Origin of the sequence: Promicromonospora sp. NPDC057138, from assembly GCF_042670845.1 — a bacterium.
Taxonomy (GTDB): domain Bacteria; phylum Actinomycetota; class Actinomycetes; order Actinomycetales; family Cellulomonadaceae; genus Promicromonospora.
The window spans coordinates 1-56,819 of record NZ_JBHUUX010000013.1 but is presented as its reverse complement, the minus strand read 5'-3'; the positions used below and the strand labels follow the sequence as shown (position 1 = coordinate 56,819).

Sequence of the window (56,819 nt, the reverse complement as noted above, 5' to 3'; positions counted from 1 at the left end):
GCGACCGCACGTCGCCGAGCCGCGCCGTCATCGAGCTTCCACCAGGGCGTGCACGGTAGTGATAGACCACCTCTGGCGTCACGGCGATGCTCCGCGCGAATCGCATCGCGGCCGTCATCGGGAGCATGTCGTTGCCGCGTGGTGTGGTCGGGAAGTGCAGCTTGTGCTCGGTCCAGAACTCCCTGCGGATGAGCCTGTTCCAGCACGTCCGGTTCCGGATCAGACGGGGACTGAGGTCGAGCGTCGTCCGCTCGAGACGGCGGTCCAGGCCATACATCCTGGGGTCGCTCCACGTCGACGAGGTCCACACCCGCTGGAAGCCGCCCACCGTCACATCGGCACCGGTGCGTTCCGCGAGGTCCAGGAGCGAGCGGTACGCGTGCCGCGGGACGAGGTCGTCGCCGTCGCAGAAGATGACGTACCTGCCGGCGGCCAGCGCGAGCCCCGCGTTCCTGGCCTGCGCGCCTCCGCTGCCAGGGTTGCGCACCGGTACCACCCGGGTGTCCCGGCGCGCCCATTCGAGGATCTTCTCCCACGTGCCGTCCGTCGAGTGATCGTCCACGACGATCAGCTCGAGGTCGTCCATCGTCTGCTCCAGCACTGAACGGATGCACGCGTCAACCCAGGGGTCCACGTCGAACGTGGGCATGACCACCGAGACCATCGGCCCGTTACCCGCTGCCGGAGCTGAGCTCGCGGTCACGCGCTCGGCTGCGGGCCGGCCCGCGGGCTCCTCGGCCGTCAGGCAGAGTGCCTCGAGCAGCGCCCTCGGCAGCCCGGCACGCCGTACATCCGGCTCCTGGCCGGCCAGGAGCTCCAGTGCCGCCGTCAGAGTCGCCGTTGGCACCCTGCGCAGGGTCGCGGCCTCGCTCGCCTCGAGCAGCTCCGCCACGAACGCCGTGGCGATCGTCCTGGTCTCGCTGTCGACCTCGCTGAGGGGCTTGATGCGCGAGGCGACCTCGTAGCGCATCACCTTCTCCACGAAGTACTGGACCGCCTCCGGGACGTCCGCGCCCTTGAGCACGTGGAGCGCCTCTCGGACCTGGACCGCCCACTCCAGGATGGTCCGGGACGACGCCAGCCCGGTGGTGATGGATCCCGGCCGACGGCGGTACAGGTACATGCACCGGGGCACGACGTCGAAGGCCGTCGCCCTCGCATAGGCGCGCATCGACGGCACCACGTCCTCACACTTGGTGGCCTCCGGCCACCGGATGTCCTCGTGGACCAGAAACTCCCGCCGGAACACCTTGGTCCAGGCGGTGTGGTCGTACACCAGCTCCGGGAGGTCGGCCAGGGTCGCGCGTTCCGCGCCCGTGTCGTACACCGCCGGCCGCGTGGTCCAGTACCGGTGCCGGCCCGACGACGTGCCGAACTCGTCCGCGTAGGCGGTCGCGAAGTCCGAGCCGGACCGCTCGAGCGAGGCGACCAGCGACGCGTACGCCCCCGGCGCGACGATGTCGTCGCTGTCCGGGAAGGTGACGTACTTTCCCCGGGCATGGCCGAGGCCGACGTTACGAGCGGCGCCCAGCCCCACGTTGACGGGATTCTCCACCACGCGGACCTCGTCGTACGCGGCCTCGAACTCCCGCGCGATGACTACCGAACGGTCCGGCGACGCGTCGATGACGACGATGATCTCCTGCGCGACTCCCTGACCGAGGACGCTGTTCAGGCAGTCGTCCAGGTACCTCTCCACACCGTAGACCGGCACCACTACCGACAAGAGCGGTGTCTCCTCGTCCCGTGTTCCGGGAGCCCTCATCAAGATCTCCTGCTTTCGTTCGTGATCCTGCTTGCTCTGGCCGCGCCGTCCTCAGGCACGCTGCGCGGCAGTCATCCCGCGCGTATCGATCAGCCGCCCGGCCGCGAGCTCCCCCGCGAGGCCACGGAAGGCCGTGTGGTCCACCAGCAGGACCTGGACATCGCCCCTCTCGAGCGCTTCGGAGGCGTCGACCAGCCGCACGTTGTCGAACTGCGCGAGCTGGTCCGGAACCGCCTCCACGTGCGGCTCCACCACGAGCACTTCCGCGTGCGGGAACGTCACCGCCATGTCCCGCACGATCTCGACCGCGGGCGACTCGCGCAGATCGTCGATGTTCGGCTTGAACGCCAGGCCGTAGGCGGCGATCACCGGCGACTCGGTCCCGGCCACGGCGTCCAGCACCTTGTGCAGCACCCAGCGGGGCTTGGCGTCGTTCACCTCGCGCGCCGTCCGGATGAGGCGCGCCTCCTCGGGCGCGGCGTCGACGATGAACCACGGGTCGACCGCTATGCAGTGTCCGCCCACGCCCGGCCCGGGCTGCAGGATGTTCACGCGCGGGTGGCGGTTCGCCAGGCGGATGAGCTCCCACACGTCGATGCCGATCCGGTCGGCGATCACTGACAGCTCGTTGGCGAACGCGATGTTGACGTCGCGGAACGAGTTCTCCACGAGCTTCGCCATCTCGGCGGTGACGGAGTCCGTCAGCAGGATCTCGCCCTGGCAGAACACCTGGTACAGGTCGCGCGCCCGCTCGGCGGCCTCCGACGTCAGGCCGCCCATGATCCGGTCGTTGGTCACCAGCTCGACCATGACCCGTCCGGGCAGCACGCGTTCGGGGCAGTACGCCACATGGATCACCGGCCTGCCGTCGGCGGCGTCCAGGCTCAGGTCGGGGCGCTCGTCGAGGATCCAGTCGGCCAGCTGCCGGGTCGTGCCGGGCGGCGACGTCGACTCGAGAATGACGAGCTCCCCGCCGGCCAGCATCGGCGCGAGCGCCTTGACGGCGGCCTGGATGTAGCTCAGGTCGGGCTCGTGGTCGCCCCCGATCGGCGTCGGTACGGCGACGATGAACGCCTCGGCCGGTTCGGGCGAGTCCACCGCCCGGAGCTTGCCGGCGGAGACCGCGCCCTTGACGTACCCGGCGAGGTCCGGCTCCACGAAGGGCACCTCGCCGCGGTTCACGGCGTCCACGGTGTCGAGGTTGACGTCGATGCCGACCACGCTGAGACCACTGTCCGCGAGGATCGCGGCGGTAGGAAGCCCGATGTAACCCAGGCCGATCACGCCGACCTTGCTGATTCCCATGCGAACCTCAGAACATGACGTGCGCAGTCGCACGTCCGTAGAATTTCGCCGAGCCGCTCGCGAGCAGCTCGACATCTGACACGTCCCAGGAGTGCTCCACGGCGGAGGCGTCGCGCACCTGGACGAAGTTGAACCGGTCGGCGGAGTACACGGCACCGCCGGCCGTCACGACGTCCTCCAGGAACGTCGTGTCCTCGCCGCGCGGCAGCGGGGCGAAGCGCACCTGCGTGGCCAGCCCCCGGCGCGCGACGATCGTCGGGCCCATGACCCTGTCGGTGTACCGGTGCTCGCGGTCGGCGAACCTCAGCATCGTCAGGTCCTGGCCGGCGAGGTACATGTAGTGCGCCTGCTTGCCCACCACGTCCGCACCCGAGTAGGCCATCGCGTAGAGCTGGTCGGACAGGTACTGCGGGCCGTACAGGTCGTCGTCGTCGATCTTGGCGACCACGTCACCGTCAGCGGTGTCGAGGAGGAGATTGAGGCACTCGCCCAGCAGGACGTCCGCGTCCGCGGACAGCAGGACCAGCTCCTGGACGCCCGCATCCTTGGCGCGCGCCTCGACGTCGGCAGCGGAGAGCTCGAAACCGTGCGTCAGCAGCGCGACCTGCAGGTCCACGTCCTCCTGCACGCCGAGCTGCGCGAGCACGTGGTCGAGCTGATGCGGCCGGTTCGTCGAGACCAGCGCCGTCACCGTCGGTCGCGGGACCGCAGGGGAATCGGCCAGACCCACCGAGTGCAGCACCTTCTGCGCGCGAGCCGAGTACGTGTGCTCCCGCCAGATCCGGCGCTGCCCCTTGTGCACCGCGCGATCGCGCAGCTCCGGGGACCGGACCAGCGCCCGCACGGTCGACGCGGCCGAGTCCCGGTCGGGAACGACAAAGACCTCGTCGCCCGGGAAGTACTCCCCCACCGCGGCGCTCGGCGTCGACACGACCGGCGTCCCGCTCGCGGTGATCTCGAAGATCCGCCGCGCGCACATGCTCGGGGAGTCCACCACCGAGTTCACGTTCAGGAAGACCTTGTACTCCCGGTACGCGGTGAGCATCCGGTCGTAGTCGAGCGACCCGACCACCCGCTGGTCCAGCGGCGCCGGGAACTGGTACTTCTCGTCCTTGCCGCGGAACCGGGAGAAGATCTCGAGGCCGCGCTCCAGCTTCGACGACGCATCGAGCGCGCCCCCGAGCAGCAGGTCCATCTGCTCGCGCCGCTCGGGATACTTGTGCGCGAAGTACGTCCCGGCGAACGCCACGTCGCGCTGCGGGCCCTCGCCGTGGAGCCGCACCGGGTTGTGGATCGCGGGTTGCGCCGCGAACTCGAGCACGCCCACGCGGTCGTGACCGAGCGCCTCGGCGTACGCCGGCACCCTGCCCACGTCCGTCGTGTACACGCGGTCGAACAACTTGGCCGAGTCGAGGAAGTCCTCGAAGTGGACCGGGTCCTCCTTGTTCCAGAAGACCGTCGGCACCCCCGCGGCACGGCACGCCTCGACGAGCTCCACGAAGGCGGGCCGCGGCGCCGTCGGGCCGGTGAGGTGGTACTGCCACACGCCGCGATTGCCGTGCCACGCGGACTCGACGAACAGCAGGTCCAGCCCCGCGTCCAGGTCGCCGCGCCACGAGGTGGGCGCCAACACCACCTGGTCCCACTCGGGTGCGAACGCCATGCGGGAGAAGTCGTCGAGGATCACGCCGACGCGCAGGGCGCGCGGCCCGGCGACGTCGTTGCCCGACGCCGGACGCGCCGGCCATGGGTCGAACGTCATGCCCTTCCGCGTGACGCGAGCCGTCCCGGGCCGGGGTGCGAGCGAGCCGCGTTCCCGCCGCAGGTGCGTCCGGAGCTGGTCGACACCTCCGTGGCGAATGTGCCAGAGGGCCCTGCGCAGTGCGCGCACCCGGCCCTCGACGCGGTCGATCACAGCAGTGAATTCCCCTGGTCAGAAGTACATCGCACCCCGGCCATCCGTGGAACATCCCAGTTCGGAGGCCCGAGGTGCGTGATCGGTCGGTCCATGTTAGTGGCTTGAAGCCGCTGAAATCACGAAATTAGCGAAAAATATCCAATTGGTGGGATCACTTGTCATACTAATTCAACCGGAATAGCCGGGTACTCTCGGCCCGCTGAGACGTGCACCGTCTCGCCCCGGGTACCCTCACACGTTGATGACCTCCACTGACCACGAACAGCCGCACCGCCGCCTTGTCATCGGTCGCCGACAGCTGCTGCTCGTGAGCGGTCTCGCCGTCGCCGGTGCTGGTATCGGCGTCACGTATCTGCGCCAGAGCGAACCCGGCCCCACGAGCAGCACGACACCACGTGCCGAGGCCACGCCGACGACCCCGTACGCGCGGCTGCGCGGGCGCTGGTACGCCCAGCTCACCGGCGGGGATGTCGACCTGTCGGTGCAGGAGGTCGCCCGGGCGGTCGAAGCCGTCGATGCCACGGCCCAGAAAGCCCGGGCCGGCATGTCCCCACGCGGAGACGCCAAGGGTGTCTGGCCGGATCTTCCGCTCGAGGGCACAGGCCGCGGGCGCGCCGTATCGCTACGCCACACGGCAGACCGCCTCGGTTCCATCGCCCTCGCCTATGGGACGATCGGCGGCGCGTCGTACCGTGATCCCGCTCTGCGGACCAGCCTCATCGACGGCCTCGACCTCCTTCACGAGCGCTATGCCGGCTCTGAGACCGCGCAGGACGAGCCCTGGTTCGACCGGGAGATCAGCATCCCGCTCGCGCTGACCTCCATCTGCCTGCTGCTCCATGACGACCTGGAGAAGGACCGCCTCGAGCGGTACCTGGCGCCCGTCGACTTGTTCACGCCGGAGCCCTCGAAGACGGGTGCCAACCTGGTATGGACCTCCCAGGTGGTCGCCGAGCGCGCCATACTGCTCGACGACGGCGCCAAGCTCGACGCGGCCCGCGAGGGTCTGCTGCGCGCGCTCCACACGGTGACGTCCGGCGACGGCGTCTACCCCGACGGCTCGTTCATCCAGCACCAGCATCATCCGTACACCGGCGGATACGGGATCTCGTTCCTCAGGAGCGCGGTCCGGCTCGTCGAGCTGCTGCACGGCTCGCGCTGGCAGGTCGACGGCGCGCAGCTCGATCTGCTCCTGGACTTCGCCGTCGACGGTGTGGCGCCGTGGCTGCACAAGGGGGCTCTGCTCAGTCCGGTGCGCGGCCGCGAGATCTCGCGCCGGCCGGCCACCGACCACAACGCCGGCCATATCGCGATCGGCGCGTTCCTCGCTCTCAGCGAGCTGGGCCCGCCGGAACGCCAGGACGTCCTGGCAGGCATCACCCGCGATGCGATCGAGCAGGACACGCTCACGCCGTTCCTCGGCACGGACAACGTACCCGCCGTCACAGCCGCCCACCGTATTCTGAGCTCTGCGGTACCGGCCGCACCCCCCGCAGAAGGAACCCGGGTCTACGCCGCGATGGACCGTGTGCTGCACCGGCGCCCAGGCTTCACGTTCGCGATCGCCATGTCGTCCTCCCGGATCGCGAACTACGAAGCGATCAACGGCGAGAACCAGCACGGTTGGTGGACCGGGAGCGGTGCGACCTACCTGTACGACGGCGACCTCGCCCAGTTCGACGACGGCTACTGGCCGACGGTGGACCCCACTCGCATCCCGGGCACGACCGTCCCCGCAGGAAGCCCTCCGGACGGTAGCGGCTCGGACGCGCTCAGCACGGTCGCACTGGCCGGCGGTGTCTCGCTCGGCCAGCTTGGGCTCGCCACCATGGCGTTCCGCACGCCCGTCGACTCACCCGACACGGTGACAGGCCGGAAGTCCTGGTTCCTGCTCGGAGACGAGATCGTGGCGCTCGGCGCCGGCATCACCGGTCCCGTCGATCGCGCCGTCGAGACCGTCGTCGAGAACCGCAAGCTCTCCGCCGACGCACCCCAGCCGTTCGTCGTCGACGGCGCCGACCTCGGAACGGAGCCGATGGGCAGGTCGTTCGACCGCCCTGGCTGGGCGCACCTCACAGGTCCCGTCGAGGGAACCGACATCGGCTATGTCTTCCTGACGGAGGCGCGCGCACACGCGGCGCGGGAGTCACGGACCGGGCGGTGGACCGACATCAACCACAGCACGGCATTCGACTTCCCCGACGAGATCCAGCACGACTATCTGACGCTCCGCATCGACCACGGGCGCGGGCCGCGGGGTGATCGGTACGCGTACGTCCTGCTGCCCGGCGCGTCCGCCGAAGAGGTCCGCGACTACGCGGCGAGCCCCCCGGTGACGGTCCTGTCCAACACACCCGGGCTGCAGGCCGTCCGCAGGGGAGACACGATCGCAGCCAGCTTCGGGTCCACGGATGAACAGTCGGTCGCCGGCATCACGGCCCGTACCAGGGTCTCCGTGATTGTCGTCCAGGACGGAAGCAGGCTTTCGGTGGCGATCAGCGATCCGAGCCAGTCGGTGCGGGGCACAGCCAGGATCGGTCTCGACGACCGCATCGGCCGGGTGGTGACGGCTGACCCACGGATCCAGGTGCAGGCCGACGGCGCCGCCTCGACGCTGCTCGTCGACCTGTCGGAGGCACGCGGGCAGACGATTGCCGCGGTCTTCGAGACCGGCTGACCACCCAGGGGCCCGAACGGCCTCGCCGGACGACGGCGCTGCTGCGCTGCTGCACGGCTACTGCACGACCGCCGGCAGCACGTCCATGCCGTCCGGGTTGGCCTCCAGGAAGCTTGGCAGCTCGTCCTTCGCCACGGCCTCCATGAGCGGGTCGAACGTCGCGCGGTCGAGCACGACTATCGACTGCCCGTCGGCGCTGCGGTCGGTGCCGGCGTAGGGCGCGGTCATGAACGTGATGTCGTCCCCGGAGATGTTCCGGACGCTGATCGCCAGGTCCTGCATGGTGTCGAACGTGAAGCCCTCGTCGACGGTCACGGCGTTCGTCACCGCCCCCAGGAAGCTCGACATCTTCAGCAGGTCGGTCCTGTCTTCGCTGACCTTGGCCAGGATGGCCCGCATCCACGCCTGCTGCCGCTGCACGCGGCCGAAGTCGCCGTTCGCCAGCGAGTACCTCTCCCGCGCGAAGAGGAGCGCCTCCTCGCCCGTCATCGCCTGCCGCACCGAGCCGCCGGCGGCGGCGGGCACGGTGATCTCGACCCCGTCCAGGGAGTCGGTCAGGGTGGTGAACGACTCGAAGTCGGTCAACGCGAAGTGGTCGATGCGCACGCCCGTCAGGCTCTCGACGGTATGGATCATCAGGGGCGGGCCGCCGAAGGAGAACGCGGCGTTGATCTTCGCCTCCCCGTAGCCCGGGATGGGCACCCAGGAATCGCGCGGGATCGAGATCACCGCCGCCGTCTGCCGGTCCGCGGCGATGTGCACGAGCATGATCGCGTCGGTGCGCTGCGCGCCGGCCTCCCACACGGTCGGGTCGCCGGCCGAGATCCGGCTGTCGGAGCCGAGCACCAGGATGTTCATGGGCGCGGTCGGGCCCTTCACGGGCGGAGCGCTGGGCCGCGTCGCGGGGTCGACGTCGGCGAACGCGTCGATCCGCTCCATGTTGCCGTCGAGCGACGTCCGGACCCCGAAGTAGGCCGCGATCCCTCCCCCGACCACGAGCAGGAGGGCACCCACCACGATCGCGGCGACGGATCGCCGGCTCCGAGGCGAGCGTCGAACGTGCCGCACGTCCCCGTCCACGGGACTGGGTGCGGCAAGAAGATCATTCGTTCGCTCGTGTACAGCCATAAACGGTGATCCTAATGGCGATTACTGCAATTCCTCCCGGAGATCACCCATTTCTCACCCTTATTTACCCCGGTTCGGCAACAACGGCAAATCGCGGAAAAGATCCTCCGGGTGAATTTCGATCTGCGTCGCCGGTGGGGTCAGCGAACGAGCTCGATATGGTCGGCCTTCTCGTCGACCGAGATGCGATAGCCGAAGTACGCCATCGCCGCGTTGGCGCCGAGGAGCACCAGGGCGGCCGCGACTATCGCGGCGACGAATCCTTTGCCTCGGCGGGTTGGTCGGGCTCGCTGTGGCGGGCGCGGCTCGGGCTGGGGTGGCTCCGAGGCGGTGAGGAGGTCAGCACCCTCATTGAATTCATGCATATCCATTAACTACCGTTCCCGCAACGCCCACCGCATCACTCTCGGCAAAAGATCACCCCTTTTATCACCCCTTTCGACCCGCCCGACCGCCTCGGCCCCCACCGGCCTCCCCGAGACATGGAAGGATCCGTCCCATGCGCGGAATCATTCTCGCCGGCGGCTCCGGCACACGGCTGCACCCGATCACCCAGGGCATCAGCAAGCAGCTCGTCCCGGTCTACGACAAGCCGATGATCTACTACCCGCTGTCCACGCTGATCCTGGCCGGGATCAGCGACGTCCTGGTCATCACCACCCCGCACGACGCGGACCAGTTCCAGCGGCTGCTCGGCGACGGCTCGCAGTACGGCATCTCGATCAGCTACACGACGCAGCCGTCGCCCGACGGGCTCGCGCAGGCCTTCGTGCTCGGCGAGGAGTTCCTCGGCAACGAGCCGGTCGCCCTCGTCCTGGGCGACAACATCTTCTACGGTCCGGGCCTGGGCACCCAGCTCACCCGCTTCGCCGACATCGACGGCGGCGCCGTCTTCGCCTACCGCGTCGCCGATCCCACCGCGTACGGCGTCGTCGAGTTCGACGAGCATGGCCGCGCGCTCTCGCTCGAGGAGAAGCCCGCCCGGCCCAAGTCGAGCTACGCGGTGCCCGGGCTGTACTTCTACGACAACGACGTGGTCGCCATCGCCAAGGGGCTCAAGCCCTCGGCCCGCGGCGAGTACGAGATCACCGACGTCAACGCCGAGTACCTGAGCCAGGGGCGGCTCCAGGTCGAGGTGCTCCCGCGCGGCACGGCCTGGCTCGACACCGGCACGTTCGACTCACTGCTGGAGGCGTCCGACTACGTGCGCACCATCGAGCGCCGCCAGGGCCTGAAGATCGGCGCCCCCGAGGAGGTCGCCTGGCGACGTGGCTTCCTGTCCGACGACGACCTGCGCGTCCGCGCGGAGAAGCTCACGAAGTCGGGCTACGGCAGCTACTTGCTGGGCCTGCTGGACGACTGACGCCGGGACGCGCCTTACGGCGCGCCCAGCACCGTCGGCGCCGCCGCCTTCCAGCGGTCGGCCCAGTCCCCGATCGGCTCGACGCCGACCTCGCGGAGCCGGTCGTGCCCGAGCACCGAGTACGCCGGGCGGGGCGCCGGAAGCTGGTAGGCGGCGCTCGTCGTCGTATCGACGGGAGTGGCCAGGCCGGCAGCCGCCACCACCTCGCGCGCGAAGCCGCACCAGGTCACCTGGCCTGAAGCCGTCCCGTGGAACAGCCCGCCCGGGGCTCGCGCCGCGACGAGCCGCACGATCAGGTCCGCCAGGTCGGCGGTCCAGGTGGGCTGTCCGGTCTGGTCGTCCACGACGCTCAGCCGGTCCCGCTCGCCCGCGACGCGCGCGATGGTCTTGGGGAAGCAGCGCCCGCCGGCGCCGTACAGCCACGCTGTACGGACCACAAGGGCGTCCGGCGCGAGTGCCCGGACCGCCCACTCACCAGCAGCCTTGGTGCGTCCGTACGCGGAGCGCGGAGCCACCGGCGCATCCTCGGCGTAGGGCCGGGTCGCACCGCCGTCGAACACGTAGTCCGTGGACACATGCACCAAGCGCGCGCCCGACGTCGTGGCGGCGCGGGCGAGGTTCGCGGCGCCCGTCGCGTTGGCGGCGAAGGCCTCGGCCTCGTGCGCCTCGGCGTCGTCGACGGCGGTCCAGCCGGCACAGTTGACGACGACGTCCTGGCCCGCCACAGCGTCGAGCACCGCCGAGGCATCGGTGATGTCCAGATCGGACCGGCGCAGCCTGGTCACCTCGTGCCCGTTGGCCGCCGCGACCGCTACCGCGTCCTGCCCGAGCATGCCTGCCGCGCCGAAGACCACCCACCGCTGCCTCGTGCTGTGTCCGCTGGTCACCCTAGGATCCTAACCAGGGTCGCAGGGCCACCGACCAACCACGCGAGGAGTCTCCATGAAGTATCGCGAGCTTGCCGTGCCCGGCGCGTTCGAGATCACCCCCCAGCAGTTCGGCGACCCGCGCGGGCTCTTCCTGGAGGCGTTCAAGGCAGGCCCGTTCGCCGACGCCGTCGGGCACGCCTTCGACCTGCAGCAGGCCAACTGCTCCGTGTCCGCCGCCGGCGTCCTCCGCGGCGTCCACTTCGCCGACGTGCCGCCCAGCCAGGCCAAGTACGTCATGTGCATCAAGGGCGCCGTGCTCGACGTCGTCGTGGACATCCGCGTCGGCTCGCCCACCTTCGGCACCTGGGACGCCGTCCTCCTGGACGACGTCGACCGACGTGCGATCTATCTGTCGGAAGGACTGGGCCACGCCTTCATGTCCCTGGAGGACGGCTCGACGGTCCTGTACCTGTGCTCCTCCGGCTACGCCCCGGGCCGCGAGCACGGCATCCACCCCCTCGACCCGGCCCTGAACATCGCCTGGCCCACGACAGCCCGCGACGGCACCCCGATCACCCCGCAGCTCTCAGAAAAAGACGAGGCGGCCCCCACCCTCGCCGAGGCGAAGGAACAGAACCTCCTCCCCACCCAGGACCAGGTCAACGCCTACCTAGCGACCAGGCGCTGACTGAGGCCAAGTACGCCCCGCCCAAGGCAACCCGACCGGCCGGACCCAACAAGAACTACTGCCCTGAAGCCAAGTACTTGGCCTCCGTCAGCGCCTTCGCACCCCTCCACCAGGACTCGTGCTCCCGATACCAGTCGACGGTCGCCGCGAGCCCCTCACGGAAGTTCGTGTACCGAGGAGCCCACCCCAGCTCCGTCCGCAGCCGGCTCGCGTCGATCGCGTACCTCAGGTCGTGCCCCGGGCGATCGGTCACGTGGTCGAAGTCGTCGGCGTCCCGCCCGAAGATCTCCAGCAGGGTCCGCACGACGTCGAGGTTGCTCGCCTCGCCGTCCGCCCCGATCAGGTAGGTCTCGCCGACCTGGCCCTTCTCGATGATGGTCCAGACGGCCGAGTTGTGGTCCTCGACGTGGATCCAGTCGCGCACGTTGAGGCCCGCGCCGTACAGGCGGGGTCGCACGCCGTCGATCAGGTTGGTGATCTGGCGCGGGATGAACTTCTCGATGTGCTGGTACGGACCGTAGTTGTTGGAGCAGTTCGAGATCGTGGCCCGCACGCCGAAGGACCGCACCCACGCCCGGACCAGCAGGTCGGAGCCCGCCTTCGTCGACGAGTACGGGGACGACGGGTTGTACGGCGTCTCCGGCGTGAACCGGTCCGGGGTGTCCAGCGGGAGGTCCCCGTACACCTCGTCGGTCGAGATGTGGTGGAACCGGACGCCATGCTTGCGCACCGCCTCCAGCAGCGTGAACGTGCCCACCAGGTTGGTCTGCACGAACGGCGACGGGTCGGTCAGCGAGTTGTCGTTGTGCGACTCCGCGGCAAAGTGCACCACCAGGTCCGAATCCCCCACGAGCCGGTCCACGAGCGGCGCGTCGGTGATCGAGCCCTCGACCAGCTCCACGCGGTCGGCGACGGCGTCGAGCGAGGACCGGTCGCCCGCGTAGGTGAGGGCGTCGAGCACGGTCACCCGCACGTCCGGACGCTCCCGCACCGTCTGGTGGACGAAGTTCGCGCCGATGAACCCGGCACCGCCGGTGACCAGGACCTGCATCAGTCGCGCCCGTAGATGTCGCGCGTGTAGACCTTGTCGGCGACGTCGTCGAGCACCTCGGTCCGGCGGTTCGCGATGATGACGTCGGCGCGGGACTTGAGCTCGTCCAGGTCGCGCACCACCTCGGAGTTGAAGAACTGGTCCTCGTCCAGGGTGGGCTCGTACACGATCACCTCGACGCCCTTGGCCTTGATGCGCTTCATGATGCCCTGGATGCTGGAGGACCGGAAGTTGTCCGACCCCGCCTTCATGACCAGCCGGTACACGCCCACGGTCTGCGGGTTGCGGCGCAGGATGTCCGTGGCCACGAAGTCCTTGCGGGTGGTGTTCGCGTCGACCACCGCGTTGATCAGGTTCTGCGGCACGTCCGCGTAGTTGGCCAGCAGCTGGCGGGTGTCCTTGGGCAGGCAGTACCCGCCGTACCCGAAGGACGGGTTGTTGTAGTGCGAGCCGATCCGCGGGTCCAGGCCCACGCCCTCGATGATCTGCGCCGTGTCGAGGCCACGGGTCAGGGCGTAGGTGTCGAGCTCGTTGAAGTACGCGACCCGCAGCGCGAGGTAGGTGTTGGCGAACAGCTTGATCGCCTCCGCCTCGGTGGAGTCGGTCAGCAGGACCGGGACGTCCTTGGTCAGGGCGCCCTCCAGCAGCAGGTCGGCGAACTGCTTGCCCCGCGCGGACCGGTCGCCCACCACGATCCGGGACGGGTGCAGGTTGTCGTACAGGGCCCGGCCCTCGCGCAGGAACTCCGGGGAGAAGACGATCGCGGCGCCCGCGTGCTCCTCGCGCATCCGGTCGGTGAAGCCCACGGGGATCGTCGACTTGACGACTATCGTCGCCTCGGGCGCACGCTCCAGGACGTGCTCGATGACACCCTCGACCGACGACGTGTCGAAGAAGTTGGTGACCTCGTCGTAGTTCGTCGGGGTGGCCACGACCACCACCGCGGCGCCCGCGTAGGCCTCGTCCATGTCGAGCGTGGCGGTCAGGTTCAGCGGCTTGTCCCGCAGGTACTCCTCGAGCTCGTCGTCGACGATCGGCGAGATGCCCTTGTTCACGAGGTCGACCTTGACGGGATCGATGTCCAGCGCCCACACCTCGTGATGCTGCGCGAGCAGCACCGCGTTGGACAGGCCCACATAACCCGTGCCGGCAACAGCGATCTTCACGACGGGACTCCTGACAGGAAAGGTCGATGACGAGACCCATGCTAGAGCGCAACGCTCCGGCGCCCGGCCTCCGGGTGGCGGCCACGGCACTTCATCCGTGACGCACGCCACACCGGCGCCCGCACGCTCGCGAGGTTAGGCTTACCTCATCATGCCGCAGACCACGAACGCACCGACCGGCAAGCCCCGCAAGGCAGTCCGCACCACGGCGACCGTGACCGCTGTCCGGCACCTCACGCCGCACATGATCCGGGTCACGATCGGGGGCCGGGCCCTGGCCGCCGTCGACCCCACCCCGCTGACGGACCGCTACATCAAGCTCGTCATGGCGGAGTCCCCCGAGCCCGAGGGCCGCCCCGTCCTGCGCACCTACACGATCCGCAACGTCGCCGAGTCGAGCTGGGACATCGACATCGTCACCCACGGCGACGAGGGCTACGGCGGCCCCTGGGCGCAGCGCGTGCAGCCCGGCGACGAGGTCTCTTTCGTGGGACCGGGCGGCGACTACGCCCCGTCCCCCGACGCCCCGTGGCATCTCCTGGTCGGCGACGAGTCCGCCCTGCCGGCCATCGCCGCCGCCTGCGAGGCCCTGCCCGACGGCGCTGTGGCGCACGTCTTCGTCGAGATCGCCGACGCGTCCGAGGAGCAGGAGATCGCGAGCGCCGCGGACCTGCACCTCACCTGGGTGCACCGGTCCGCGGGGGCGAGCGTGGCCGACGTCGTGCAGGCCGCCGAGCTGCCCGACGGCGTTCCCCACACGTTCCTGCACGGCGAGGCGGGCTGCGTGCGCGACCTGCGCCGCTGGGCGCGCGGGACGCTGGGCGTGCCGCGTGAGCTGCTGTCCGCGTCGGGCTACTGGCGGCGCGGCCGCGACGACGAGCGCTGGCGCGCGGAAAAGGCCGACTGGAAGGCCGCGGTGGAGCAGGACGACCTGGTGCTCAGCGGGCGCTGAGCGCGTCGAGCACCGCGAGCCAGCGCTTCGCCGTCGCGCCGTCGTAGGGCGGCTCTCCGGCTCGTACCGCGACGAGCAGGGCGTCGGCGTCCGCGCGGACCCGGGCTACGACCGACGGCGGGTACCCGTACTTCACGGTGTGCTCGGCGAACTCGTCCTCGTCGTCGATGAAGAACTGGCCGCGCGGCTCGGCGGCCTCGTCCTCGAAGGCGATGACGTCGAGGTCCAGGTCCACGGCGGTCACCTCGTAGGCGGCGCGGTTGTCGCCGTCGGGCAGCCGCCTCCACTTGGGGACCGTGCTGAGGTCGATGTAGAGCCGCATGCGGTGCGGGTGGTCGCGGTACAGCAGCGGCGTCCACCCGCCGGGGCCGAAGAATCCGACCCCCGGCCCGCGTGCCGTGTACTTCGCGCCGGGCCGGGCGAAGCGCGTCCCGGGCTGGTACCCGACCCATTGCCCGTGCTCGTCGGAGCCCAGGTGGACGGCGTGGAACACCCAGTGCGGAGTGCCGTCCCACTTGCGGAAGCGCACCCGGACCGGCGTTCCCGGCTCGGTCGGCAGCGACTCGGAAATGCCCTGGTCAGCAGGTTGTTGCGCAGACATGTCCGGGAGCCTACCGAGACGTCGTCGGGCCGTAACCCAGGGGCACTACGCTCTGGCCACCGTCGGCTGCTCGCGCACGTCCGGATGCTCGCTGGGACGACGGTATCCGCCTTACCCGTCGACCCCACGAGGAGCCTTCATGTCCCCTGCAAGCCGCCGTCTCGCCGCGTCCGGTGAGACTGCGCACCAGGTCCCGTCCGCTGACGAGATGATCGCCGAGGCGCTGCTGGACGCCGCCGCGATTCCCCTCCACAACCCGCATCCCGATCGGCCCGACCCGATACCCGATGCCCGCCCCCTGCCGCTGCCCGACCAGGAGACCTGGGCGGCCGCCAAGGAGGCGAACCGTCAGCCGCGCGAGGTGTGGTCCGCCCCGGACCGCGCCGCGGACCGCCCTTTCCAGGAACGGCCCGAGCCGCCGTCGGGCGACGCGGTGCTCACCGCGGCGCTGCGCCGCGGCCTCCCCCTCGACGAGGCCGTCACGACGTCCGTCCGCACCACGCGCAGCCTGGACACCGCCCAGTGGCGGTCGCTGTGCCACTCGCTGATGGCACACCCCGAGACGCGCCGCGCCGGGGTTGCCGGAGCCGCGCTCATCGCGCAGCGGGTGGGTCTGCGCGAGCTCGCGTGGGACCTCCTGCGACAGCTGGGGCCCGACGACGCCGCCCGGCTCGCCCCCGCCGAGTACCTCCGGGCGGGCATCGCCATGGCCAGCGGTGACGTCACCCGGACGGCGGCCACGTGGGTGCGGCACGGGTTCGTGACCGACGCCGCGGTGTTGCTCGAGATCGCGAAGCTCCTGTTCGTCGCCGACGAGCCCGAGTCGGCGGCCGAAGCGCTGGACGCGGCCCGGCACGGCGCCGGCCTGACCGAGCAGCTCCAGGCGTCGATCGACCACCTCGCCCCGTGGATCGACAAGGCCCTGCGGCCCGCCGCGCCGGCGCGGGTGCCGACGGGTCACGTGTCGTTCGCCGTCATCGACTACAAGGCGCCGGACGAGAACGTCTCGTCCAGCAACATCGGCGACACGGTGCAGACCATCGCGAGCCTGGGCCACCTGCTGCGGCACGAGGGCGTGCGCCTGCACGGCGACGACACCATCACCGAGCCCGTGGGATTCCTCGCCGGCCGCGTGCGTCCCGAGCACGTGGTGCCCGGGCCGGGCGCCGACGTGCACCTGACCCTGGTGCAGCGCGACATGTCGCGCCTGGACGCCGTGCCCGAGAACACGTGGATGCTCGCGTTCGGCTGGTACATGCACAGCCAGTTCGACCTGCGCTTCGACTTCCCGTTCCACGAGAACCTGCAGCCGCTGTTCGTCTCGTTCCACGTCAACAAGCACGCGATCCTGACGCCCACCGCCGTCGACTACCTCAAGGCCCACGGGCCCATCGGGTGCCGCGACTGGACCACGGTGCACCTGCTGCTCAACGCGGGCGTCCCCGCGTTCTTCAGCGGCTGCCTGACCACCACCATCGACACGGTCTTCCCGGGGGGCTTCGCACCCGCACCTGCCGGCGCCCCTGCCGTGTACGTGGACACGCCGGTCCCCGAGCACGACACCGGCAGCGAGCTGGTCACCCACCTGCACCCCTCGGTCCGTCGCAACGACCTGGGCCGGAACCTGCACACCGCCGTCGACCTGCTCGACGCCTACCGGACCCGGTACTCCCGCGTGGTCACGTCACGCCTGCACGCGTTCCTGCCGTCGTGGGCCATCGGGGCGAACGTCGACTTCCACCCCCGGAACGACGCCGACATCCGGTTCGCCGGCCTGCTCGACGCCGACGAGGCCGGCCGGCGCGCCATGCAGGAGCGGATCCGAGCCGTCGTCGCCCCGGCGATGGCCAAGATCCTCGCCGGGGCGTCCCGCGACGAGGTCTACGCGACCTGGCGCGCGACCGTGGCCGACGAGGTGGAGCGGGCGCTGGCCGTGCACAACGCGCCGGTGCCGGCGCCGTCAGGCACCTGCTCGGTCGCCGACGCCGTGGCCGGGGTGCGCGCCACGCGCGTCGTCGTGGAGGCGGCCGTGCCGCGCGCCGGCCACGCGACCGGCGGGACCGCGGTGCCGCTCAACATCGCCGTGGCCCTGGACGGGAACCTGCGCTCCCAGATGGAGGTGGTGGTCGGCGGGGTGGTGCGGCACACGGACCGGCCCGTACGGGTCGTCGCCCTCACGCGCGACCACACGCCCGCGGACCACGACCGGCTCGCCGGGCTGTTCCCCGAGGTCACATTCGAGTGGTACGCGTGCGACGGGATCGACTACGGGACCGTCCTCGGCATGCTCAAGCACATCACGGTCGCCACCATGGACCGCCTGCTGCTGCCCGAGCTGCTGCCGCACCTCGACCGGGTGCTGTACCACGACCTGGACGCGCTGTCCGTGGTGGACCTGGCCGAGCTGTACGACACCGATCTCGGCGGGGCGCCCCTGGCGGCCCGCCCGTCGATCTCGTACAACTACCGGCACGGCATCGGGAACGTCATCCGGTCGACCCGGCTGCTGGGGCACGACCCCGAAGCCGCCCGGGACCTGGTGCGCGCTATGACGCAGCGGCACCGCTACGGGTACCACGGCTTCAACGCGGGCATCCTGCTGCTGGACCTGGCCGTCATGCGCGCCGACCGGTTCACGCACGAGTACGTGCCCTACGCCGAGCGGTACGGGCTGAACGACCAGGACGTGCTCAACGCGTACGCCGGGTCGCGCTACCGCCCCCTCGAGGCGCGGTGGAACGCCTGGCCCACCCAGGAGATCGTCGCCGAGCCGGGGCTGATCCACTGGGCCGGCCCGGTCAAGCCCTGGCACGACGACCGGTACATCCTGCTCAAGGAGCACTGGACGGCCACAGAAACCTGGCTCGCCACCCGCCGCTGACCACCCGCTGGTCGAGCTTGTCGAGACCGGTCTCGACAAGCTCGACCAGCGGTCACGCTCAGTAGGTGTCGGTGGAGGTGGGGGTCGGGGTGGTGTCCCTGTCGAAGCCGGACAGGACCGTCGCCGTGCCCGACAGGCCCAGGCGGGTCGCGCCGGCCGCGATCATCGCGAGCGCGGTGTCGAAGTCGCGGATGCCGCCCGAGGCCTTCACCCCAAGGTTGCCGCCGCCCGCCGCGCCGACGGTCTGCGCCATGAGCGACACGGCGTGCACCGAGGCGCCGCCGGCCGGGTGGAAGCCCGTGGACGTCTTCACGAAGTCGGCGCCCGCGGCCTCCGCCGCCCGGCACGCGCCGACGATCTGCTCGTCCGTCAGCGCCGCCGACTCGATGATCACCTTGAGGATCCGGTCCGCGGGCACGGCAGCGCGGACGGCCGCGATGTCGGCCTGCACGACGTCGAACCGGCCGGCCCGCGCGGTCCCGACGTCGATCACCATGTCGACCTCGTCCGCGTCGTCGGCCATGGAGCGGGCCGCCTCGAAGGCCTTGACGTCGCTCAGGTGCTTGCCCGAGGGGAACCCGCACACCGTCGCGACGGCGAGCCGGCCGGCCGCCATCTCGACCGCGAGGGAGACGAACGACGGGGACACGCACACGGAGAACACCCCGAGTGCCGCGCCCTCCTCGACGTGGGAGGCGACGTCGGCCGCCGTCGCCTCGGGCTTGAGCAGCGTGTGGTCGACGAACGCGGCGAGCGCCGCCTTGTCCTGCGGCGGCTGAGGCGTCCGGGTCGCGTCAGGCTGAGCGGTCATACGAGTGCACCTTCGACTTTCTGGAATCCGGGCAGGAGTACCTGCTCCACGAGGTCACGCCGCTCGTCGTGGTGCATGAACGCACCCCATGCGGCGGTGACCGTCACGTCGACGAGGTCGTCGAGCGTCCAGCCCGCCTCGTCGACGAGCAGCTTCATCTCGTGCGTCATCGACGTCCGAGACATCAGGCGGTTGTCCGTGTTGAGCGTGACGGCGAAGTCCAGCTCCTTGAGGCGCGTGATGGGGTGCGTCGCTATCGACTCGGCGACGCCCGTCTGCAGGTTCGACACGGGGCACAGCTCGAGCGGGATCTGGTGGTCGCGCACCCAGTGCGCGAGGCGCCCCAGGTCGGCGGCACCGCCGCGGCCGTCGCCCGACAGGCCCTCGGCGGCGGCGCCGCCGACCACGAAGGCGATGTCCTCGATGATCCGGGCGCCATGGCCGAGGCGGTCCGCCTGCCCCAGGTGCACGGCCTGCCCGATGGAGTCGAGGCCGGAGGCCTCGCCCGCGTGGATCGTCACGGGAAAGTCGTGCTCGGCGAGGTAGCGCCAGATCGCGAGGTGGCGCGACGGCAGGAACCCGGCCTCGGGCCCCGCGATGTCGAACCCGACCACGCCACGGTCCCGGTAGGCCACGGCGAGCTCGGCGACCTCCTGCCACCGGTCCGCCTGCCGCATGGCGCCCACGAGCTGGCCCACCCGGATGATGCGCCCCTCGGCTGCGGCGGCGGCGATGCCGTCGTCGATCCCGGCCTGCACCGCCTCGACGGTCTCGGGGAGCGACAGGCCGCCCGCCTGGTGCTGCTCGGGCGCCCAGCGCTGCTCGGCGTACACGACTCCGTCCGCCGCGAGGTCCAGCACCGCCTCCCGGGCGACGCGGGCCAGGTTCTCGGCAGTCTGCATGACGGCGATGGTGTGCTGGAAGGTCTCGATGTACCGGACGAGCGAGCCGGAGTCCGCGGCGTCCCGGAACCAGGCGGCGAGGGACTCGGCGTCGGTAGCGGGCAGCTCGTGGCCGGCGACGTCCGCGAGCTCGAGGACGGTCTGCGGGCGCAGGCCGCCGTCGAGGTGGTCGTGGAGAACGACCTTGGGCAGGGCGCGGATCAGCGCCTCGCCGGGGCGCGCCCCGGGGTCTTGCGTGGTCATGCTGACAACCTACCGTCCGGCACCGACAACCGGCGGTCAGCCGGCGCCCTCGCCGGCCTCGGGGCCGCCCTCCTCGTCCTCCTCAGCGGGGACGTCGAACGCCTGCTCGACGACGTCCGCCTCGTCGGCGGAACCGTCGTTGTCGGGACGCGGCGCGTCCGGGACGTACTCGTCGGGCTCGTGCGTGGTGTCGACCTCGGCGTCCTCAGGCGGGACCAGGCCGGTGTCGCGCCAGGAGTCGGGTCCGGGGAGCGTGCTCATGAGGGCCTCCTCGTCAGCGGGCTTCCATCGTCTCCCGCGTGCCGTCAGCTTGCCAGTGCCCGGCGCGCTCGGGCAGCAGCACCCAGGCGATGTGCGGCCAGCCGCCGAGCGCGGCCGTCAGCGCCTTCCGTACGCGCGCGGCCGTGCGGTCGGCGGTGGACTGCGACGCCTCCGGCTCGCCCGTCGACGCCGGCGGCGGGTCGAGCAGCGCCGCCACCGGGACGGTGTGCAGCCCCGCGCCCGACGGCTCGTACAGGACGGCACTGCCCTCGCTCCCCTCGCCGTCGGCCAGGGTGAGCAGCACGACGTGGCGCGGGACGGCGGAGTCCCAGCCGCCCGTGACGTCGCCGCCCGTATACAGGGGCACCGGGATGCCCGCGCGGGCGCTCGCCACCGCCGCTTCCAGGACGGCGCGCGACCCGGCGACCCGGTGGGTGTAGCGCACGCCGCCGTAGCTGGCGAACCGGGCGGCGCCCCACGGCGGTGTGCCGTACGTGCGCGGCCAGCCCGCCACCACGAGCCCGCGCCGGTTGGCCGCCGAGTGGACGGCGTGCTGCAGCCGCACGAACCGGCCCGCCGGGTCCTGGCTCGCGAGCCGCAGCGCCGCCCGGGGGTCGCCGGCCAGCCCGAGCATCGCCAGCACGGCCGCCCCGCACGTGGTCTCGTCGACCTGCACCGCCGCGGCGATCGTCCCGTCGAGCGACGGCAGGTTCAGCCGCCGCGGGAAACCAACCGTCCCGGTGCCCCGCTCGCGCGCCAGCGGGTCCAGCACGGACCGCCGGGCGCGGGTGGTCGCCGACTCGAGGTGGCGTTCGACGTCGTCGGGCACGGCGGGGCGTTCGAAGCGGCCCGACGGCGGCGGGGCCGGCACTGGCCCCCCGAAGGCACGCAGGGCGCCGAGCAGGGACGAAAGGCGCAATGTCGACGGCACCTCGCCAGGCTAATCCGGGCCGGAGCGACTCGCCGGTCCGCCACGCGGACGGACGCGGGTGACGCAGGCGGGCCACCGCCCGAGCCACCCGCCCCAGGCCACCTCGCCCGGATCAGCCGATCCGGTCCAGCACCACCGACCGGTCCGACGACGCCAACGCGGCGCCCAGAGCACCGAGGACGCCGGCCCCGGCACCCTCCGGCTCCACGGTCCAGCCGCCCTGCAACGCCTCGCGCGCCCGGGCGAACCGCTCCGGGGTGTCGGTGTGCAGGGTCAGGAGCGGCTGCCCGGCGACCACCGGCTCCCCCGGTCTCACGTGGATCTCGATGCCGGCGGCGGCCTGGACCGCGTCCTCCTTGCGCACCCGGCCCGCGCCCAGGCGGTGCACGGCGACCCCCACCGCGTAGGCGTCGAGCGAGGCCAGCACGCCGGACTCCGCCGCCACGACGGTCTCCGTCTCCTTCGCGACCGGCAGCGGCGCGTCGACGTCGCCGCCCTGCGCCCCGATCATGGCCCGCCACTTGTCCATGGCCCGGCCGTCCGCCAGCGCGGCCCGCACGTCCGCCTCCGCGGTCGGGCGGTCCGCGGCGGCCAGCATCTCCACGGCGAGCGCCACGGTCAGGTCGACGACGTCGTCCGGCCCGCCGCCCGCGAGCACCTCCAGGGACTCGCGCACCTCCAGGGCGTTGCCGGCGGTGCGGCCGAGCGGCACCGACATGTCGGTGACCAGGGCGACGGTGCGCACCCCGGCGTCGGTCCCGAGGTCCACCATGGTGCGGGCCAGCTCGCGCGCGCTGTCCAGGGTCTTCATGAACGCGCCCGAGCCGACCTTCACGTCGAGCACCAGGGCGCCCGTGCCCTCGGCGATCTTCTTGGACATGATCGAGCTCGCGATGAGCGGGATCGCCTCGACCGTGCCTGTGACGTCGCGGAGCGCGTAGAGCTTCTTGTCCGCCGGCGCGAGGCCCGACCCGGCGGCGCAGATCACGGCGCCGACGGACTCGAGCTGGGACATCATCTCGTCGTTCGTCAACGAGGCCCGCCAGCCAGGGATGGACTCCAGCTTGTCGAGCGTGCCGCCCGTGTGTCCGAGGCCGCGGCCCGACAGCTGCGGCACGGCGACGTCGAACGCCGCCACGAGGGGCGCAAGGGGCAGCGTGATCTTGTCCCCGACGCCGCCCGTGGAGTGCTTGTCCGCCGTGGGCCGGGAGAGCTTCGCGAACGACATGCGCTCGCCGGACGCGATCATCGCCTGCGTCCACCGGGAGATCTCCGCGCGCGACATGCCGTTGAGCAGGATCGCCATGGTCATCGCGGACATCTGCTCGTCGGCGACCACGCCACGGGTGTAGGCGTCGACGAGCCAGTCGATCTGCTGGTCGGTCAGTGCGTCCTTGTCACGCTTGGCCCGGATGATGTCGACGGCGTCGAACGGCTCGGTCATCGCTGTGCCTCCCGCACGTGGTCCAGGTCGCCCGGCCCGAAGGCCTGCGGCAGTACGTCGGTCATCGGCGCGATGCCGAGCGGGGTGTCGACCAGCAGCTCGGGCCCGCCGTGCTCCCAGAGGATCTGGCGGCACCGGCCGCACGGCATGATCGTCTCGCCGAGCGCGTTCACGCACGTGAACGCGGCGAACCGCCCGCCGCCGGACATCACCAGGGCGCTGACCAGCGAGCACTCGGCGCACAGGGTGACCCCGTACGCGGCATTCTCGATGTTCGCGCCGGTGAGCAGACGGCCGTCGTCGGCGAACGCGGCCGCGCCGACCTTGAACTTCGAGTACGGCGCGTACGCCTTGTCGAGCGCGCTCCGGGCTGCCGCCCGCAGGCCGTCCCAGTCCACGGCGCCCGCCGGGTCGGCCGGATCCACAGCGTTCACGTCCACCTTCCTCAACCCTTGATGTACGGCTCGCCCGAGGCGGCCGGCGGACGCGAGCGCCCCACCAGGCCGGCGACGGCGAGCAGGGTGACCACGTACGGCACCATGAGCATGAACTGGCTCGGCACGGGCGAGCCGACGACGGACAGCACGTTCTGCAGGTTGGACGCGAAGCCGAACAGCAGGCCTGCGAACGCGGCCCGGATCGGGTCCCACTTGCCGAAGATGACGGCGGCCAGGGCGATGTAGCCCGCGCCGCCGGTCATGTTCTCGCCGAACTGGCTCAGGTTGACCGTGGTGTAGAAGGCGCCACCCAGCCCGGCCACCGCGCCCGCGACGAGCACCGCGTTGTACCGGGTGCGCACCACGTTGATGCCGACCGTGTCGGCCGCCTTCGGGTGCTCGCCCACGGAGCGCAGCCGCAGGCCCCAACGGGTCCGGTTCAGCGCGTACCAGACGGCGGGCACGGCGACGAACATCAGATAGATGAGCGCCGGCTGGTCGAACAGGACCGGGCCGAGCACGGGGATGTCCGACAACACCGGGATCGGGATCGACATGAACCGCGTCGTCGAGTTGAGCGTCGCCGCATCGGGCACCAGCACCTGCGAGTACAGGAAGCTGGTCAGGCCGACGACCAGCACGTTCAGCACGACACCCACGATCACCTGGTTCACGTGGTACGTGATCGCGAACACGCCGAGCACGAGCGCCACGAGCGCGCCCGCGAAGATCGCCGCGACCAGGCCCGCCGTCGCGCTGTCGGTGAGCGAGGAGACGATCGCCGCCGTGAACGCCGCGCCGAGGAGCTGAGCCTCGATCGCGATGTTGACCACGCCCGCGCGCTCGCCGATCACGCCGCCCATCGCGCCGTACACGAACGGCACGGACCACAGCACGGCGCCGCTGAGCAGGCCCACGATCGACAGGTCGCGCGGGCTGCCGGCACCCGCCCACGCCAGGAAGCCGAGCAGGCCTGCGAGGGAGAAGATCACGACGAGCCAGAGCGGCGTCCGGTGCCCGCGCGCGGTGAGCACGAAGGCCACGGCCGTCACCGCGATCATCACCGCCCCGCACACCCACGCGAACACCGTCGCCGGCAGCACGATGACCGGAATCTGGAAGAAGTCGCTGCGCTGCGACAGCAGGAACCGGGTGTCTCCCGAGTGCGGCACCGCGACGAGCAGCAGCGCGTACAGCACGGTCACAGTGAGCAGCACGCCGGCCGGCTTCCACGACACGACCGTGACCGTGCGCGTGGTCTCCGACAGCGGCGCGTCGAGCTGGGTGGACATGTGGTCGGCGCTCACGCGGCCGCCTCCTTCTGGTTCCGGTTCGCCTTCGGCTTCTTCGCTGCCCGACGCCGATTCGGGTCAGGCAGCCGGAAGATCGCCCGAACCAGCGGCGGCGCCGCGATGAAGAGCACGATGAGCGACTGGACCACGAGCACGATGTCGCTCGGGACGCCCTCGGCGGCCTGCATGGTCGTTCCACCCGCCTTGAACGCGCCGAACAGGATGCCGGCGGCGAGCACGCCCCACGGGCTGGACCCGCCGAGCAGCGCGACGGTGATGGCGTCGAACCCGATGCCCGCGTCGATGTCGGAGCTGAAGCCCGTGGTGACCCCGCCGAGCACCTGCGACGCACCGGCCAGGCCGACCAGCCCACCGGCCAGGAGCATCACGTTCACGGTGGCGCGCCCGGTGTCGATGCCGGCCACGCGGGCGGCGCGCGGGTTCTCCCCGACGGCACGGAACGCGAAGCCGGTCGAGGACCGGTCGAGCAGCCACCAGACACCGACCACGGCCAGCAGCGCCAGCACGAAGCCCCAGGTCATGTTGAACCGGTCGCCAAGCAGGGTCGGCAGCTGGGCCGACTCCGGCGTCGGCGGCGTCTTCGGGTTGGACGAGCCGGGCGCCTGCAGGAGCCCCGGCGTCGCCAGGAAGTAGGAGATCAGGTAGTACGCGACGTAGTTGAGCATGATCGTCACGATCACCTCGTGCGCCCCGGTGCGGGCCTTGAGCACGCCCGCGATCCCGGCCCACACCGCGCCCGCCGCGATACCGGCCACCAGGGCCAGCAGCAGGTGCAGCGGGAACGGCACGCCGCTGACGCCGAAGCCCACCCAGCCGGCCGCCGCGGCCGCCACGAGCATCTGCCCCTGGCCACCGATGTTGAACAGGCCGGCCCGGAACGCGAGCGCCACGCCAAGCCCGGCCGCGATGAGCGGGGTCGCGTAGCTGAACGTCTCCGTCAGCGGCCGGATCGCGGTCACGAAGTCCGGCGCCTGCACGTTCACCACGGAACCGCGGAACAGCGCGGAGTACGCGCCGCCGACCGCCTGGCCGATCGCGACGAAAGTGTCGGTGGGCCGCGCGAAGAAGTACACCGCGGACGCCTTCACCTCCTCGTCGGTGAAGGCGATCATGATGGAGCCCACCAGGACGGCGAGCAGGACGGCGCCCACGGCCACCGTCCATGAGCTGGTCATGGTCTGCTGCAGGGCCTTCGCGAGACGGCTCTCCGTGTCGACGGCGGCCTCGCCGCCCGGTCCGCCGGCCACGCGGGCCCGCTCCTGCTCCAACTCCTCGGCAGTGCCGGGGTCGAGCTCGGGCTCCTGCTCGGGGCCTGCCCCAGAGCTCGATTCCCTGTTTGACTTAGGCGCGTTCACGCGACTCCTCCTCTCCCTTCGCGTCCTCCGGGGAGATCCCCGCCATCATCAGGCCCAGCACGTCACGCGGCGTGTCCGCGGGCACGATGCCCACGACCTTGCCGCGGTACATGACCATGATGCGGTCGGCCAGGGCCACCGCCTCGTCCAGCTCGGTGGAGACCACCACGACCGGCACCCCGGCGTCGCGCGTGGCGACGATCCGCTTGTGGATGAACTCGATGGACCCCACGTCCACGCCGCGCGTCGGCTGTGCCGCGACGAACAGGCGCAGGTCGCGCGACAGCTCGCGCGCGAGCACCACCTTCTGCTGGTTACCGCCCGACAGGCGCCCCACCGGCGTGGTGATGCCCTGCGTGCGGACGTCGAACTCGGCCACCTTCTCCTCGGCGAACCGGTCGCGATAGCCGAGCCGCAGGGCTCCGCCCTTGACGAACGGCGGCCCGTCGGAGCGGTCGAGCATGAGGTTCTCGGCGATGGTGAACTCGCCGATCAGCCCGTCGAGCGTCCGGTCCTCGGGCACGAAGCCCACGCCCTCGTCGAGGATGCGGCGCACCGAGCGGCCCACGAGCTCCTTGCCGTCGAGCGTGATGCTGCCCGACACGTCGCCCTCCAGGCCGATGAGGGCCTCGGTGAGCTCGGTCTGCCCGTTGCCCTGCACGCCCGCGACCACGAGCACCTCGCCGCCGCGCACCTCGAAGCTGACGTCGTCGACCACGACGGTGCCGGACTCGCTGGCGACCACCAGGCCGCTGACCTTCAAGCCGTTGTCGTGCAGCGTGGGTGCGTCCTTGTGGACGGTCAGCTCCACGGAGCGGCCCACCATGAGGGAGGCGAGCTCGGCGTCCGACGCCGTCGCCTGGGCCTCGCCCACCACCTTGCCGTGCCGGACGACGGTGATGCGGTCGGCGACCGCGCGCACCTCGCGCAGCTTGTGGGTGATGAACACGATCGCGGAGCCCTCGTCGCGGAGCTGGCGCATGATCGCCATCAGCTCGTCGGTCTCCTGCGGCGTGAGCACCGCCGTCGGCTCGTCGAAGACCAGCACGTCGGCGTTCCGCGAGAGCGCCTTGATGATCTCGACGCGCTGCTGGACGCCCACCGGCAGGTCCTCGACCAGCGCGTCGGGATCCACGTGGAACCCGAACCGGGCGGAGATCTCGCGCACCTGCGCGCGGGCCGCGTCCAGGTCGAGCCGTCCGGCGCCGCGGGTCTGCTCCTGGCCGAGCATGACGTTCTCCGCCACGGTGAAGACGGGCACGAGCATGAAGTGCTGGTGCACCATGCCGATGCCCGCGGCCATCGCGTCGCCGGGGCCGGAGAAGTTCTGGACGACGTCGTCCAGGAGGATCTCGCCCTCGTCGGCGTCGTACAGGCCGTAGAGCACGTTCATCAGGGTGGACTTGCCCGCCCCGTTCTCGCCCAGGAGCGAGTGGATCTCACCTGGCTGGACCACCAGGTCGATGTGGTCGTTCGCGACGAGCGCGCCGAAGCGCTTGGTGATGCCGCGCAGCTCGAGCCGCATAGGAATCCTTCCCGAAGGGGTCCTGCTCATGACAGGTCCCGAGGCGCGCGGCGCGAGCCGTGCCCCCCGGGACCATCTTGCGTCAAGTCTCGGTCATCGACCGATCAGCCCTGACGGGCTGTCACTTGGCGAGGTAGGACTTCACCTCGACCTTGCCGTCGATGATCGACTGCTTGAGGTCCTGGACCTCCTGCCAGAGGGCCGGGTCGACCTTGTCCTCGAAGTTGTGCAGCGGGGCGATGTCCACGCCACCGTTCTCGAGGGTGCCGACGTACGGGGTCGGGTCGAACTCACCCTTGCCGGAGGCGACCACGGCCTCCTTGGTGGAGACGTCCATCCCCTTCAGGATCGAGGTCAGCACGATGTCCTGCGTGGTCGGGTCCGACTCGTAGAAGTCGGCGTCCACGCCGATCAGGGCGACGTCCTCGCCCGAGTCGGCGATCGCATCCATCGCGGACTGGTAGATCGGGCCGCCGACGGGCAGGATCACGTCGACGCCCTGGCCCAGGATGTTCTCCGCCGTCTGCTTCGCCGCCGGGTCGGCCGAGAAGCCGCCCGTGAAGGAGCCCTTCTTGCCGTCCCAGCCCACGAGCTCGACGTTCTCGCCCTTGGTCTCGTTGTAGTAGTCGATGCCCTGCTTGAAGCCGTCCATGAAGATCGTGACGGTCGGGAAGTCCATGCCGCCGAACGTGCCGACCTTGCCGGCCTCGGAGTAGCCCGCGGCCAGGTAGCCCGCGAGGAACGCGGCCTGCGACGTGTCGTACAGCAGCGGCTTGATGTTCTCGGCGTCGGCCTTGCCGTCGAAGTCGGCGTCAGCGGCGTCGTCGATGATGATGTAGTCGATGTCGGGGTTGGCCGTGGCCGACTCGACGGTGGCCGCCGACAGCGCGAAGCCGACCGTCACGATCGTGTTGCAGCTCTCGCCCACGAGCGACTCGATGTTGCCCTTGTAGTCGCTCTCCGACGACGACTCGACACTGACGAGCTTGGTGCCGAGCTCGTCGGCCGCCGCAGTCGCGCCCTCGAAGCTGAGCTGGTTGAAGCTCTTGTCGTCGAACCCGCCGGCGTCCGACACCATGCAGGGCTTGAAGTCGCTGGCGGCGGAGGTCTCGCCACCGGGGGTCTCCTCCGGGGCGGTGCCGCACGCCGAGAGCGCGAGCGCCGCTGCTCCCGCAAGAGCGGTGAGCCAAACAGCCTTCTTCACTGGTGCTCCTTCGATGGTCTAGACGGGCCTTGTCCAAACAGATCTGGGGCCCTATACCGCACCGAGCGTAGCCAGCGCATCCCGCTTTTCGCGTTTCGAGACGGTAACCGGAGGAAGTCGTTACCGAAGCGTCATCGGCAGGAACATCTGGCGGTCAGCGTGCGGCAAACTGGGCAAGGGCCCGCACACCGACGCCGATCGCCCGCTCGTCGACCACGAGGTCGCCCTGGTGCAGGTCATAGGTGGGGCCGCCGGGGGTGCGCACGCCGAGCCGCGCCATGGTCCCCGGCACCTTGCGGAGGAACCAGGCGAAGTCCTCCCCGCCCATCGACTGCTCGGTGAGCTGCACGGCGTCGGGGCCGACGGCGTCGCGGACCGCGGCCTCGAGGTCGCTGGTGGCCTCGGTCTGGTTCTCGACCGGCGGCACCCCGTGCGTCACCGTCACCGAGACTCCGACGCCGTACGGGGCCACGATCTGCTCCACCGCCTCGCGGACCAGCTCGCCCGACTTCTCCCAGGCGCGCACGTCGAGGCAGCGCAGCGTGCCCTTGACGACGCCGCTGGACGGGATCGCGTTCGGCGTCGAGCCGGCCTGGACGGCGCCCCACGTCAGGTTCACGCCCGAGCGGGGGTCGAGCCGTCGGCCCAGCACTGCGGGCGTCTGCGTGATGACCTGGCCGAGCGCGAACACGACGTCGCCCGTGAGGTGCGGGCGGGAGGTGTGGCCGCCGGGCGACGAGATCGTCACGCTCACCGAGTCGCTCGCCGAGGTGATGGGCCCGATGCGCGTACCGACGTGCCCGACGTCGAACTTCGGGTCGCAGTGCAGCGCCGCCATCCGGTCGACGCCGTCGAGCTCGGACGTGCGGTTGATGATGTCCTCGGCGCCGCCGGGGAACACCTCCTCGGCCGGCTGGAAGAAGAGGCGGACGCCGCGCCGCAGCCGCCCCTCCTCCTGCAGGCGAGCGAGCACGAGGCCCGCTCCGAGCACCACGGTGGTGTGCACGTCGTGGCCGCAAGCGTGGGCGACTCCCGGCTCGGTCGAGGCGAACTCGACCCCGCTGGTCTCCTGCAGCGGGAGCGCGTCGAGGTCGGCGCGCAGGCCGATCCGGCCCTCGCCGTCCGGCCCGTGGTCGGGGCCGATGTCGCAGACCAGGCCGGAGCCGATCGGCAGCAGGCGCGGCTCCAGGCCCGCGGCCCGCAGTCGCTCGGCGACGACCCGCGTGGTGCGCGTCTCCTTGCGGGACAGCTCGGGGTGCGCGTGCACGTCGCGGCGGAACGCGATCAGCTCGGCGTCCAGCCCCTCGGCCAGGTCGCCCACGCGCGCGGCGAGGGCGGCGACGACGTCCGTCGCGTTGCCTCCGGGCATGTCACCGACCGGCAGCTGACCGTTCGAAACGATCTGATCGAAATCGGCAAGACTGACGGGTGGCTCGGTCGGCTTCACCCGACCCACGGTAGCGCTGTCCGCCCCGCGAAACACGGCCCGACGGCATCTATCCCACCATCCGGACGAGAATGAGACGACACCCCTCGACATGTCCGACGTACCCGGCATCCGGGGGTGCCCCCGTACGTCCGACGGTCAGAGGAGGTCTTCGCGGCCTCGCTCGCGGACGGCCGCCACGACGTCCTTCACCTGCTGCGCGCGGGCGCGCGTGGTCACCAGCAGCGCGTCGGGCGTGTCGACGATGACGACGTCGTCCAGCCCCAGCACCGTCACCAGGCGGCCCGACGCCGGGACCACCACCGAGCCGGCGCTCTCGATCCGCAGCACGTTCGCGGGGTCGCCGAGCACCTTGGCGCCGCGGTCGTCGTCGGACGGCAGGAGGACGGCGAGCGAGTTGTAGTCCCCGACGTCGTCCCAGCCGAACGTCCCGGGCACGACGGCGACGCCACCCGCCGCCGCGACGGGCTCCGCCACCGCGTGGTCGATGGCGATCTTCTCCAGGCCGGGCCAGACCTCGGCGAGCACGGCGGCGCGGCGCGGCGTGTCCCACGCGTCCGCGACCAGTCGCAGGGCGTCGTGCAGCGCCGGCCGCTGCTCGGCGAGGTGCCCCAGCAGCACCGAGGTGCGCGCGACGAACATGCCCGCGTTCCACCGGTACTCGCCCGAGGCGAGGTAGGTCCGGGCGGTCGCGGCGTCCGGCTTCTCCGTGAACCCGCGCACGTGCAGCGTGTGCGGGGCGTCCGCGATCCCGAGCGGCTCGCCCGAGCGCACGTAGCCGAACGCGGTCGACGGCCGGGAGGCCGCGATCCCGACGGTCGTCACGTAGCCGGCCCGCGCCGCGGCCACGGCCTCCCGCACGGCCAGCTCGAACGCCCGCGTCCCGTGGATCACGTGGTCGGCGGCGAACGACCCGATCACGACGTCGCCGTGCCGCTTCTCCAGCACGGCGGCCGCCAGGCCGATCGCCGCCATCGACTCGCGCGGCGCCGGCTCGGCGAGCACGGCGTCGTCGGACAGGCCCGGGAGCTGGGCGCGGCAGGCCGCCACGTGCTGCTCCCCGGTGACCAGGACCACGCCGTCGGGGCCGGCCAAGGGGCGCAGCCGGCGCTCGGTGGCCTGCAGCAGGGACTGGCCCGAGCCGACGAGGTCATGCAGGAACTTGGGCTCCCCGCCCCGGGAGAGCGGCCAGAGCCGCGTGCCGGACCCACCGGCAGGTACCACTGCGAAGAAGTCGTCGATCGGGGACGATGGGGCGGCGGCCGAAGTCATGCCCGCAGGATGCCAGTACGGCGGCGCTCCCGCTGCAATAACCCGCCGAATCAGAGCGGGGAGGGGAGCCGAGTCCGGTAGCAACGCACGAGCAACCTGACGGGTGCCGGAAGCGACGACATCTCCCCTGTGGGATCAGTCACAAATGCCGCGTCTTGATGCCCGTGAGGGCTGCCGGGCGGCGATCGAGGCGACCAGTTGTCATTACAGTGGGGACCAGCCACCCCAGCCGGACAGCCATAGGAGGCTCCCGAAGTGCCCACCGCACCAGCAGGCACGTTATACCGCGGCCGTGAAGGCATGTGGTCGTGGGTCGCGCACCGCGTGACCGGCGTGCTGATCTTCTTCTTCTTGCTCGTGCACGTGCTCGACACCGCGCTGGTGCGCGTGTCCCCCGAGGCGTACAACGCAGCGATCGGCACCTACCAGACGCCGATCATGGGGCTGGGCGAGGCGGGCCTCGTCGCCGCGATCGTCTTCCACGCCTTCAACGGCATCCGGATCATCCTGGTGGACTTCTGGGCCAAGGGCCCCAAGTACCAGAAGGTCATGCTCTGGGTGGTCGTCGGTCTCTTCGTCGTGACGATGGCGGGCTTCCTGCCGCGCCACCTCATGAACGTGTTCGGAGGTGGCCACTGATGGCACACGGAACCGCAGCGGTGGCGAAGGTCGACTCCCCGCGCTCCCCGTACGTCCGGCGCAAGACGACGCGCGGCAACTACGAGCTGTACTCCTGGGTCTTCATGCGCGCGTCCGGCGTCGTGCTGATCGTCCTGATCTTCGGCCACCTGTTCGTGAACCTGCTGGTCGGCGACGGCGTGCACGCCATCGACTTCGGCTTCGTGGCCGGTAAGTGGGCGAACCCGCTGTGGCAGGTCTGGGACCTGCTCATGCTGTGGCTCGCCATGATCCACGGCACCAACGGCGTGCGCACCATCATCAACGACTACGCCACCCGGGACCTGACGCGCGGCATCCTCAAGGGCCTCCTGCTCCTGGCGTTCACCGTCGTGGTCGTGCTGGGCACCCTCGTGATCTTCACGTTCGACCCGTGCCCGCCGGACGCTCCCGCAGAGCTGCTCGCCTCCTTCTGCACGGCCTAGACCGGCCAGCACGGCACTTCCCCAGCCCCACACTCCGAAACTCTTCAGCAGGAGGCATCGAGCCCGATGCAGACCCATCAGTACGACGTCGTCATCGTCGGCGCCGGCGGCGCAGGCATGCGCGCCGCCCTCGAGTCGTCGAAGGAGGCCCGCACAGCGGTGATCTCCAAGCTGTACCCCACCCGATCCCACACCGGTGCCGCCCAGGGCGGCATGGCGGCAGCCCTCGCGAACGTCGAGGACGACAACTGGGAATGGCACACGTTCGACACCGTCAAGGGCGGCGACTACCTCGTCGACCAGGACGCGGCCGAGATCCTCGCCAAGGAGGCCATCGAGTCGGTCCTCGACCTGGAGCGGATGGGCCTCCCGTTCAACCGCACCCCCGAGGGCAAGATCGACCAGCGCCGCTTCGGCGGGCACACCCGCGACCACGGCCAGTCCGCCGTCCGCCGCGCGTGCTATGCCGCCGACCGCACCGGTCACATGATCCTCCAGACGCTCTACCAGAACTGCGTCAAGCAGGACGTCGAGTTCTTCAACGAGTTCTACGTGCTGGACCTGATCACCGACCACGACCTCACCACCGAGGAGATCGCGGACGGCGAGGAGGTCAACGCGACCGGCGTCGTCGCCTACGACCTCGCGACCGGCGAGATCCACGTGTTCCAGGCCAAGGCGATCATCTTCGCGACCGGCGGTGCCGGGAAGATCTTCAAGACCACGTCGAACGCGCACACCCTGACCGGTGACGGCATGGCGCTGGCGTACCGCCGCGGCCTGCCGCTGGAGGACATGGAGTTCTTCCAGTTCCACCCGACGGGCCTCGCGGGCCTGGGCATCCTCCTGTCGGAGGCCGCCCGCGGCGAGGGCGGCATCCTGCGCAACTCCGAGGGCGAGCGCTTCATGGAGCGCTACGCCCCCACCATCAAGGACCTCGCGCCGCGCGACATCGTGGCCCGGTCGATGGCGAACGAGGTGCGCGAGGGCCGGGGCGCCGGGCCGAACAAGGACTACGTGCTGCTCGACCTGACGCACCTGGAGCCCGCGCACATCGACGCGAAGCTCCCGGACATCACCGAGTTCGCGCGGACCTACCTCGGCATCGAGCCCTACACCGAGCCCGTGCCCGTCTACCCGACGGCGCACTACGCCATGGGCGGCGTGCCGACCAACGTCAGGGGTGAGGTGCTGCGCGACGGCGTCAACGTCGTCAAGGGCCTCTACGCCGCCGGCGAGGTCGCGTGCGTGTCCGTGCACGGCTCCAACCGGCTCGGCACCAACTCGCTGCTCGACATCAACGTGTTCGGCAAGCGCTCCGGCCGGGCCGCGGCCGAGTACTCCAAGACAGCGGAGTTCCACGAGCTGCCGGACGACCCGACGGTCCGCGTCGTCGCGCAGCTCGACGAGATGCGCAACCGGCCCGACGGCGAGCGCGTGGCAGACATCCGCAAGGCGCTCCAGGACACCATGGACCTCAACGCCCAGGTGTTCCGCACCGGCGAGTCGCTGAACGAGGCCCTGGCCGACATCCGCGAGCTGCAGAAGCGGTACCGCAACGCGTCGGTGCAGGACAAGGGCAAGCTGTTCAACACCGACCTCCTCGAGGCCATCGAGCTGGGCTTCCTGCTCGACATCGCCGAGGTCACCGTGGTCGCGGCCATCAACCGCAAGGAGTCGCGCGGCGGTCACTACCGCGAGGACTTCCCGAACCGGGACGACGCGCACTACATGCTGCACACCATGGCCTACCGTCGTCCGCCGGAGGCGTCGGACCAGGCCGAAGGCCACGTCGAGGGCTACTTCGACCACGTCGAGGAGTTCGACGGCTACAAGGTCGTCCTGGGCTCCAAGCCTGTTATCCAGACCCGGTACGAGCCGATGGAGCGTAAGTACTGATGACTGCCACTCTCGAAGCCCCCGCAGCCGCCGCGGGCGAGATCCCCTCGTTCACGGTCACCATGCGGATCCGGCGGTTCAACCCCGAGGTGTCCGACGAGCCCACCTGGCAGGACTTCACGGTCGAGGCCCACGGCACCGACCGCGTGCTCGACGCCCTGCACAAGATCAAGTGGGACATGGACGGCTCGCTCACGTTCCGCCGGTCGTGCGCGCACGGCGTCTGCGGCTCGGACGCGATGCGGATCAACGGCCGCAACCGCCTGGCCTGCAAGACGCTGCTCAAGGACGTCGACCCGTCGAAGCCCATCACCGTCGAGCCCATCAAGGGCCTGCCGGTCGTGAAGGACCTCGTCGTGGACATGGAGCCGTTCTTCGCCTCCTACCGCGAGATCATGCCGTTCCTCATCACGACGGGGAACGAGCCGTCCAAGGAGCGCTACCAGTCCCCCGAGGACCGCGCCAAGTTCGACGACACCACCAAGTGCATCCTGTGCGCCGCGTGCACGTCGTCCTGCCCGGTGTTCTGGACGGACGGCCAGTACTTCGGGCCGGCCGCGATCGTGAACGCGCACCGGTTCATCTTCGACAGCCGTGACGAGGGTGGGTCGCAGCGCCTGGAGATCCTCAACGACAAGGAGGGCGTGTGGCGGTGCCGCACGACCTTCAACTGCACCGAGGCGTGCCCGCGCGGCATCGAGGTCACGAAGGCGATCCAGGAGGTCAAGAAGGCCATGATCACTCGGGCCTTCTGATCGTTCGTTGTTCCTCCTCCGCCGCGGCCATCCAGGCCGTGGCGAGGAGGAGGACTCGGGCCAGGAGGTTGACCAGGATCAGGAGGGTCACCACTACCGCGAAGGATGCCAGGAGGGCGTTGCGGGTAGCCGCTCCCGAGATGACCTCGGTGCCCAGGTAGCGGAGCGCACCGGCGACGACACCCACCGCGAGCGAGCCGAGCAGCAGGTCGCGGCCCGGCGGGCGTACTCCGCCCACGTACCGGATCACGGCGGCGACGACGGCGGCGTCGAGCAGCACGGCCAGGAGCAGGCCGACACCGCGCACGGCCCAGCCCGCGCCCGAGCCCAGGCCCACCTGCTTCAGGGTCCAGGGGACTGCCGCCGAGACCGCCACGCTCGCGGCCGCGGTGACCAGCACGCCGACCCCGAGCAGCACGAAGCCCAGAAGCTGCCGGAGCCGGGTGGTCACCGGGTTTCCGGCACTCTCCGTCTCGCCGAACATCGCCCGCACCGACGTGCGCAGCGCGCCCATGAACCCCGTGGCGGACCAGAGCAGCACCACCGCCGCCACGACCGACGTCCAGCTCAGCCCGGTGGAGAGCACCAGGTCCGACGGCGACAGGACGCCCCCGTCACCGGTGTCCACCAGTCCGGGCACCCACGTGTCCACCTGGGCGAGGACCGCGTCCCGCAGCTCGGTGTTGTCGCCGAGCACCCGTACGAACACCGTGTAGCCGATGGCGAGGGCGGCGAACAGCGAGAAGAGCGCCGCGTACGCCATGCCGCCGCTCAGCACCGCGCCGTTCGCGGTGTTGAACCGGTCCAGCGCGCGGCCGGCGCGCGTCGTCTCCCACCACGCCCGGACAGTCTTGCCGAGCTCGATCAGCCGCTTCATCGCGTCGAGCCTAGGCCTCAACCCAGGGGGAAGGCCGCCTGGGGGCGCCAGATGCCGTCGTCGCCGTGCTCGTACTGGTAGAAACGGTCGACGTCGAACTCGGCGGAGTAGTCGGCCATCGCCTCGAACGCCTTGTCGAGGGCGGCGTCGGGCACCTCGTGCGCGATCGTCACGTGCGGGTGGTAGTTGAACCGGAGCTCGCCGTCGAGGACTCCCGTCCGCACGGAGGACTCGAGCCGCTCGCACTCGGCGATGCCCTGCGAGAGCGCCACGAACACCACCGGCGAGATCGGCCGGAAGGTGGCGGTTCCCCGCAGCTTCACCGCGAAGGGCGGGGCGGCGGCGGCCACGTCCGCGAGGTGCGCGCGTGCCTCGGCGAGCTGCTCGACGTCGAGCAGCGTGGGTCCCAGCAGCGTGATGTGCGGGGGGATGAAGTGCGCGAGCGGGTCGTCCGCGGCCACCCGCGCCGCGCTGAGCTCCGCGGCGTAGGGCTCCGGGATCTCGATGGCGATCCCGATCCGGATCTGCCCAGGTTCCCGCTCGGGAATGTTCACCGTTCGCCTCGGGAGGGGAACAGGCCGAACCGCTCGTACATCCGGTCCAGCACCGGGCGCGCGATCGCGCGGGCCCGGTCGGCGCCGTCTGCGAGCACCCGGTCCAGCTCGGCGGGGTCCGCCAGGTAGGTGTTCGCCCGGGCCTGGAACGGCTCGAGGAACGCGACGACGGCGTCGGCCAGGTCCACCTTGAGGTAGCCGTAGCCGCGGCCGTCGTACTCCTTGGCGATCGCGTCGATGTCGCGGCCGGTCACCGCCGAGAAGATCGTCAGCAGGTTCGAGATGCCGGGCTTCTCGGCCGGGTCGAAGCGCACGCCGTAGGTCTCGTCGGCGTCGGTCACCGCCGACTTGATGGCCTTGACAGCCTTCTTCGGGTCCTCCAGCAGCCAGACGACGCCCTTGCCACCCGAGCTCGACTTGCTCATCTTGGAGCTGGGGTCCTGCAGGTCCTGGATCTTCGCCACGCCCTTGACGATGTGCGCGTCCGGGACGACGGCGGTACCCGCGCCGAAGCGGGTGTTCAGCCGCTCCGCGAGGTCCCGCGTGAGCTCCAGGTGCTGGCGCTGGTCCTCGCCCACGGGGACCAGGGCGGCGTCGTACAGCATGATGTCGGCGGCCATCAGCACGGGGTAGGTGAAGAGCCCGACGGTGGTGCCCTCGCTGCCCTGCTTCGCCGACTTGTCCTTGAACTGCGTCATGCGCCCGGCCTCGCCGAACCCGGTCTGGCAGCTCAGCAGCCACGCCAGCTCGGTGTGCGCGGCGACCTGGGACTGCACGAACAGGATCGACCGCTCGGGGTCGATGCCCCCCGCCAGGTACTGGGCTGCCGTGCGGCGGGTGCGCTCGCGCAGCGACGCCGGGTCGGGGTTCACCGTGAGCGCGTGCAGGTCGACCACGCAGTAGAGCGCGTCGTAGGAGTCCTGCAGCGCGATCCACTGCGACAGGGCACCGATGTAGTTGCCCAGGTGGAGCGAACCGTCGGTGGGCTGCATCCCGGAGAATATGCGCTTCCGGGTAGGGCGGTGGGCGGAGGTTCCGGTGCTCACCGCGGTCGGTGTTTCGAGCGACATGGCGAACATTCTGGCAGGTCCATGGGCGCTCACCGAATCCTCACGTAGCTTCGTCGTCGTACGGCGCCTTCCCGGGTTCCGCGACCGCTCCGGCGGCTGGCGCGGGGGTGCCGTTCCTCATCGCCGCCTGGGCTGCGGCGGTCCGTGCATCGGCCGACGGCGGGCCGTCGTCCATCAGGGCGTCCCGCACGATCTTGCGCGGGTCGTACTGCCGCGGGTCGAGCTTGGACCAGTCGACGTCGCTGAACTCCGGCCCGAGCTCGTCGTCCACTCGCGCCTTCGCGTTCTGGAGCAGGTCGCGGCCACGCCGCACGAGGGAGCCGAGCTGTTCCGCGTAGACAGGCAGTCGCTCCGGGCCGATCACGAGCATCGCGATCACCAGAATGATCACGAGCTCCCAGCCATTGATGCCGAACACGCTCAGAGCCTACTCGCGTCGCGGGACCCGCCGGCGAACGCCAGATGAACCCGGTTCACTGGCCGCTGGACCGTTCCTCGAGGACCACGCGCACCTCGCGCTCTTCGCCCCCGGAACGCACCTGGAGCGTCACCGCGTCGCCCGGCGCCTTGGCGCGGATGGCGACGATGAGCTCGTCGGCCACCGACACGGGGCGGCCGTCGATCGAGAGGATCACGTCGCCGGGCTCCACGCCCGCCTGGTCGGCCGGGCCGCCGGGCGTCACAGCCGGCGTGCCCTGTTGCGCCTCCTCCGAGACCTGCACGCCCTCGCCCTGGTAGGTGGGGTCGAGCAGCACGCCGATGACCGGGAACGTCGCCGAGCCCGTCTCGATGAGCTGCTCGGCGGTGTGCCGCGCCTGGTTGGACGGGATGGCGAAGCCGAGCCCGATGTTGCCGGTGGCCCCGGTCGTGCCCGGCCCCTGCGCGATGGCGGAGTTGATGCCGATCACCTCGCCCGCCGAGTTCACGAGCGGCCCGCCCGAGTTGCCGGGGTTGATCGCGGCGTCGGTCTGGATGGCGTCGATGAACGCCGCCTCGGCGGCCTCGCCGGCCTTCACGGGGCGGTGCAGCGCGCTGACGATCCCGGTGGTGACCGTGGCCTCCAGGCCGAGCGGGGAGCCGACGGCGAGCACCGCGTCTCCGACGACCACGTCGTCGGAGTCGCCCAGCACCAGCGGCTCCAGGCCCGTCTCGTCGACCCGGATCACCGCGAGGTCGTAGTCGGGCGTCGCGCCCACGAGCTCGGCGGGCTGCTCGTGACCGTCGGAGAACGTCACCGTGACCTCGGCCCCCGACGCCGCCTCCGCGACCACGTGGTTGTTCGTGAGGATGTAGCCCTCGGCCTTGAGGATCATCCCGGACCCGGTCGCCACGCCCTGCTCGGCGCGCACCTCGATCGAGACGACGCTCGGCAGCGTCTTGGCGGCGATGGCCGCCACCGAACCCTCGGGGCGCGCCACGTGCGTGGCACCGGACGCGGGCTCGGGCAGCGCGGCGTCCGCCGGGCGGGCCGACTCCTGGGCGTCCAGCAGCTCGTAGGCGACCACGCCGCCGCCCGCACCCGCGAGCAGCCCGAGCATGACGACGCCGGCCACGGCGCGAGGCCCTAGCTTCCCGCGCCTCGACCGCGTGGTGGTGTGGTGCGGGTCGCTCGGGTGCGGGGCCGGGTGCGACGACGAGTGCGGCTCATGCGTGTGCGTGCCCGCCGGCTCCGTCCCGGCCGCGGACGGCGCGGCCACGGTGGTCTGGTGGCCCGACGCCGGGAGCTGCGCGGTGGGGCGCTCGGCCGGCTGCGCCGGAAGCTGCTCGGTGACGTGTTCCTGCCCGGCATCGCCCGCCGCGGGCTGCGTCGTCGCGGCCGGGGGCGTCGGTTCGTCGGAGGAAGGCACTGCTGCTCGCGGCGTGGGCGGCGCGAACGGGTTCTCGTCGGTCATGGGCTTTCGATGGCTCCTGTCACGGTATGCCACCCGCGGGCAATGCGGGGCAGGACCCCGGCATCGTAGCCATGCTCGCCAAACGATGCCACGAGCTCGGTCAACACCTCCTCCGGCGCGTCCGCGACGACGTCGACCACCATGTCGTCCGACTGCCAGGCCACGTGGGCCGGCTCGGTGGCGAGCACCTGCACTCCCTCGACGGCCGCCGCGCCGTCCTGGGCGAGCTGGCCCGGGCGTTCGCGGACCACCGCGTGCCCCGACGGCCCCGTCAGGTCGATCTCCAGCGTCTGGCCCTGGTCGCCCACCAGGCGCATGGCCGAGACCGTGTACCCGTCGGGCAGCTCGGTGGGCGCGGCCCAGCCGTTGTCCGCGGCCCAGTCGAGCGCGGCGGACGAGAGCCGGCCGGGGGTCGCGTCGAGCGTCGCCAGCACATCCTGCCCGGCCGCCGCCGTGTCCGGGCCCGTGCGGCCCAGCATGGTCATGCTGGTCTGCGCGGAGAGCTGCGGGGACACCACCGGGACGTCGCCGAGCGTGAAGAGGGCCAGCCCGAGCACTCCCGCTCCGCCCACGCCGAGCGCGGCGATCCGCGCGGCCCGACGACGGCGCGCCGGGCGGTCGAGGCGGCCGTCGAACCCACTGCCGCCGTCGAACACCGAGGCCGGCCAGACCGGCTCGGACAGGGGGTCCGGGCCGAGGAACGGGCGGCGCAGCGGGTCGTCGGAGGTGGGCGGGATGCTCGCCTGGAGCGCCATGAGGCGCGCGGTGAGCGCCGGGTCGGGCACCACGTCCGCCGCGGACGAGAGGGCACGCCGGGCCGCGCGTGCGGTGTCCAGCTCGCGGGCGCACAGGCGGCACATCGTCACGTGGGACAGGGCGCGCTCGGTCTCCGCGGGCGAGAGCTGACCGTCCGCCAGGGCGCTGATCAGGTCGCCGAGATGACCGCTCATCGCACGCCCCCGCGCGTCGGGGCCAGGTGCTCCAGCGCGTCGCGGAGCTGGGCCCGGGCCCGGTGGATGCGGGAGCGCACGGTGCCCAGCTTGACGCCCAGGGTCACGGCGATCTCCTCATAGCTCAGGCCCTCGATGTCGCACAGCACGACGGCGGCGCGGTACTCGGGGCGCAGCGCGTCGAGCGCCTTCTGCACGTCCTCGTCCAGGTTGGCGTGCTCGAAGCCGCGCTCCGGGCGGCCGAAGTCGCCGGTGTCGGCGACGTGGCCGTCGTCGTCCCCCATCGCCTCCATGCGGATGCGCTTCTTGCGGCGCGCACCGTCCAGGAACAGGTTGGTCGTGATGCGGTGCAGCCAGCCCTCGAACGTGCCCGGCGTGTAGCTGGACAACGATCGGAACACCCGGATGAAGGTCTCCTGCGTGAGATCCTCGGCGTCCTGCTTGTTGCCGGTCAGCCGGTAGGCAAGGCGATAGACGCGCGCGGAGTGCTCGCGCACGATCTCTTCCCACGTAGGCGGCTGCCACGGCATGTCGGCCGCGTCGGGCCCGGAGGGTACCGACGCGCTTGCGTCCGCTGCTGCACGAGTGCTCACAGTGCTCATCGTCCTCTCAACGCGGATGGAAGCCCAGGCGTTCCCACGGGCTGTACCCTGACGCCGCACGGGATGCTCACACATCTGCACCGCTCCTTCCGGAGGAAGCCATCAGCACAGCGGAGCCGTCCGGCCACGGCAAGGTCGCGGCCTGGGTCTACAGCGAGGCCTTCGTCCCCGAGGACGAGGTACTCCTGCGCGCCCGGGAACGCGCCTCCGAGCTGGGCTGCCCGGCCGTGCTGCCCGGCGTCGGCGCGGTGCTGCGGGTCCTGGCCGCCGCCACGAACGCGCACGCGGTGGTGGAGGTCGGCACGGGGGCCGGGGTGGCGGCGCTCTGGCTGCTGCGCGGGATGCCCTACGACGGCCAGCTCACCACCATCGACCGGGAGGTGGAGCACCAGCGGGCCGCGCGCACGGCGTTCGCCGAGGACGGTGTTGCACCCCAGCGCACCCGGATCATCCCCGGGCGGCCCGGGGACGTGCTGCCCCGGCTGGCCGACGGCGCGTACGACCTCGTGCTCGTCGCGAGCGACCCGCTCGGGTACCCCGAGTACGTCAACGAGGCCCTGCGGCTGCTGCGGCCGGGCGGCGTGCTCGCCGTCGACGGCGCCCTGCTGCGGGACCGGGTGGCTGACCCCGCCCGCCGCGACGAGCTCACCACCGTCGTGCGCGAGGTGGGCCGGACGCTGCGCAACGACGAGCGGGTGATTCCCGCCATGCTGCCGAGCGGGGACGGTCTGCTGCTGGCCGTCCGCCGCTGAGACCCCACCGGGAGGCCGGCTCGCGCGGCGGACGGCAGCGGCCCTGCTGCAAGTCGTCTGAGAGTCAGGCTCTGAGATTCAGGCGACGACGGTCTGGAGAGCGTCGCCGAGCTCGCTCGCCTCGGTCGCGTTCAGCTCGACGACGAGCCGACCGCCGCCCTCGAGCGGCACACGCATGACGATGCCGCGCCCCTCCTTGGTGACCTCGAGCGGTCCGTCACCCGTTCGCGGCTTCATCGCAGCCATGTGTGGCTCTCCCATTCCGTTGTCCGGTGTGTAGCAGCATTCATGTTCCCGGCGAACGCCGAGGGCACAGAGCCATTCTAGTTCAAATAGCGCCCCTTACTTTCCACGCGCCAATTCCCCGCGGGTCGCCGGATCAGGCGAGACCGCGCAGCGCAGCGGCCGGTGGAGCTTCGTCCCGGACCGCGGCGACGAGGTCGAGAACGCGCCGTGTGGCGGTCACGTCGTGGGCGCGGAAGACCCGCGCGCCGAGCCACGCGGCCACCGCCGTCGCGGCGAGCGTGCCCTCCAGCCGTTCCTCGGGCGGCAGGTCGAGCGTCTCCCCCACGAAGTCCTTGCGCGACAGCGCCATGAGCAGCGGGAAACCCAGCCCGGCCAGCGCGCCCGTGCGGCGCAGCAACAGCAAGGAGTGCCAGGTGTTCTTGCCGAAGTCGTGGGTCGGGTCCACGAGCACGGACTCGCGCGGCACCCCGCACGCCACCGCCCGCTCCGCGGCGGCCCGGAGGGTCGCCACGACGTCGGCCAGCAGCCCGCCGGGGTACTCCACGCGATACGGGTCCGTGCGGGGGATCGCCCCTCCGGTGTGGGAGCAGACGACGCCGACGCCGGCCGCCCCCGCCACCTCCACCAGCCCGGGGTCGTGCCCGGCCCAGGTGTCGTTGATCAGGTCCGCGCCGGCATCGATCGCCGCCCGGGCCACGCCCGCGCGCCAGGTGTCCACCGAGACCAGGAGGTCGGGCACGGCGCGGCGGACCTCCGCCACGAACGGGACGACGCGCCGGATCTCCTCGGCCTCGTCGACCGGCGAACCGTTGCCGGCCCGCACCCCGCCGACGTCGAGGATCTCGGCGCCGTCCGCGTACGCGCGCTCCGCGGCGGCCAGCGCGGCGGCGTCGTCGGGCACGCGGGCCGGGGCGTAGAACGAGTCGGTGGTGCGGTTCAGCACCGCCATCACGACGGGGCGCACCGCGCGCCCGTCGCGCCCCACCTCGCGCCCGCGCAGCACCAGGGGCGCGGACGCCTCGGGAACTACGGACGCCTCCGGAACCGTGGTGCGGTCGGCGTCCGAACCGCCCACCTACGAGCCGCCGAGGGCGCTCGGCAGGCCCGGCGCCCGGAGCGCCGCTCCCTCGGTGGCGCGCCCGGCGGCCACCGCCGCCTGCAGCGCCGCCTGCTCCGCGGCGAGCTGGTGTGCCCGGTCCACGACGTGCCGTACCGCGTCGGCCGGGTCGTCGGTGAGGTGGATGATGTCGAGGTCCACCTCGCTGATGGTGCCGTGCTCCAGCGCGGTCGACCGCGCCCACTCCAGGAGACCGCCCCAGTACTTCTTGCCGACCAGGACGATCGGGAACTGCGTGACCTTGTGGGTCTGAACCAGCGTCACGGCCTCGAAGAGCTCGTCGAATGTGCCGAAACCCCCGGGCAGTACGACGAATCCCTGTGCGTACTTCAGGAACATCGTCTTTCGCGCGAAGAAGTACCGGAAGTTGATGCCCAGATTCACGTACTCGTTGACGCCCTGTTCGAAGGGCAGCTCGATTCCCAGCCCCACAGAGGTTCCGCCCGCCTCGGACGCGCCCTTGTTCGCGGCCTCCATCACCCCGGGACCGCCGCCGGTGATGACGGCGTACCCCGACTCCACCAGGAGCCGGCCCACGGTCTCGCCCGCGACGTAGTCCGGGTGGTTCGGCTTGGTCCGTGCCGAGCCGAACACCGAGACGGCAGGCCCCAGCTCCGCCAGCGCGCCGAACCCCTCGACGAACTCGCTCTGGATGCGCATCACGCGCCACGGGTCCAGGTGCAGCCAGTCGGTGTCCTGGTCCGACGCCAGGAGTCGCTGGTCCGTCGTGGTCCGGGGGATCTGGTTCCCGCGGAGCAGCACCGGACCGCGGCGGTAACCGCGGCCGGACTGTGGAATGCCGTCGTCGCTCATCCCACCAAACTATCCGCCGAGCAGCCATGCTCGCAGCGCGTCCCTGCACTGCGCGAGCTGCGCCACCGGAAGGTGCTCGTCGTCCTTGTGGGCGAGCAGCGGATCGCCCGGGCCGAAGTTCACCGCCGGGACACCCAGCTCGGAGAACCGGGCGACGTCGGTCCACCCGTACTTGGGGGCGGGCACGCCACCCGTCGTGGCCAGCACCGACTTCACGAACTGGGCGGCCAGCGGGTCGTCGAGACCCGGGCGGGCGCCGCCGGCGGCGTCGGTCACGAGCACCTCGAAACCCTCGAAGACCTCCCGCAGGTGGGCCTCCGCCTCGGCCACGGAGCGCGAGGGGGCGAATCGATAGTTCACCTCCACGGTGCACGCGTCGGGGATCACGTTGCCCGCGATACCGCCCTCGATCCGCACCGCGTTGAGGCCCTCGCGGTAGACCAGGCCGTCGACCGCCACCTCGCGCGGCTGGTACGCCGCGAGGCGGGCCAGCACCGGGGCGGCCGCGTGGATCGCGTTCTCGCCGGTCCACGCGCGGGCGGAGTGCGCCGCGACGCCGCGGGTGCGCACCTCGACGCGCATGGTGCCGTTGCAGCCGCCCTCGATCCCGGCGTTCGAGGGCTCGCCCAGGATCGCGAAGTCGCCGTGCAGCAGCTCCGGGTGGTTGCGCGCAAGGCGGCCCAGGCCGTTCAGCGCCGAGTCGACCTCCTCGTGGTCGTAGAAGATCCACGTGAGATCGTGCGCGGGCTCGCTGCCCGGCGCGCCGAGCTCGGCGGCCAGCGCGAGCGCGACCGCCACCCCGCCCAGCATGTCGACGGTGCCGCGGCCCCAGAGCACGGCGCCGTCGCCGTCGTCGGCACCGACCAGGCGCGTGGGCAGGTTGTCCGCGATCGGCACGGTGTCGATGTGGCCGGCCACGACGACGCGCCGGTCCCGGCCCAGGTTCGTCCGGGCGACCACGGCGTCGCCGTCGCGCACCACCGTCAGGTGCGGCCGGCCGCGCAGCGCCGTCTCGATCGCGTCGGCCAGGGCTTTCTCGTCGCCGCTGACGGACGGGATGTCGCAGATGGTCCGGGTGAGGGCGACGAGGTCGGACCCCGCACCGGACGGGTCGAGCAGGGCAGGGTCGATCACGGTGTGCACGCGGCAAGCCTATGTTCTGCGGCGGCTAGGCTGGAGGCATGACGACCGCATGGGGTTTCGGCCTTGCCACGATCGCCGACGACGGCACCACCCTCGACACCTGGTACCCGGCGCCAGCCCTCGGCGAGGCGCCCGCCGACGCCGTCCCGCCCGAGGCACTCACGGCGCTCGCCGGCGCGGACGAGGTGCGCCGGGTGCGGCTCGAGGTCGTGACGACACAGATCGAGCTCACCGACCCGCCCAAGGACGTCTCGGACGCCTACCTGCGGCTCCACCTGCTCTCGACCCGCCTGGTCCGCCCGCACGGGCTCAACATGGACGGGATCTTCGGCGCGCTGACGAACGTCGTCTGGACCAGCGCCGGCCCGTGCGCCGTCGAGGGCTTCGCGGAGACCCGGCTGCGCCTGCGCGCCGGCGGCAACGTGACCGTGTTCGGCGTCGACAAGTTCCCGCGCCTGGTCGACTACGTGGTCCCGTCGGGCGTCCGCATCGCCGACGCCGACCGGGTCCGCCTCGGCGCCTACCTCGCCCCGGGCACCACGGTGATGCACGAGGGCTTCGTCAACTTCAACGCGGGCACGCTCGGCTCGTCCATGGTCGAGGGCCGCATCTCGGCGGGCGTCACCGTGGGCGAGGGGTCCGACGTCGGCGGCGGCGCCTCGATCATGGGCACCCTGTCCGGCGGCGGCAAGCAGGTGGTGTCGCTCGGCGAGCGTTGCCTGCTGGGCGCCAACGCGGGCCTCGGCATCCCCCTCGGCGACGACTGCGTGGTCGAGGCCGGCCTGTACCTCACCGCCGGGACCAAGGTCACGGTGCTGGGCGCCGCGGCCGACCCGTACGGCGACGGCACCGCGCCCGTCAAGGCGCGCGACCTCGCGGGCCGCAGCAACCTGCTGTTCCGCCGGAACTCCACCACCGGCACTGTCGAGGTGCTCGACCGGACCGGCGTCGGGATCGAGCTCAACGAGGACCTGCACACGAACTGACGGCCCGGCCTCGCGGCCCGGTCAGCCGTCCAGAGGCACACCCCGACCAATCGGGCATCCCGGACCCCCATCCGGGTTGCACCAGCCCTGACCAGGCCGATTAGACTTTGCGATCCTCCTTCCACCGCCCCGGACGACATGGAGCACGCATGGCACTCCTGGCTCAGGCCGGCTCGCCGGCCCAGCCGCCCGCCGATGGCCTCGCGCCGCGGCGCCCGGTGCTGCGCGCGCTCAAGTACGTGGTGGCCATCGGGTCGGTGTGCGCGGTGGCGACGGTCGGCGTCGTCGTGGGCCTGAACCGCCTGACCGGCGCAGGCCCCGTCACGGAGCGGTGCACCGCCGAGCTCGACGGCTCCGACTGGTACCTCTCGCCCGAACAGGCGGACAACGCGGCCCTCGTGGCGGGCAAGGCCGTCGCCCGCGGCCTGCCGGCGCGGGCCGCGACGATCGGTCTGGCCACGGCGCTGCAGGAGTCGAAGCTCATCAACATCGAGCACGGCGACCGCGACTCCATGGGCCTGTTCCAGCAGCGCCCGTCACAGGACTGGGGCACGGCCCAGGAGATCATGGACCCGGTGTACGCCACGAACGCCTTCTACGACGTGCTGGTGAAGGTGGAGGGGTACCAGGACATGGCGGTGACCGACGCCGCGCAGACCGTGCAGCGCTCGGCCTACCCCGACGCGTACGCGCAGCACGAGATGCGGTCGCGCGCGTGGGCGTCGGCGCTCACCGGCAACTCCCCCGGCGCCCTGTCGTGCGAGCTCGCGCCCGTGGCCGACGACGACCAGATCGCCCCCGACGCCGCCCGCGACGTCGTCGTGGGCCGGCTGGGCCGCGACCTGGGTCTCGCCCCCGCGACAGGCGCGGCCGACCCGAACCTGCAGGATCCGGCGTCGTCCACCGTGACCGTCGACGCCACGCCGCTCACGCCGGACGATCCGGCGCGCGGGGCCTGGGCCACCGGCCAGTGGGCCGTGGCGACTGCCCATGCCACGCAGGCGATCCAGGTGCACGTGGGCGACCAGGTATGGCTCCGCGAGGAGGCCGCCTGGGTCCCGGCGGAGACCCGGCTGACCCCGGGCGAGGTCCGCATCACGGTAGACGCCGCCGAATGACGGCGAGGTAGAGCATGTGTCCGGACACACGCTCTACTTCACGCGACGCGGTTCGCCGAAGTAGAGCGTGCGTCCGGACACACGCTCTACTTCGCGGTACCGGTGGTCAGCTGTCGCCGCCGCCCATGAGGCCGGCCAGGCCCGAGGGGTTGCCGCCCTCGTCCTGGTGCGGGGTCGGGCGCTCGTAGTCGTCCTCCACGTGCAGCTCCGCGACCTCGTCGCCGAGCTTGTTCAGCAGGGCGTGCCGCGCCTCGCGGCGGCGGCGCTGCTCCAGCGGCTCCGGCACGGGCGCCGCCGCGATGAGGCGCTGCGTGTACTCCTCGCGGGGATGGTGCAGCACCTCCTCGCGCTGGCCCTGCTCCACGATCCGGCCGTTCTGCAGCACCACCACGCGGTGGGCGAGCAGGTCGATCACCGCGAGGTCGTGGCTCACGAACAGGCAGGCGAACTTGTACCGCTCCTGCAGCGCCGTGAACATCTTCAGCACGTTGGCCTGCACGGACACGTCCAGGGCCGACGTCGGCTCGTCCGCGACCAGCAGCTCGGGGTCGAGCGTGAGGGCGCGGGCGATGCTGACTCGCTGGCGTTGCCCGCCGGACAGCTCGTGCGGGTAGCGGTTGTAGACGCTGCGAGGCAGCTCGACGGCGTCGAGCAGCTCCAGCACGCGGCGGCGCCGCGACCGCTCGTCGCCATCGTTGTGCACCACGAGCGGCTCCGCGACCACGTCGCCGATGGGCAGGCGCGGGTTCAGGGACGACGCCGGATCCTGGAAGACGACGCCGATGCGCCGACGCAGCGCCTTGAGCTCCTTGCCGCGCATCTTCGTGAAGTCGTTGCCGAGGATCGACACCGAGCCCGACGCAGCCGGGATGAGGCCCAGGGCACACTTGGCGATGGTGGACTTGCCGGAGCCCGACTCGCCCACGAGGCCCACGATCTCGCCCTGCGCCACAGAAAGCGACACGTCGTCGACGGCCCGGAAGGTCGGCTTGCCGACCCGGTGGTACTCGATGACGAGGTTGCCGAGGTCGAGCGCCGGCAGGTCCTCGGGAGCCGCGGCCACGGGGGCGACGTCGCCGAACTGGCCGGGCCCAGCGCCCAGGTGGGGCACGGCGGCCAGCAGGCGCTTCGTGTACTCGTGGCGTGGGTGGTTCAGCACCTGGTCGGCGGTGCCCGTCTCGACGAGGTCGCCCTTGAGCATGACGGCGACGCGGTCGGCCATGTCCGCCACGACACCCATGTTGTGGGTGATCAGCAGGATGCCGGTGTCCAGCTTGTCCTTGAGCGAGCGCAGCAGGTCGAGGATGTCGGCCTGCACCGTGACGTCGAGGGCGGTGGTCGGCTCGTCGGCGATGATCACCTTGGGGTCGCACGCGATGGCCATGGCGATGACCACGCGCTGGCGCTGACCGCCGGAGAGCTCGTGCGGGAACTGCTTGAGCCGGCGCTCCGGCTCGGGGATGCCGACCATGGCGAGGAGCTCCGCGGCCCGCGCCGTGGCCTGCTTGCCGAACGCGATGCCGTGCAGCTGCAGGCCCTCGGTGAGCTGGTCGCCGATGGTGAGCACCGGGTTCAGCGCGGTCATGGGCTCCTGGAAGACCATGGCCACGTCGTTGCCGCGCATGTTGCGCAGCCCCCTGCCGTCGAGGCCGCCCACCACCTTGTCGCCGACGCGGATGGTGCCGCCGACGCGTGCGTTGCGCGGCAGCAGGCCGAGCGCCGTCATCGACGTGACGGACTTGCCCGAGCCGGACTCGCCCACGAGCGCGACGACCTCCCCCGGGCGCACCTCGAGGTCGATGCCCTTGACGGCGTGCACCTCGCCGAACTCGGTCTTGAACGTGACGGAGAGGTCCTCGAAGGAGAGGACGGCGTCGCCGGTCGCGGAGACAGGACCGGAAGTACTGATGTCGAGAGTTGTCATGCTCAGTCCTTGTTCCGGTTCTGGCGGGGGTCGAACGCGTCGCGCAGGCCGTCTCCGATGAAGTTCACGCACAGCGCGATCGTCAGGATCATCAGGCCCGGCCACCAGAACAGCCACGGCCGGGTGGCGAAGGCGGCCTGGTAGTCGTTGATGAGCGTGCCGAGGGACGTGTCGGGCGGCTGCACCCCGAAGCCGAGGAAGCTCAGCGCGGTCTCCAGCAGGATCGCGCCGGAGATCGAGAGCGTGGCGGACACGATGATGACGCCCACCGCGTTGGGCAGCACGTGCCGGCTGATGATGCGCCACGAGCTGGTGCCGACGGCCTGGGCTGCGAGGACGAAGTCACGCTCGCGCAGCGAGAGCACCTCGCCGCGCACCAGGCGGGCCAGGCCGGTCCAGGTGACCAGGCCGAGCACGAGCGCAAGGCCCAGGATGCCCCAGCCCGACGCCGTCTTGCCGAGCACCGCAGCGATGACCAGCAGCGGGATGACGATGAAGACGTCGGTCATCCGCATGAGGACCGACTCCAGCCACCCGCGGTAGAAGCCCGCCAGGGCCCCGATCAGCGTGCCCACGATGGTGGAGATGATGCCGACGGAGAACGCGATGATCAGCGAGAACTGCGTGCCGCGCATGACCAGGGCGAAGTAGTCCTTGCCGCCCGTGTCCTGGCCGAACGGGTACGCCCAGGTGGGCGCCCCGTCGCCGATCTTGTCGTACTGGAGCGTGTAGTTGTGCGGCCACCAGCCGGGGATCGGGCCGATTCCGATCGACGTGAAGGCCACGACGATGACGAGCCCGAGCACGATCATCGAGCTGAGCGCGGCCCGGTGCCGGAAGAAGCGGCGCGCCACGAGCTGGCCCTGGCTGTAGGACTTGTCCTCGCCCGGCAGCGGGCCGGCCGAGCCGCCCGCTGCGAGGCCGACCGCGTCGATTCCGGTGGCGGACGGCTGGGGCTCGTAGTCCTCGCCGCCGGTGGTGCTGTTCCTGATGTCACTCATGTCTGTGTCTCCTGCCGTAGCCCGCGCTCAGCGCCGGATCCGGGGGTCGAGGGCCGCGTACGCGATGTCTGCCACCAGGTTCATCACGACGGCAGCAATGCCGGTGACGAGGAAGAACGCCATGACCGGCGCGGGGTCGACGGCGTTCAGGCCGTCCTGGAACAGCGCGCCCATACCCTTCCAGCCGAAGACCTGCTCCGTGATGACCGCGCCGCCGATGATGCCCGCGAAGTCGAACGCGATGATCGTCGTGATCGGGATCAGCGCGTTGCGGAACGCGTGCTTGACGATGACCTCGCGCTCGGAGAGGCCCTTCGACCGGGCGGTGCGCACGTAGTCCTGGTTCAGCGTCTCGAGCATCGACGACCGCGTGTACCGGGAGTAGCTCGCCACGGAGACCAGGGCGAGCAGGATGGTCGGCAGAAGGATCTGGGTACCCATGTCGAGCACCTGCTCCCAGAACCCGCCGGTGAAGTTCGGCGTCTGCGAGCCGATGGTCGAGATCGGGCGCGACTTCACGCTCAGGAAGCTCGCCCAGTGCGCGATCAGGATGTCCGCCACGACCAGGCTGCTGGTGATGACACCCGTGATGCCCGTGATGAGCATGACCTGCTTGCGCGCGTAGCCGCCCCAGGCGGCGCCGATCGCGACCGAGACCGCTATGGCGACCACGAACAGCACCGCGAGCAGCAGCCAGCTCGGCTGGTTGACCAGCATCGGCGCGGTGAACCAGTAGGCGGCCACGCCGACGACGGCGGTGGTGAGCGCCGCGTAGAGCGCGCGGCGGTTACGAAGGCCGGCGATCAGCGCGGTGACGAGCACACCCGCGGCGGCCGAGACCAGCAGCACGCCACCGATGCCGAACATCGGATTGCGCCACCAGTCGAGCGCGTTGAAGACGAAGAGCATGACGGTGACGAACCCGAACACGATCGCCCCGGTGATCAGCCGGCGCTTCCTGGCCCCCCCGAGCACGGCCGGGAGCAGGAAGGCCGCCACCAGCGCGACTATCACGATGGTCCAGGGCGCGTACTGGCCCACGGCGATCCAGGTGTTGTACTGGATGGCCGCGTACTCCTTGAGCAGGGTCGCGGCCCAGAACACGGGCAACGAGAAGAAGAGGAACGCCGCGAAGGTGATGGAGTAGTCGAAGCCCGAGTACTGGCGAATCGCGGTGAGGATCCCGAGAGCGACGCCGATGAAGATGGCGAGCAGCGTGGCCACGGTGACTAGGCGCAGCGTCGAGGAGGCCGCCTGCTGCGTCAGCGTCAGCACGTCGACTCCGTTGACGTTGACGCCGAGGTCACAGTTCCCGGTGAAGCACCCTCCGACGCCCTTGAGCCAGTCCCAGTACCGCTCGTACCACGGGTCGTCGAGCCGCATCCGCTCGATGCGCTCTGCGATGAGCGTGGCGCGGTTAGGGCTGTTGGACTCACGCAGGTCCTTGAGCGGGTCGCCCGAGTTGATGGTCAGGACGAACACGAGCAATGAGGCGCCGAGCAGGACGAGCGCCGAGGCGCCGATGCGCCGGAGGATGAACTTGAGCACGGGGTGGCCCTTCGAGGCGGACGTAACACGGCGTCTGCTGGGGGGAAGCGATCAGCGTGTCACTATAGGACACCGAATGTAATTAGCTGCCATCTACCCAGGTCAGGACCGGAATTAATCCTGAAACGGCTGCGAGACGGCCCTGCGGACAGTCCTGCGGGGAAGGGAACAGTCGCTCCCCTCCCCGCAGGTCCTGCATCAGGCTCGCGTCAGGAGGCGCGGGCCCACTGCTCGGCGTTCCACACGACGCCACTCTGGGCGGCGGTGTTACGCACGTTGCTCAGGCTCGAGCTGCTGGCGATGACGCCAGGGTGGGCGAACAGCGGGATACCGAAGAGCGTGTCCCACAGCTGCTTCTCGATGATCACGCGCTGCTCGGCGTGGACCGTCTCGTCCGTGGTCGAGGCCAGCGTGTCCCACGCCTTGTCGACGACCGGGTCGGAGTACTTGCCGTAGTTCTGCGGGAAGCCCGTCGCGTAGATGTTCTGGCCCGAGGCGACCTGGCCGGAGCCGGCCCACGCGAACAGCGCGACCTCGTAGTCACCGTTGGGCAGGTCCTTGTCGAAGAAGTCCGGGGCTGCGTTGTCGACGATGTCGAAGCCCACCTGGTCGCACGAGGACTTGATGGCCTCGACCTCGGCGGCGCGGCGCGGGTTCGGTGCGGCGTAACCGATGCGAACCTTCGTGCCCTCCTTGAGGCCCGCGGCAGCGAACTTCTCCTTGGCGGCGTCGAGGTCGACCTCGTCGTACCGGCCGTCGTAGGACTGGGACACGGTGTCCTCGTAGTCCTCCTGGAACGGGAAGACCTCGCGGGCGTTCATGACGACTGCCTCGGGGGCAATCGGCTTGATCAGGTCGTCCACGATCTTCTGGCGCGGCACGCAGAGCGCGAACGCCTCACGAGCCTCCAGGCTGTCGGCGAAGATGCCGGACCCGAAGTTGTAGTCGAGGTGCTCCCAGGTCAAGCCCTGGTTGGTCTCCACGTTGACCGCGTCGCCGAGCTGCTCGAGCTGCTGCGTCGTGTCGACGGTGGGGCCGTTCGGCTGGATGACGTCGAGGTCGCCGTTGGCGAGCGCCTGGATCTGCGCGTCCGCGGCGACGAAGCGGAACGTGAGCTCCTTCGTGGCGGGCGGCGTGCCCCAGTACTCGGGGTTCGCTTCGAGGGTGATGTACTGGCCCGCTTCCCAGCCGTCGGCCTTGAAGGTGTACGGGCCGCTGACGGGCGCGATCGCCGGGTCCGGGACCTCGCCCGGCTGCGACAGCCAGCCCTCGTTCCAGAACTTGGCGGCCTTCTTCAGGACGTCCATGTCCAGGTCCTGGATGGCGGTGACGAGCTCCTCGGTGGAGACGCCCGCCTGCTCGGCCACGACGTGCGCCGGGAAGGCACCGTTGACCAGGAGCTTCCAGTCGGCGTACGGGCGCTCGTAGTCGTAGGTGAAGGTCTTGGCGTCCGGAGAGTCCGCCTTCGGGCCCTCAGGAACGTAGTCACCCAGCGTCAGGCCGGAGACGTGGTTGAAGAGCGGCGCCTCAGTCGCGTCCTTGGTGACCTTGCCATCCTTGGTGATCGCCTGGGAGGCCCAGTCGAGCAGGTAGTCCGCGTAGGTGATCGGCGTGCCGTCCGACCAGACAGCCTCGTCGTTGAGGGTGTACTCGACCTGCAGCGGGTCCTCGGACACGGCCTTGTAGGTGCCATAGGTCTCGTCGGGGCAGATCGTGCCGTCGTCGCCGAAGTAGAGGAAGCCGCCGAGAATCCGGTCGGTGACCGCGCTGTTGTAGGTGGAGTAGGTCTCCGGGGTGTTCGAGTTGTAGCCGAGGAACTCGTCCTCGACGGACACCTTGATCTCACCGTCTGCAGTGGTGATGTCGCCGAGATCGGCCTTGCACGGGCCTTCGGCCGAAGCCGAGGTCGCCGTGGACTCGCCTTCCGCGGGGTTGTCGCCACCCGCCGGGCTGGTGCACGCCGAGAACAGCAGCGCACCACTGGCAGCCACCGCGACGGCGGCGCTCAGTCGCCTGATCTTCAATGTTCCTCCTCGGGGGAATGCCGGTGTCGCGGACCACCGCCATCGCATTGCGGCACCGGGTAGGGCTGCGACGCGCGGGGTGAGACGTCCGTCACCGTCATGGTTTCTACTCACGCTACTCACGTGGTGGCAGGGTTTGCCCTAGTTGCCGTTGGGCGAATCTGATCGTTACCGACCTGATATCGGTCCGTAGCGGCACCGTTGCCGCTTACCTGAGACTCGAAACAGACCGGTAACACCTCGTCACACCGCGGGTGAAGTTCACACCCAACCGTGCGAGCGCGCCACCGCGACGAAGGCACCGCGCGTGGCCAGGACCTGCTCGGCGGTCAGGGTCGGCACCCCCGCCAGCAGCACCTCGGTCACCTCGATGGCGAGCTCCCGCTCGGACGGCGCGTCGCCTTCGGGCCGCGAGGCGGCGTCCGGAAGCGGCGGGAGGAACGCGGGAGCGGGCGCGGCGATCCCGCCCGAGCCGACTCCGGCCGCCGCCATCGCCGGGGCCAGGGCCGGTGCCGGCGCTACCAGGGTGACCGTCGAGGCCTTCAGTCCGCGGTCGCCGTCCTCCACCTTGAAGTCCACTACCGCGCCCACCGCGAGGTGGCGCTTGTCGAACTCGAGGTCGTTGACGTGGATGAACACGTCGTCGCCGCCGGTGTCGGGTGCGACGAACCCGTAGCCGCGAACCTCATCGAACCTGATGACCTTGCCTTGAACCACAGCACACACTCCGCCTCGTGAGAATCCCTTGGCCTGAGTCTAGGACGCTTGTCCAACTCCGTACTAGATGTGCGGGGTCGCTTCTCGTCGGGTCACAGGCTCGCCGAGACCGGCCCGCCAGGCGCTCGATTTTGCGCTGGGAGCGCTACCACGTAGCCTGGATGCCCTCCGCATGACCACACTCCTGAGGAGATCGCCCGCTGAGCACCGAGGTCTGGTACGTGAGCTACGGGTCCAACATGGCCCGGGCACGTCTGGCCTGCTATCTGGCAGGCGGGCGCCCGCCGGGCGCGCGCCGGCACTACGCGGGCGCGCGGAACCGCACCCTGCCCCGCGAGGACCGGGCGGTCCACCTGCCGGGACGCGTCTGGTTCTCCGGCGAGTCGTCCGTGTGGAGCGGCGGTACCGCGTTCTACGACCACGACGCCGTCGGCCCGACGCCGGCGCGCGCGTACCGCATCACCGCAGGCCAGCTCACTGATATCGCCGCACAGGAGATGCACCGGTCCCCCGCGCACGACGACCCGCTGGAGGCCGTGCTCGTCTCGGGTCTCAAGGGCCGGCACGCGGCCGGACCGGGTCAGTACGAGACCCTGGTCGCCGTCGGGCACCTGGACGGTCTGCCGATGTTCACCTTCACCGCGCCGCACGGGCACGCGGAGGTGCCCCACGCGGCGCCGTCCGACGCCTACCTGGCGATGATCGGGGCGGGCCTGCGCGAGGCGCACGACTGGTCCGACGCCGAGGTCGAGACCTACCTGTCCGCGGTCGTCCCTCGCGACGGCGCCGGCCGCCGGCGCTAACGTGCGGGAATGACGATCCGCGCGCTGGAGACCCCCGAGGTGCTCCGGCGCGCCGACGAGATGGCGCGGATCTTCCAGCGCGCCTTCGGCTACTCGGACGAGCGCCGCGTCCACTTCCGGGACACCCGGCTCGCCTATCTCCCGCTGTACGACGGCGCGCTGACGCTCGGCGCGTTCGACGGCGAGACCCTCGTCGGCTTCGTGTACGGGTTCGACTACCAGCCCGACCACTGGTGGCCGCAGCAGGTCGGGCCCGCGCTCGCGAGCTCGGGCCACGCCGCATGGACCGAGGACGCGTTCGAGCTCAACGAGCTGGAGATCCTGCCGGAGCACCAGGGCCGCGGCCACGGGACGGCGCTGATGACCGAGCTGCTGCGCCGGGTCCCGCACCGGCACACCCTGCTGTCCACCACCGCCGACCCCGCCGACCGCGCCAAGGTGCTCTACCGCCGGCTCGGGTTCGTTGACCTCGTGCCCGGGTTCCGGTACGCCGGCGTGACGGAGCCGGCGAACATCATGGGGCGTCAGCGCTCCCAGACGTAGGGCGTCGTCGTCGACACCTTGACGAAGCCGTAGCGCTCCAGGATGGGCCTCGAATACTCGGTCGAGTCGCTGTGGATCAGCGTCTTGCCGAGCGCCAGCGCGGAGCGCGCGCGGGCCGCCGTCAGGGCACGGTAGATGCCGCGCCCGCGCCACTCGGGCCGGGTGGAGCCGCCCCAGATCCCCGCGAACTCGGTGTCCGGCACCGGCTCGAGCCGGCCCGCCGTGACGATCTGCCCCTCGGCCTCCGCGACCCAGAGCTCCATGCCGTCGGCCAGCGCCTGACGACGCAGGATCGCGTTCGCCGTCTTGTCGGAGACCGGCGCGCCGAACACCTCGTCCTGCATGGCGCACATCGCGCGGACGTCGGGCTCCGCGGTGACCTGGCGCAGGGTGACGCCGTCGGGCAGCGGGACGTCGGCCGCCAGCGCCTCCGCCTCGCCGATCATGATGGATTCCGGGTCCTCGGGGACGAACCCGTGCTCGAGCAGCGCCTCGTGCAGGCCGGGGGCGTGGTCGTGGCCGCGGGTCTTCCACTCGACCTTCGTGATGCCGCCGTCGGCGCGGAAGTGGGCGGTGGCCTCGGCGACGAGCTCGCGGACTCGCGCCTCGTCGGCCTCGTCGAGGCTGCGGTAGGTGACGAACCCGCGCCCGCCCAGGAAGGTCACCAGCCGGAGCGGCCCGAGGCGGGTGACGGAGATGGCGCTCGGGGTCTCGGCGTCGGTGCGGAGCTGCTCGTCGTAGGCCTTGAGCAGGCGAGAGGTGTCGGTCATGGGCACACGTTCCGCCGTCGGCGCGGTAAAGGGCAAACGATTAATGCCGGCGTGGTTGTGGGCGCGATCGTTGCGCCCATAACGGGCCTGTAGTCGCAACGAT

General features: G+C 71.0%; 52 protein-coding genes (1 of these 52 running past the window's edge). 14 read left to right on the top strand and 38 right to left on the bottom strand.

Annotated elements, in window-relative coordinates; all coding sequences use genetic code 11:
- The 3 genes in view from ACFT2C_RS10645 to ACFT2C_RS10635 are tightly spaced (at most 51 nt apart) and all read right to left on the bottom strand, a layout consistent with a single transcriptional unit that may run on beyond the window.
- Positions 1-1,765: the 5' portion of a glycosyltransferase family 2 protein gene (locus ACFT2C_RS10645; RefSeq protein ID WP_377207017.1), read on the bottom strand. The gene continues 1,175 nt to the left of window position 1, outside the view; the window shows 1,765 of its 2,940 coding nt (coding positions 1-1,765); its start codon is at positions 1,763-1,765; the stop codon falls past the left edge of the window.
- A 51-nt stretch (positions 1,766-1,816) separates the two neighbouring features.
- The gene (wecC, locus tag ACFT2C_RS10640) at positions 1,817-3,070 is read right to left on the bottom strand and encodes a UDP-N-acetyl-D-mannosamine dehydrogenase (protein ID WP_377207016.1); all 1,254 of its coding nucleotides are present in this window, start codon (positions 3,068-3,070) and stop codon (positions 1,817-1,819) included.
- A 7-nt stretch (positions 3,071-3,077) separates the two neighbouring features.
- A complete protein-coding gene (locus tag ACFT2C_RS10635) occupies positions 3,078-4,985 on the bottom strand; it encodes a glycosyltransferase (RefSeq protein ID WP_377207015.1) in 1,908 nt (635 codons plus the stop codon).
- Positions 4,986-5,229: 244 nt separating this feature from the next.
- Between ACFT2C_RS10635 and ACFT2C_RS10630 the strand changes: the two genes are divergently transcribed.
- Positions 5,230-7,665 (top strand): polysaccharide lyase 8 family protein, encoded by a 2,436-nt coding sequence (locus ACFT2C_RS10630; protein ID WP_377207014.1) that lies wholly within the window; start codon positions 5,230-5,232, stop codon positions 7,663-7,665.
- A 57-nt stretch (positions 7,666-7,722) separates the two neighbouring features.
- On the opposite strand, the gene ACFT2C_RS10625 is transcribed toward ACFT2C_RS10630, so the two are convergent.
- Both ACFT2C_RS10625 and ACFT2C_RS10620 read right to left on the bottom strand, forming a co-directional pair.
- Positions 7,723-8,733 (bottom strand): LCP family protein, encoded by a 1,011-nt coding sequence (locus ACFT2C_RS10625; RefSeq protein ID WP_377207013.1) that lies wholly within the window; start codon positions 8,731-8,733, stop codon positions 7,723-7,725.
- Positions 8,734-8,933: 200 nt separating this feature from the next.
- Positions 8,934-9,158: a hypothetical protein gene (locus ACFT2C_RS10620; RefSeq protein WP_377207012.1), complete on the bottom strand. Its 225-nt coding sequence runs from the start codon at positions 9,156-9,158 to the stop codon at positions 8,934-8,936.
- 134 nt (positions 9,159-9,292) lie between these two features.
- Between ACFT2C_RS10620 and rfbA the strand changes: the two genes are divergently transcribed.
- Positions 9,293-10,156, top strand: a complete 864-nt coding sequence (gene rfbA / locus ACFT2C_RS10615; RefSeq protein WP_377207011.1) for a glucose-1-phosphate thymidylyltransferase RfbA — start codon at positions 9,293-9,295, stop codon at positions 10,154-10,156.
- Positions 10,157-10,170: 14 nt separating this feature from the next.
- Here rfbA and rfbD read toward each other — a convergent pair whose 3' ends face one another.
- A complete protein-coding gene (rfbD, locus tag ACFT2C_RS10610) occupies positions 10,171-11,043 on the bottom strand; it encodes a dTDP-4-dehydrorhamnose reductase (RefSeq protein WP_377207010.1) in 873 nt (290 codons plus the stop codon).
- Between the two features lie 55 nt (positions 11,044-11,098).
- On the opposite strand from rfbD, the gene ACFT2C_RS10605 reads away from it, so the two are divergent.
- On the top strand, positions 11,099-11,713 hold the full coding sequence (locus ACFT2C_RS10605; RefSeq protein ID WP_377207009.1) for a dTDP-4-dehydrorhamnose 3,5-epimerase family protein: 615 nt from the start codon (positions 11,099-11,101) through the stop codon (positions 11,711-11,713).
- Positions 11,714-11,768: 55 nt separating this feature from the next.
- Here the strand turns inward: ACFT2C_RS10605 and rfbB are convergent, their stop codons facing one another.
- Complete coding sequence (gene rfbB, locus ACFT2C_RS10600; protein ID WP_377207008.1) at positions 11,769-12,764, bottom strand: dTDP-glucose 4,6-dehydratase; 996 nt, start codon at positions 12,762-12,764, stop codon at positions 11,769-11,771.
- On the bottom strand, positions 12,764-13,930 hold the full coding sequence (locus ACFT2C_RS10595; RefSeq protein ID WP_377207007.1) for a nucleotide sugar dehydrogenase: 1,167 nt from the start codon (positions 13,928-13,930) through the stop codon (positions 12,764-12,766). The genes rfbB and ACFT2C_RS10595 overlap by 1 nt, the downstream gene beginning before the upstream one ends.
- A gap of 151 nt (positions 13,931-14,081) precedes the next feature.
- Here ACFT2C_RS10595 and ACFT2C_RS10590 point away from each other — a divergent pair, with 151 nt between their 5' ends.
- Positions 14,082-14,882, top strand: a complete 801-nt coding sequence (locus tag ACFT2C_RS10590; RefSeq protein ID WP_377207006.1) for a siderophore-interacting protein — start codon at positions 14,082-14,084, stop codon at positions 14,880-14,882.
- On the opposite strand, the gene ACFT2C_RS10585 is transcribed toward ACFT2C_RS10590, so the two are convergent.
- On the bottom strand, positions 14,869-15,483 hold the full coding sequence (locus ACFT2C_RS10585; protein ID WP_377207005.1) for a DUF402 domain-containing protein: 615 nt from the start codon (positions 15,481-15,483) through the stop codon (positions 14,869-14,871). The two genes, ACFT2C_RS10590 and ACFT2C_RS10585, sit on opposite strands and share 14 nt — an antisense overlap.
- Positions 15,484-15,622: 139 nt before the next feature.
- Between ACFT2C_RS10585 and ACFT2C_RS10580 the strand changes: the two genes are divergently transcribed.
- Positions 15,623-18,364: a glycosyltransferase gene (locus ACFT2C_RS10580; protein ID WP_377207004.1), complete on the top strand. Its 2,742-nt coding sequence runs from the start codon at positions 15,623-15,625 to the stop codon at positions 18,362-18,364.
- Positions 18,365-18,422: 58 nt separating this feature from the next.
- Here the strand turns inward: ACFT2C_RS10580 and deoC are convergent, their stop codons facing one another.
- The 12 genes from deoC to ACFT2C_RS10520 form a co-directional block, all read right to left on the bottom strand.
- The gene (gene deoC / locus ACFT2C_RS10575) at positions 18,423-19,175 is read right to left on the bottom strand and encodes a deoxyribose-phosphate aldolase (RefSeq protein WP_377207003.1); all 753 of its coding nucleotides are present in this window, start codon (positions 19,173-19,175) and stop codon (positions 18,423-18,425) included.
- Positions 19,172-20,320 carry an adenosine deaminase gene (locus tag ACFT2C_RS10570; protein ID WP_377207002.1) on the bottom strand — a complete coding sequence of 383 codons (1,149 nt, stop codon included), beginning with the start codon at positions 20,318-20,320 and terminating at the stop codon, positions 19,172-19,174. The genes deoC and ACFT2C_RS10570 overlap by 4 nt, the downstream gene beginning before the upstream one ends.
- Before the next feature lie 36 nt (positions 20,321-20,356).
- Positions 20,357-20,581 carry a hypothetical protein gene (locus ACFT2C_RS10565; RefSeq protein ID WP_377207001.1) on the bottom strand — a complete coding sequence of 75 codons (225 nt, stop codon included), beginning with the start codon at positions 20,579-20,581 and terminating at the stop codon, positions 20,357-20,359.
- Between the two features lie 13 nt (positions 20,582-20,594).
- Positions 20,595-21,512, bottom strand: a complete 918-nt coding sequence (locus ACFT2C_RS10560; RefSeq protein WP_377207000.1) for a hypothetical protein — start codon at positions 21,510-21,512, stop codon at positions 20,595-20,597.
- A 112-nt stretch (positions 21,513-21,624) separates the two neighbouring features.
- Complete coding sequence (locus ACFT2C_RS10555; protein ID WP_377206999.1) at positions 21,625-22,956, bottom strand: thymidine phosphorylase; 1,332 nt, start codon at positions 22,954-22,956, stop codon at positions 21,625-21,627.
- The gene (locus ACFT2C_RS10550) at positions 22,953-23,396 is read right to left on the bottom strand and encodes a cytidine deaminase (protein WP_377206998.1); all 444 of its coding nucleotides are present in this window, start codon (positions 23,394-23,396) and stop codon (positions 22,953-22,955) included. Before ACFT2C_RS10550 ends, ACFT2C_RS10555 begins: the two co-directional genes overlap by 4 nt.
- A 5-nt stretch (positions 23,397-23,401) precedes the next feature.
- Positions 23,402-24,685 (bottom strand): ABC transporter permease, encoded by a 1,284-nt coding sequence (locus tag ACFT2C_RS10545; protein WP_377207061.1) that lies wholly within the window; start codon positions 24,683-24,685, stop codon positions 23,402-23,404.
- 11 nt (positions 24,686-24,696) lie between these two features.
- The gene (locus ACFT2C_RS10540) at positions 24,697-26,061 is read right to left on the bottom strand and encodes an ABC transporter permease (protein WP_377206997.1); all 1,365 of its coding nucleotides are present in this window, start codon (positions 26,059-26,061) and stop codon (positions 24,697-24,699) included.
- Complete coding sequence (locus ACFT2C_RS10535) at positions 26,048-27,586, bottom strand: ABC transporter ATP-binding protein (RefSeq protein ID WP_377206996.1); 1,539 nt, start codon at positions 27,584-27,586, stop codon at positions 26,048-26,050. The genes ACFT2C_RS10540 and ACFT2C_RS10535 overlap by 14 nt, the downstream gene beginning before the upstream one ends.
- A gap of 121 nt (positions 27,587-27,707) precedes the next feature.
- The gene (locus tag ACFT2C_RS10530; RefSeq protein WP_377206995.1) at positions 27,708-28,790 is read right to left on the bottom strand and encodes a BMP family protein; all 1,083 of its coding nucleotides are present in this window, start codon (positions 28,788-28,790) and stop codon (positions 27,708-27,710) included.
- A gap of 154 nt (positions 28,791-28,944) precedes the next feature.
- Complete coding sequence (locus ACFT2C_RS10525; RefSeq protein ID WP_377206994.1) at positions 28,945-30,159, bottom strand: amidohydrolase; 1,215 nt, start codon at positions 30,157-30,159, stop codon at positions 28,945-28,947.
- 216 nt (positions 30,160-30,375) lie between these two features.
- Positions 30,376-31,509, bottom strand: a complete 1,134-nt coding sequence (locus tag ACFT2C_RS10520; protein ID WP_377206993.1) for a mannose-1-phosphate guanylyltransferase — start codon at positions 31,507-31,509, stop codon at positions 30,376-30,378.
- 255 nt (positions 31,510-31,764) lie between these two features.
- Between ACFT2C_RS10520 and sdhC the strand changes: the two genes are divergently transcribed.
- From sdhC to ACFT2C_RS10500, 4 genes are all read left to right on the top strand, one after another.
- Positions 31,765-32,148 (top strand): succinate dehydrogenase, cytochrome b556 subunit, encoded by a 384-nt coding sequence (gene sdhC / locus ACFT2C_RS10515; protein WP_377206992.1) that lies wholly within the window; start codon positions 31,765-31,767, stop codon positions 32,146-32,148.
- The gene (locus tag ACFT2C_RS10510; RefSeq protein WP_377206991.1) at positions 32,148-32,612 is read left to right on the top strand and encodes a succinate dehydrogenase hydrophobic membrane anchor subunit; all 465 of its coding nucleotides are present in this window, start codon (positions 32,148-32,150) and stop codon (positions 32,610-32,612) included. The genes sdhC and ACFT2C_RS10510 overlap by 1 nt, the downstream gene beginning before the upstream one ends.
- A 66-nt stretch (positions 32,613-32,678) precedes the next feature.
- Positions 32,679-34,511: a succinate dehydrogenase flavoprotein subunit gene (sdhA, locus tag ACFT2C_RS10505; RefSeq protein ID WP_377206990.1), complete on the top strand. Its 1,833-nt coding sequence runs from the start codon at positions 32,679-32,681 to the stop codon at positions 34,509-34,511.
- Positions 34,511-35,266, top strand: coding sequence for a succinate dehydrogenase iron-sulfur subunit (locus tag ACFT2C_RS10500; protein ID WP_377206989.1), 756 nt, complete (start codon positions 34,511-34,513; stop codon positions 35,264-35,266). Before sdhA ends, ACFT2C_RS10500 begins: the two co-directional genes overlap by 1 nt.
- Here the strand turns inward: ACFT2C_RS10500 and ACFT2C_RS10495 are convergent.
- The 7 genes from ACFT2C_RS10495 to sigE are packed head-to-tail and all read right to left on the bottom strand — an operon-like array spanning position 35,250 to position 41,211.
- On the bottom strand, positions 35,250-36,143 hold the full coding sequence (locus tag ACFT2C_RS10495; RefSeq protein ID WP_377206988.1) for a YihY/virulence factor BrkB family protein: 894 nt from the start codon (positions 36,141-36,143) through the stop codon (positions 35,250-35,252). The two genes, ACFT2C_RS10500 and ACFT2C_RS10495, sit on opposite strands and share 17 nt — an antisense overlap.
- 17 nt (positions 36,144-36,160) lie before the next feature.
- A complete protein-coding gene (locus ACFT2C_RS10490) occupies positions 36,161-36,697 on the bottom strand; it encodes a 2'-5' RNA ligase family protein (protein WP_377206987.1) in 537 nt (178 codons plus the stop codon).
- Positions 36,694-37,767 carry a tryptophan--tRNA ligase gene (gene trpS / locus ACFT2C_RS10485; protein ID WP_377206986.1) on the bottom strand — a complete coding sequence of 358 codons (1,074 nt, stop codon included), beginning with the start codon at positions 37,765-37,767 and terminating at the stop codon, positions 36,694-36,696. The genes ACFT2C_RS10490 and trpS overlap by 4 nt, the downstream gene beginning before the upstream one ends.
- 40 nt (positions 37,768-37,807) lie before the next feature.
- Positions 37,808-38,185, bottom strand: a complete 378-nt coding sequence (locus ACFT2C_RS10480) for a twin-arginine translocase TatA/TatE family subunit (protein ID WP_377206985.1) — start codon at positions 38,183-38,185, stop codon at positions 37,808-37,810.
- Positions 38,186-38,240: 55 nt separating this feature from the next.
- Positions 38,241-39,659, bottom strand: a complete 1,419-nt coding sequence (locus ACFT2C_RS10475) for a trypsin-like peptidase domain-containing protein (RefSeq protein ID WP_377206984.1) — start codon at positions 39,657-39,659, stop codon at positions 38,241-38,243.
- Positions 39,656-40,609 carry a zf-HC2 domain-containing protein gene (locus ACFT2C_RS10470; protein WP_377206983.1) on the bottom strand — a complete coding sequence of 318 codons (954 nt, stop codon included), beginning with the start codon at positions 40,607-40,609 and terminating at the stop codon, positions 39,656-39,658. Before ACFT2C_RS10470 ends, ACFT2C_RS10475 begins: the two co-directional genes overlap by 4 nt.
- Positions 40,606-41,211 carry an RNA polymerase sigma factor SigE gene (gene sigE / locus ACFT2C_RS10465; RefSeq protein ID WP_377206982.1) on the bottom strand — a complete coding sequence of 202 codons (606 nt, stop codon included), beginning with the start codon at positions 41,209-41,211 and terminating at the stop codon, positions 40,606-40,608. Before sigE ends, ACFT2C_RS10470 begins: the two co-directional genes overlap by 4 nt.
- A 227-nt stretch (positions 41,212-41,438) precedes the next feature.
- Here sigE and ACFT2C_RS10460 point away from each other — a divergent pair, with 227 nt between their 5' ends.
- The gene (locus tag ACFT2C_RS10460) at positions 41,439-41,963 is read left to right on the top strand and encodes an O-methyltransferase (RefSeq protein WP_377206981.1); all 525 of its coding nucleotides are present in this window, start codon (positions 41,439-41,441) and stop codon (positions 41,961-41,963) included.
- A 78-nt stretch (positions 41,964-42,041) separates the two neighbouring features.
- On the opposite strand, the gene ACFT2C_RS10455 is transcribed toward ACFT2C_RS10460, so the two are convergent.
- From ACFT2C_RS10455 to dapE, 4 genes are all read right to left on the bottom strand, one after another.
- Positions 42,042-42,209, bottom strand: coding sequence for a DUF3117 domain-containing protein (locus ACFT2C_RS10455; RefSeq protein ID WP_119138860.1), 168 nt, complete (start codon positions 42,207-42,209; stop codon positions 42,042-42,044).
- A gap of 133 nt (positions 42,210-42,342) precedes the next feature.
- Entirely contained in the window at positions 42,343-43,284 is a 942-nt protein-coding gene (gene folP / locus ACFT2C_RS10450) for a dihydropteroate synthase (protein ID WP_377206980.1), read from the bottom strand.
- Positions 43,285-44,139: a TIGR00730 family Rossman fold protein gene (locus ACFT2C_RS10445; RefSeq protein ID WP_377206979.1), complete on the bottom strand. Its 855-nt coding sequence runs from the start codon at positions 44,137-44,139 to the stop codon at positions 43,285-43,287.
- Between the two features lie 9 nt (positions 44,140-44,148).
- Positions 44,149-45,282, bottom strand: coding sequence for a succinyl-diaminopimelate desuccinylase (dapE, locus tag ACFT2C_RS10440; RefSeq protein ID WP_377206978.1), 1,134 nt, complete (start codon positions 45,280-45,282; stop codon positions 44,149-44,151).
- A 38-nt stretch (positions 45,283-45,320) separates the two neighbouring features.
- Between dapE and dapD the strand changes: the two genes are divergently transcribed.
- Positions 45,321-46,268 carry a 2,3,4,5-tetrahydropyridine-2,6-dicarboxylate N-succinyltransferase gene (dapD, locus tag ACFT2C_RS10435; RefSeq protein WP_377206977.1) on the top strand — a complete coding sequence of 316 codons (948 nt, stop codon included), beginning with the start codon at positions 45,321-45,323 and terminating at the stop codon, positions 46,266-46,268.
- Positions 46,269-46,417: 149 nt separating this feature from the next.
- Entirely contained in the window at positions 46,418-47,386 is a 969-nt protein-coding gene (locus ACFT2C_RS10430) for a hypothetical protein (protein WP_377206976.1), read from the top strand.
- 106 nt (positions 47,387-47,492) lie between these two features.
- Here ACFT2C_RS10430 and ACFT2C_RS10425 read toward each other — a convergent pair whose 3' ends face one another.
- The 5 genes from ACFT2C_RS10425 to ACFT2C_RS10405 form a co-directional block, all read right to left on the bottom strand.
- Complete coding sequence (locus ACFT2C_RS10425) at positions 47,493-49,310, bottom strand: ABC transporter ATP-binding protein (protein WP_377206975.1); 1,818 nt, start codon at positions 49,308-49,310, stop codon at positions 47,493-47,495.
- A gap of 2 nt (positions 49,311-49,312) precedes the next feature.
- Complete coding sequence (locus ACFT2C_RS10420) at positions 49,313-50,311, bottom strand: ABC transporter permease (RefSeq protein ID WP_377206974.1); 999 nt, start codon at positions 50,309-50,311, stop codon at positions 49,313-49,315.
- 27 nt (positions 50,312-50,338) lie between these two features.
- Positions 50,339-51,859, bottom strand: a complete 1,521-nt coding sequence (locus ACFT2C_RS10415) for an ABC transporter permease (protein WP_377206973.1) — start codon at positions 51,857-51,859, stop codon at positions 50,339-50,341.
- A gap of 209 nt (positions 51,860-52,068) precedes the next feature.
- The gene (locus ACFT2C_RS10410) at positions 52,069-53,883 is read right to left on the bottom strand and encodes an ABC transporter family substrate-binding protein (RefSeq protein WP_377206972.1); all 1,815 of its coding nucleotides are present in this window, start codon (positions 53,881-53,883) and stop codon (positions 52,069-52,071) included.
- Positions 53,884-54,144: 261 nt separating this feature from the next.
- On the bottom strand, positions 54,145-54,600 hold the full coding sequence (locus tag ACFT2C_RS10405; protein ID WP_377206971.1) for a cold-shock protein: 456 nt from the start codon (positions 54,598-54,600) through the stop codon (positions 54,145-54,147).
- A 221-nt stretch (positions 54,601-54,821) separates the two neighbouring features.
- Between ACFT2C_RS10405 and ACFT2C_RS10400 the strand changes: the two genes are divergently transcribed.
- Together ACFT2C_RS10400 and ACFT2C_RS10395 are read left to right on the top strand one after the other, a co-directional pair.
- Positions 54,822-55,403 carry a histone deacetylase gene (locus ACFT2C_RS10400; RefSeq protein WP_377206970.1) on the top strand — a complete coding sequence of 194 codons (582 nt, stop codon included), beginning with the start codon at positions 54,822-54,824 and terminating at the stop codon, positions 55,401-55,403.
- Between the two features lie 9 nt (positions 55,404-55,412).
- Entirely contained in the window at positions 55,413-55,946 is a 534-nt protein-coding gene (locus tag ACFT2C_RS10395) for a GNAT family N-acetyltransferase (RefSeq protein WP_377206969.1), read from the top strand.
- On the opposite strand, the gene ACFT2C_RS10390 is transcribed toward ACFT2C_RS10395, so the two are convergent.
- Entirely contained in the window at positions 55,928-56,716 is a 789-nt protein-coding gene (locus ACFT2C_RS10390) for a GNAT family N-acetyltransferase (RefSeq protein WP_377206968.1), read from the bottom strand. The genes ACFT2C_RS10395 and ACFT2C_RS10390 overlap by 19 nt on opposite strands.
- Positions 56,717-56,819: the final 103 nt, after the last annotated feature.

Excerpts from the sequence above, each read along its gene's own strand:
- ACFT2C_RS10495 (WP_377206988.1), bottom strand. The coding sequence starts at position 36,143 with ATGAAGCGGCTGATCGAGCTCGGCAAGACTGTCCGGGCGTGGTGGGAG.
- ACFT2C_RS10555 (WP_377206999.1), bottom strand. The coding sequence starts at position 22,956 with ATGACCGAGCCGTTCGACGCCGTCGACATCATCCGGGCCAAGCGTGAC.
- sdhA (WP_377206990.1), top strand. The coding sequence starts at position 32,679 with ATGCAGACCCATCAGTACGACGTCGTCATCGTCGGCGCCGGCGGCGCA.
- ACFT2C_RS10510 (WP_377206991.1), top strand. The coding sequence starts at position 32,148 with ATGGCACACGGAACCGCAGCGGTGGCGAAGGTCGACTCCCCGCGCTCC.
- ACFT2C_RS10605 (WP_377207009.1), top strand. The coding sequence starts at position 11,099 with ATGAAGTATCGCGAGCTTGCCGTGCCCGGCGCGTTCGAGATCACCCCC.
- sigE (WP_377206982.1), bottom strand. The coding sequence starts at position 41,211 with ATGAGCACTGTGAGCACTCGTGCAGCAGCGGACGCAAGCGCGTCGGTA.
- ACFT2C_RS10395 (WP_377206969.1), top strand. The coding sequence starts at position 55,413 with ATGACGATCCGCGCGCTGGAGACCCCCGAGGTGCTCCGGCGCGCCGAC.
- ACFT2C_RS10390 (WP_377206968.1), bottom strand. The coding sequence starts at position 56,716 with ATGACCGACACCTCTCGCCTGCTCAAGGCCTACGACGAGCAGCTCCGC.
- ACFT2C_RS10475 (WP_377206984.1), bottom strand. The coding sequence starts at position 39,659 with ATGACCGACGAGAACCCGTTCGCGCCGCCCACGCCGCGAGCAGCAGTG.
- ACFT2C_RS10455 (WP_119138860.1), bottom strand. The coding sequence starts at position 42,209 with ATGGCTGCGATGAAGCCGCGAACGGGTGACGGACCGCTCGAGGTCACC.
- ACFT2C_RS10520 (WP_377206993.1), bottom strand. The coding sequence starts at position 31,509 with ATGACTTCGGCCGCCGCCCCATCGTCCCCGATCGACGACTTCTTCGCA.
- rfbA (WP_377207011.1), top strand. The coding sequence starts at position 9,293 with ATGCGCGGAATCATTCTCGCCGGCGGCTCCGGCACACGGCTGCACCCG.
- ACFT2C_RS10525 (WP_377206994.1), bottom strand. The coding sequence starts at position 30,159 with ATGCCCGGAGGCAACGCGACGGACGTCGTCGCCGCCCTCGCCGCGCGC.
- deoC (WP_377207003.1), bottom strand. The coding sequence starts at position 19,175 with ATGACCGCTCAGCCTGACGCGACCCGGACGCCTCAGCCGCCGCAGGAC.
- rfbB (WP_377207008.1), bottom strand. The coding sequence starts at position 12,764 with ATGCAGGTCCTGGTCACCGGCGGTGCCGGGTTCATCGGCGCGAACTTC.
- ACFT2C_RS10430 (WP_377206976.1), top strand. The coding sequence starts at position 46,418 with ATGGCACTCCTGGCTCAGGCCGGCTCGCCGGCCCAGCCGCCCGCCGAT.
- ACFT2C_RS10580 (WP_377207004.1), top strand. The coding sequence starts at position 15,623 with ATGTCCCCTGCAAGCCGCCGTCTCGCCGCGTCCGGTGAGACTGCGCAC.
- dapD (WP_377206977.1), top strand. The coding sequence starts at position 45,321 with ATGACGACCGCATGGGGTTTCGGCCTTGCCACGATCGCCGACGACGGC.
- ACFT2C_RS10630 (WP_377207014.1), top strand. The coding sequence starts at position 5,230 with ATGACCTCCACTGACCACGAACAGCCGCACCGCCGCCTTGTCATCGGT.
- ACFT2C_RS10535 (WP_377206996.1), bottom strand. The coding sequence starts at position 27,586 with ATGCGGCTCGAGCTGCGCGGCATCACCAAGCGCTTCGGCGCGCTCGTC.
- ACFT2C_RS10470 (WP_377206983.1), bottom strand. The coding sequence starts at position 40,609 with ATGAGCGGTCATCTCGGCGACCTGATCAGCGCCCTGGCGGACGGTCAG.
- ACFT2C_RS10620 (WP_377207012.1), bottom strand. The coding sequence starts at position 9,158 with ATGCATGAATTCAATGAGGGTGCTGACCTCCTCACCGCCTCGGAGCCA.
- ACFT2C_RS10420 (WP_377206974.1), bottom strand. The coding sequence starts at position 50,311 with ATGAGTGACATCAGGAACAGCACCACCGGCGGCGAGGACTACGAGCCC.
- ACFT2C_RS10500 (WP_377206989.1), top strand. The coding sequence starts at position 34,511 with ATGACTGCCACTCTCGAAGCCCCCGCAGCCGCCGCGGGCGAGATCCCC.
- ACFT2C_RS10565 (WP_377207001.1), bottom strand. The coding sequence starts at position 20,581 with ATGAGCACGCTCCCCGGACCCGACTCCTGGCGCGACACCGGCCTGGTC.
- wecC (WP_377207016.1), bottom strand. The coding sequence starts at position 3,070 with ATGGGAATCAGCAAGGTCGGCGTGATCGGCCTGGGTTACATCGGGCTT.
- ACFT2C_RS10545 (WP_377207061.1), bottom strand. The coding sequence starts at position 24,685 with ATGTCCACCCAGCTCGACGCGCCGCTGTCGGAGACCACGCGCACGGTC.
- trpS (WP_377206986.1), bottom strand. The coding sequence starts at position 37,767 with ATGTCGCTCGAAACACCGACCGCGGTGAGCACCGGAACCTCCGCCCAC.
- ACFT2C_RS10585 (WP_377207005.1), bottom strand. The coding sequence starts at position 15,483 with ATGTCTGCGCAACAACCTGCTGACCAGGGCATTTCCGAGTCGCTGCCG.
- ACFT2C_RS10590 (WP_377207006.1), top strand. The coding sequence starts at position 14,082 with ATGCCGCAGACCACGAACGCACCGACCGGCAAGCCCCGCAAGGCAGTC.
- ACFT2C_RS10570 (WP_377207002.1), bottom strand. The coding sequence starts at position 20,320 with ATGACCACGCAAGACCCCGGGGCGCGCCCCGGCGAGGCGCTGATCCGC.
- ACFT2C_RS10425 (WP_377206975.1), bottom strand. The coding sequence starts at position 49,310 with ATGACAACTCTCGACATCAGTACTTCCGGTCCTGTCTCCGCGACCGGC.
- ACFT2C_RS10445 (WP_377206979.1), bottom strand. The coding sequence starts at position 44,139 with ATGAGCGACGACGGCATTCCACAGTCCGGCCGCGGTTACCGCCGCGGT.